A 56,487-nucleotide genomic window follows, 5' to 3' on the forward strand; every position below is an offset into this window, starting at 1 on the left:
GGCCGATCGGGAAAGGGCGATGGACACACCGGTCCACCGTGCCTGGTGATCGGGTGCGCCGCGGGGGCAAGGTAACGCCCGCAAGTGACGGGACCACGAACAACGCCTTCACGGATCGCCACGCGCTCCTGACGACACGGTGGATGCGCACATCCGGACACGGTGCCCGGGAGACCCGAAACGACCCGCACGCAGCGGCTGTCGTCAGACACGCCGCAGTGGTGGTGCTTGTGCCAGGCGACCGCCGTGCCCAGCAGGGGCGGGACCGTGACGCAGGCCCTCGCATGGAGGAAGGCCGGGGAGGTCGGTGCGGAGGTGCGGGCGCCTGCGACGGCGTAGGTGGCGGTGTTCAGGAGGGAGCCGCGGGCCGAGGTGAGGAGGAAGACGGGCCAGTACCGTCACGGGGTCTTCACCGAGATCGCGTCGGTCACGAGCCACGGGTGACTGGCTCGTCGGGCGATCTTCGGCAACCTTCCGCAGGATGGGTTCCGGTTGCCCGGCCGAAGCGAGGGACGGCGGGCGCTCTTCTGCGCGGCAGCCGTGCCGCCCCGAGCTCAGGAGCACCACATGGCAGCGAAGACGGATGTGCTGATATCGGCACTGGAGGACGCCCGTGACGCCCACACCGCGGTCATCGGCCGATTCCGGACGGATGCGGCCGTCACCCCGCCGGGCGCCGACCGGCAGCGAATCGAGAGCCAAGCGATCGAGGCGGAGTACCACCTCGGGCGGATCGAGGCCAGGGTGCGCGAGCTGCGCCCGCCTCGTGGGCTGCTGTCGGCCCCCGGGCAGCTGATGGGAATGGTGACCCGCGGCGCCGTGCGGGCGAGCGTACTTCCGCTGGAGGCGGGGGTGACGGCCGTGACGGAAATCGTGCGCGGTAGGAGGCCGGCCGATGAGCGCCGGCTGCTGAGGGCCGCCGAGGACCAGTACACGGCCGCAGCCCGGGCCCTGGCGATCTGCCAGGCAGGCAAGGACATCGCCGAACGGCTCAACGACCAGGAGACGGCCGAACTGTTCGCCATGCTGAGCCGGCAGAGCGAGGTACTGCTGGAGACCAGCGAGGAGAACCTCGCCCGACGGACCAGGGCTGTGGCGGAAGGTACCCGTACGCCGCGGGAAGAAGCGACCGAAGGCGGCATCCTGCTGCAGGCGATCAAGCGCAATATGCAGGCGGCCACGGCCGGGCTGCGGGCACTACTCCTAAGGATCACCAAACGCGTGAGGGGCGCGGCCGAGGAAGCCTGGTGGGAGATGCCCGCCGTCACTCGTGTGGCCGAGAAGGTGCAGGGCGCGATGACGCGCGAGGAGGCCCTACCCATCCCCGGCCTCAGCCAGCTCGGCGTCACGGAGATCCAGCAGCGCCTGCACGACCTGTCCCAGACGGAGCTGACGGTGATCGAAGGCTACGAACGCGCGCACGCGGGTCGCCCCGGGGTCCTGAACACCATCGAGCATCTCAGCCCAGCCCAGCCCTGAGCCGGCACCGAATCGACTCCCTCAACCTGTCAGGCGCTCCCCCGGCCCGGTGCGCAGGCCGCCGTGGCTGCCCGCACGGAGCGGCTCGAGCGCGATGCGGTAGCCACCTGGCTGGCCGAACATGACCTACCCGGAGCGCCACGCCCCCTGCCGCCATACCCGGGCTTGCGCCACCGGTCCGGCTCTCGGGTGAGCCGCGGCCCACGGCGGTCAGCACTGTTGTGCGGTCTGACCTGCTCTGGCGTGTTCCCGGCGCTTGAGCCGCTCGTGCACGTGTGTCCCGGCCGGGTAGACCAGGCAGCACGGGGTAGAACGGCTGGTGGCTCCTTTGTTACGGGAGCCGGAACATGCCCATGATCAAGGGCTGTTCCCAGGCATGAACGAAGGAATAGCAGCATGGCCAGCGGCACCGTGAAGTGGTTCAACTCCGAAAAGGGTTATGGCTTCATCGCCCAGGACGACGGAGGCCCGGACGTCTTCGCCCACTACTCCGAAATCCAGGGCGGGGGCGGCTACCGAGAGCTGACCGAGGGCGAGCACGTCACCTTTGACATCGGCCAGGGCCAGAAGGGCCCGCAGGCACAGAACATTGTCCGGGGCTGACTGCTCACGATGATGGGAGGCGGGTTGCCTGAACAGGCAACCCGGCTCTTTGTGCAACGCACACGCCGTGGCCGCGGTCACGCAGCAGCCACGGGGCAGGATCGCCGGGTACCAGCAGCGCAGCCGGCCAAGGGCACTACGGCCGGCTGGCCGGCATCTGCTCCGTCCGCTCGTCGAACGGCGTGATGATGACGCCCTGCAGATGGCCGTACGCGCTGACCAGGCCGGAGAAGTTCCGACGCGTGACCTTCCCGCCCACTGGACGAGCGGTTCTCCCAGTGGACCAAGAGCAGTCCCAGGAGCAGTGTGCAGCGCCTTGAGCTGGACGTCTTGCCCACACCGACCTGGATCTCAGCGACGACGCCACCCTCACGCTCCGCGGAAGCGATTCGCTTCTTTCCCTGTCGGTGACGTAGTGTTCTGTTCACCGACGCGGGGTGGAGCAGCTCGGTAGCTCGCTGGGCTCATAACCCAGAGGTCGCAGGTTCAAATCCTGTCCCCGCTACTGAAGGCCGAGGGCCGGAATCCGATCAGGGATTCCGGCCCTCGGTGTTTCCGTCCCCGGTGGGCCGCCGCCAGGGCCGATCGCAGCCACTCGTCTGCAGCGGGCGCGGTGATTCAGCGGCTGCCCGAGGACGGCGGGCGCACGGTGACCGGGACGTTGACGCCGGTCACCGTGTCGTCCATCAGGTGTCCCTCGGCGCGCATGTGCATCGCCCGCAGCACCAGGGTGTGCGGGTCGAGGTCGAGGGTGAACCAGGCGGTGATGTCCGGCCGGGCGAAGGCCAGCTCGACGACGTTCGTGTCGGCGCGCAGGACGCGGATGGCGGCAGCAGGCTGGAACTCGCTGTGGTAGAAGGCCGCCGGCCAGCGGAACGAGAAGCCGCTGCGGTCGTGCTGCCAGCGGCTGGTCGGCCCGTCGCGGCGGTAACTGTCCGGGCCGACCAGCACCGCGCTGCCGCCGCCGGCGATGCTGTACGCCGTCGCGTCCGGGGCGGCGAACCGGTAGCGGGTCACCACCGCGGGCCCGGTTGACGACCCGCGCAGCGTCTCCTCCATCTCCAGGCTGTGCAGCCGCCCCATCGCGGCAAGCATGCGGTTGAAGAGGGCCCGACCGTCCGGCTCGGGCAGCGGCACCGACCGGGTCGCGGTGGCGACGCCACGGTTGCTGCGCACGCTGACCGTCGTCGCCCATCGGCCGGTGTCAGTCAGGGCAACGGTGCCGGTGAAGCAACCGAATCCACACGGGCGCAACGCTGCGCGCACGGGCGACGTCCCATCAGCTCGGCGTGCGGAGAACACGGCGTCCCGCAGCCCGTCGCCGGGCTGGGCCCCGACCACGGTCAGCTGCACCCGGACCCGGCCCAGGTGCGGTGGGCTGAGGGACCAGCCGAGGACGAACGGACCCGAATCGGCGGCGACGGCCGCTGCCGGTTCGCTCGCCAGCGCAGCCAGCGGCGGCCTCCCGGCAGCATCCTCGGCCGCCACGGTGGCGGCCCGGGGCAGGGCGGGGTAGCCGACCAGCGCGGCGGCCACCGCCACCGCGGTGACCGCTGCGATCAGCTCGCCCGACACCGCGATCCGTACTCCCCGCAGCCTGGGTACGCGGCGGCTGCGCAGCCAGTGGTGGATCAGCCCGGCGACGGCCATCACGGCCAGCGCGGCAGCCTTTGCGAGCACCGCGCGCCCGTAGCCGGTGCCGGTGAGCTGAGCCCAGCCAGACAGCTGCTGGGCCGCGTTCCCCACCCCCGTCGCAGCCACCACCACCGCCGCCGCGACCGCGGCCGGGGTCAGCGCGGCCAGCACCGCGATCGCTCGTCGGCCGGCCAGCGCGCCGAGCGCGATCGCGGCCACCCAGACCGCCACCGCCAGCAGGTGGACGAACAGCGCGAGCGTGGCCGGCATCGGATGCGGCGCCGCGCCCGCATGCCCGCCGGCCGCCTCGGTGAACAGCGCACCCGCACCCACGCCTGCCGCCAGCCACCGCAGGGCTGGGGTGCGCCGGGCCTGCCACGCGATGCCGACGAGGACGCCGACGGCGGCCAGCACCAGTCCGGCCAGCCGCCACCTGCTGGACGCGCCCGCGGTCAGCAGGCTGACCACCGCGCCAACCCGTCCGGTAGCGACCTCGGCGGCCGCCACGGCTGCGACGAGCAGCCCCGCCAGCGCCACCGCCGGCCCGGCCCTCGCCACTGCCGCGACCCGGCGGGCGGGCACACCGGCGTGCTGCGCTCGCGGCGCCAGCAGCACGGTACCGGTCCAGGCCAGCAGCCCCAGCAGCCCGACCCACCGGCCGGCCAGCCCGACCCAGCCCTCGCTGGCGGTCGGCCCGGCCGACACCGAGCCAATGCCGGGCTGTGTGGTGCCGACCCCGAACTGGTAGCTGCCGTGCAGCACGTGCCCGTCGTCCAGCGCCACGCTGGTCCACCGCACCGTGTACACGCCTGTGGCGAGCGAGCCCAGTCGACGCTGCATCGCCAGCCCGTCACCGGTCACCGGCCGCGTCGCGCCGATTCCCACCTCGCGGGCGTGGGCGTCCACGACGTCCACCCGGCTCAATCGCAGATTCAACGGCTCGTCGAAGCGCAGCACCACCGCAGCCGGCGCCTGCGGCAGCCCCGTCCCCGGCGCCGGGCTCGCCGATACCAAGGTCGCGTGCGCGAAGGCCGACGCCGCCGAAGCCAGCACCATCAACAACGCAGCCACGACGGCCACCCACACGCGGCGCCCCAACCCACAGGGGACACGGGGCGGCCTGACATTCCGGTCCACTACGCGCATCAATTCCAACTCCGCAATCGTTCCTACGCCCGACACGGCCGCGATGACGCCGCGGTTCATCCCGGCGGCCAACCGCGGGGCGGCCCGGCAACCAGCGCCGTCCAGACACGGCCTGCGACGCTTCCGCGACGGCAGCACAGCGTCTTTGAGTGTTGCCACCCGGTAGCCGTGCTGATCTCCTTCGAGGCTCGGCACCTCGAAGGTCAGCCGGTGGCCGTTCATCCATGCGGGCTTCCCCGCGTTCAACACTCGATGGGAAAGGACCCGACGACCGTGGCTCGTGCCATCACTCCGGCCCCCAGGTCACGTCGTCCTACCCGTCGGCGCGGTCGCCGCCGGCGTCCGGCTGCGCGGGCAGGGCCTGGCCGGCGGACACCGATTCCACTTCGCCGATGTCCTGCGGCGTGAGGTCGAGGTCGGACGTCTCGTCGTCGCCGGTTCCCTCTGCCTCTCTCCGCGCCTTGCGCCGGTCGTTGAGAAGGGAAGAGACAACAGCGGCGAAATAGAGCATCCAGATCGGCGCGGCCAGCGCCAGCATGGTCAGCGGGTCCGTGCTCGGCGTCGCCACAGCAGAAAAGACCGTGATCCCCACGATCATGCCGCGCCACCGGCCGAGCATCCGCCGGCCGGACAGCACTCCGGTGAGGTTCAGCATCACCAGCAGCAGCGGCATCTCGAAGGAGAGACCGAAGACGACCACCATTCGGGTGACGAGGTCGAGCAGATCGTCCAGCGGCAACAGGTTGTCCACCCCGCGCGGGGTGAAGCCGATCAACACCTTCGCGGTCGTGGGCAGCACCCTGTAGGCGAAGAAGGCGCCGCCGAAGAACAGCGGGACGCCCGCGCCGACGAACGCGTAGGCGTATTTCCGCTCGTGCTTGTGCAACCCGGGGGCGACGAACGCCCACAGCTGGTACAGCCATACCGGCGAGGCCAGCACGACACCGGCCATCAGGGACACCTTCAGCGCCAGGGTGAAGGGCGCGAGCAGACCGTTGATCGTGATCCGCGCGCAGGTCGTGCCCGCGGTCTGCTTGGCCAGATCGGCGAAGGACGTCGGGCATCCGACCGAGACCAGCACCGGCCTGGTGACGAGGTTGATGATGCCCTTGTAGGAGAAGGCCGCGACGATCGTGACGACCAGGATGGCAAGGACGGCCCTGGCGAGCCGGTTGCGGAGTTCACGAAGGTGTTCCGCGAGCGGCATCCGCCCCTCGGGATCCTTCTCTTTGTTGCGGGCCGACTGGGGCACGCCAGGTCCTCATCTCGTGCGGCAGACCGGAGACCACGGCTCTGCGTCAGTACTTGATCGTCTCGGTCAGCCGGTGGGGTGCGAGCTCGCCACGGCGCCGAGTGCGACCGGTAGCGCGTCCAGGAACGTCTCGTGCGGGGATGTGCCAGGGGCGCGCAGGACCGGGCTCAGTCGCTGTGGCTGGTCATGCTGTCCGTGGGCGCGGTGCGGGCGGTGGCGGTGTCTCCGGGAGTGCCCGAGATCGTCCGCGGTCCCGGTGCGGGCTCAGGTTCGGGCCGTGGCTCGTTGGAGACGCCGTCGTCCTTCATGGCCATGGTCTCGCTCTTGAGGATCCGCATGGACTTGCCCAGCGCCCGGGCCGTGTCGGGTAGTTTCTTCGAGCCGAAGATCAAAACCACCACCGCGACCAGGATCAGCAGGTGCCAGGGCTCCAGCGCGTTGCGGAACATCGTCACACCACCCCTTCGAACGCGTCGGCCCTCATATCTGCCTCGGCGATCCGTGCCGCTCGTTCCTGCGCGGCAGCGGTGGGAGCGGGAACACGCGCGGCGCATCGTGTCTTGCCGCTCCAGGCATGCACCGGTGGCCGGCACAGCCAGGCCTCACAAGTGAGTTCGTCGCCCGTCGCCGCCGCAACCGCGGGAGGGTCGAACGGCAACAGGTATACGGCGAGGCGTAGTTCGCCGCCTGTGACCTGCATGGCCACCTGCGCCGGATGCCCGGCCCGCGGAGTGTGCGGGGGCGTTTGGGCCGGATGGACGCCCAGCCACTGCTCCTGGGAGCAACCAGATTCGCGCACCTGGAACAACCGATGGGGCCTCGCGTTCGGCCACGGTGCGTTCATCGGCCTTCCCTGGCATGACCGTTCCTGTCGCCGGCCGCCGGGATGTTCACGCATGGCTGTCGGGCGCGGGAGGCGAGGCGAGGCGAGTTGGCCGGCTGCGGAGGCGTGCCGGGTGTCGATGTCCTTGTGGGTCATATGTCCTTCTTCTTGTCGGGTCGGGGTCGATTCGGATTCTGGGGCGCCCGCAAGGGGCCGCAGTTCGTGCGGAACGCTCGGCCCGGTCATGGCGAGCACCTCAGGCAGGCGCGGACTTCGCGGCCGCCGCGTGTCTGGTGGACCTCGGTCGACTGGGCGAGGTACTGGACGATGCCGGTGCCGCGGCCGTGTTCGTCGGAGGCGATGTCGGGGCGACGGCGCTCCACTGCCATGCCGGAGTCAGTGACCACGATGTGCAGAGTGCCGTCGTCTAGGACGAGCCGCAGGGTCATGCACTCGCGGCCGTACTGGGCTGCGTTGGCTGCGAGTTCGTCGACGATGAGAACGGCGGAGTCCCGATCGCCTGCGGGCACGCTCCAGGCCTCCAGCAGATCAGCCGCGAAGTGACGGGCGGCGAAGACGTGCGCCTCCTGCGCGGGCAGGGTGAGCACCGCCTCGTGGCGGCAGGGCCGGTCGAGCAGTGAACTCGGACTGAGGGAGTCGGTCACGAACATGGTCTTCTGGCTCTTCTGTGGGTGTGCGGAGACCGGAAAGGGGAGACCGCCAGCAACTTCGGGGGTCGGTCAGCGGGATCCTGCATCGGCGCGCTCATTTGGTTCCACGGGCGACGCATGCCGAACGGTTCGAGGCATTCACCCTTTTTGCTCGACTTCTTGCGGGTCGCGTCCGTGCCGGCGGCCTGCTGGGCTCACTCGCCTCTGCCGGAGCTCGATGCCGTACTCGGGTGGACCGGGCCTCGGCAGGCCTCTTGTGCCGCCGTGCGCTCACACACGGCAGCGGTCGTCATGTCGCTGGGCGGCCAGGCCGGCCCAGTGACATGACGACCCTGGCCTCGCCTCACGCCCGGATTGTGACCAGCTTCTGGCCGTTGCCTGCGAGGATCTCGAAGTACTCGATGGCCCCGGGGGCCATGGCGACCGCCCCGGGGATCGTGGTGCCGGGAGGGTACTCGCCTGCCCGCCAGGTGGCGCCGTCCGCCCTGGCTCCGCCGGGCCCGACCGCCCGCAACCGGCAGGTGATTCCGGCGGGTGCCCCCTTGGCGGAGACCTGGAGGACACTGCCCCAGGCAGAGGGTGAGACCTTCACCGAGGCGGAGACGCCGGTGGCGGGATCGCTTCCGGAGACGGTGCGCCAGGCCGTGGGCACGGTCGGCCCGGGCGGCGCCGCCGCGCTGCCCACTGTGCCGATGGCCGCCAGCCAGGTGCCACTGGCCGCTGCCGCGACGAACGCGAGTGAGGCGGCTGCGCCGGCCAGTTGCAGACGCCAGGTCCTGCGGCGCCGGGTCGCGGCCTGCTGGAGCAGCTTCTCCAGCACGCCTCCCTCCGGCGCCCGCGACACCGCGGGCACGGCGGGCACGGCGTGCCGTTCGGGCGGGGAGCCCTGCGCGTTTTCGGCTGCCCGTGCCACCAGCCGGTCGGCCAGGTTCCCGTCGACCGCCGGCACCCTCCGGCCTGCGGCTTCCGCCGCGGTCACCGTCGTCAGCAGCGCGGGCAGTCCCGTCAGCTGGGCGTGTTCAGCCTGGCACTCGGTGCATTCCGCGAGGTGGGCGCGCACCCGCTCCGCTTCCGCCAAGGGCAGTGTGCCCAGGACGTATGCTCCCAGCGCCAGCCGGAGGTCGTCGTGCTTCGCCCTCATGGTCGCCACCTCCCGCACACCACGGTCATGGCTCGATCCCCCGTTCCTGGAGCGCCAACCGCAGGGCGTGCAGGGCGTAGTACGTCCGCGACTTCACGGTGCCCAGCGGGATGCCCAGCACCCGTGCCGCCTCCGTCATGGTCCGGCCCCGGTAGTAGGTCTCCAGCAGGACGGCACGGTGGTCCGGGGACAGGGTCCGGAGGGCGTCGGCGACCGCCCAGCTCTGCAGTGCCTGCTCGATCTCGTCCTCGCCCGGTTTCTGCTCGGCGGCACGCTCCAGCGCCTCGCCGCCGGCCTCGGCCGGCCTGGCCTGCCGGGCCCGGTGAGCATCGATGACCAGGCGCCGGGCGACCGTGCACAGCCACGCCCGGGCGGGGCCTCGCGCGGGATCGAACGCGGCGGGATGCTGCCACGCCCGGAGCAGTGTCTCCTGCACCACGTCCTCCGCCCATTGCCAATCTCCCGAGGTCAGTCGCAGTACGTAGTGGAACAGGGCTCCTGCGTGCTCCGCGTACAGAGTGCGCAGCAGTTCCTCATCTGCGGTCGAAAGGGTCCCTTTACCGGAGACACGGTCCGCGGAGCGATCCGGATCGGTCCGCGGGTCACGTTTTCGGGAACTCCAGGGCATGGGCCGATCATCGCGCACATGTACGACTTTGTCCCGTAACGCCCGAAAGGGTGCAGGTGTCGCTCTGCGAGTTTCGTGGGCGTGGCGCCCGGAAGGTCGGCTGATCGGCGGCGATACCAAGAGGTTCACAAAAGTGCATGTCTGCCGAACCGTGGGACCCCCGCCGTCCGTGGAGCCGGACGAGAGTGGAGGTGACCCGATGACCGACCACCACGACAGTCACGGCGGGGTACCGGCCGACGACACCGGTCGACGCGACACCGAAAAACGGTATGACTTGATGTCAACTCATGTGGCAAACAGGCTGGTTCGGGGGTGTCGTGGTGCTGACCGCGGCCAGTGGGGAGGTGATCAGCCACATCGCCGAATTCCGGGACAGCAGCTCCTCCGTCACCTGTCTCAACGGGCACGTCCAAACCGGGCGGGGCTCTCGCCCCCACCCCGCAGGTCGTCCCTGCCCGTGATCGGAAAGATGACCGGACACACGGGCGCGCGGATGCGGCGTCCCGCACGAACGGTGGCGGGCTTTCTGGCTGCTTTGCTGCCGGTCGCGGTCGCGGTGGGGATATATGCGTTCGGCCGCACGCACACTCCTGACTACACCAGCGGCCTGTTCGGGCGGCACGGCGTCGGTGCCAACGATCTCAAGGCGCGTCTGGGCAGCGCTCTGATGACACTCGCGGTCGTCCAACTGCTGCTCGGGCTGTGGATGTACCGACGCCTACCGGGAGCGAGGGCCGCACCGCACCGGGTGCACCCCGCACACCGGCTCATCGGCCTCCTCGCCTTTCTGCTCTCGCTGCCCATCGCCTACCACTGCATCACCACCTACGGAGTTGAGTTCACGAGCAGCCGAGTGGCGGTGCACTCCGTCACGGGCTGCGTCCTGTACGGCGCGTTCGTCGCCAAGGTGCTGGTGGTACACAGCCGCCGGCTGCCCGGTTGGGCCCTGCCGGCCGCCGGCGGCGCCCTGGTCACCGCCATAGCGGTGATGTGGTACACAGCCGCCTTGTGGTTCTTCGCCGGCTCCGCGCCCGGCTTCTGACCGTTGCGGCAGCTCCGACGGCACCGCCGGAGGTGTGACCGAACCGAACCGCTCACAGTCCCGGGGATGCCGTCCGCCGGTCTCAGAGGGTGAGGGTGGGGTCTTCGAGCTCGGCCCAGACGGCGAGGTCGAGGGTGCGTTCGAGGCCGTTGCGCTCGCTGGTGGTGACGTCCACGGGCTTGGTGGTGGTGATCTGCTGCAGCCGGGTCCGGTCGATGAGGTCGAGGGCGGGGCTGCTGCCCGACGACAGCAGGTCGCGAACCTGGATCTGCAGTTCGGTCACGTAGGCGGGGTCCTGAGTGGAGGGATAGGGGCTTTTGACCCGCTCCGCCACGGACCGCGGCAGGAGTTCCGAGGTGGCTGCCCTCAAGAGGCTCTTCTCGCGGCCGTCGAAGGTCTTCATCGACCACGGGGTGTTGAAGACGTACTCGACCAGGCGGTGGTCGCAGAACGGGACGCGGACCTCCAGACCGGTGGCCATGCTGAGGCGGTCCTTGCGGTCCAGGAGCATGCGGACGAAGCGGGTGAGGTGCAGGTAGCACACTTCCCGCATCCGGCGCTCGAGGGGGTCCTTCTCGCTGTCCAGGCGCGGTACCTGGGCCAGGGCCTCCTGGTACCGCTGGGCGAGGTAGCCAGGCAGGTCCAGTCGTTCCCGCAGCTCCGGATCGAGCAGCGAACCGCCGCCCCGGCCGTGCTGGCGTTCCAGTGCCGCCAGCCAGGGGAAGGTGCCGGCGTCCCGAGCGGCAGGGTCGTGGAACCACGCGTAGCCGCCGAAGACCTCGTCGGCGGACTCCCCGGACAGAGCCACCGTGGAATGCTTGCGGATCGCCCGGAACAGCAGCAGAAGTGACTGGTCCAGGTCGCCCAGGCCCAGAGGCAGGTCCCGGGCGCGGACGGCGGCGGCGCGGACGTTCGGATCAGCGAGGTTCTCGGGATCGAGGACGATGTCCTGATGGTCGGTGCCCACGTGCCGAACGACGTCGTGGACGTACGGCGTGTCCGGCGTCGCGCGCAGGTCGTCTGGGATGAAGTTCTCGCTCTGGCCGACGAAGTCGACGGCGAAGCTGCGGACGGTTTCCTTTCCGCGGAGTTGCTCCGCCGCCAGTGCGGTGATGGCACTGGAGTCCAGGCCGCCCGAGAGCAGGACGCACCGCGGCACGTCCGAGACCAGCTGGCGGCGCACGGTGTCCTCCAGCAGCTCGCGCACCCGCGCGATGGTGTCCTGCCGGGTATCGGTGTGCTCGGCGGCGCTGAGCTGCCAGTACGGACGGGTGCGCAGGCCGGCGCGCTCGACGGTCACCACGGTGCCCGGCTCCACTTCCCGCATTCCCGCCCAGATGGCGTGGCCGGGGGTTTTGGCCATGGAGAACAGTTCACGCAGCCCGTCGAGGCCGACGGTGCGGGGTGCGAGGGGGTTGGCCAGGATGGCTTTGGGTTCGGAGCCGAACAGTACGCCGTCGTCGGTGGCGAAGTAGTACAGGGGCTTGATACCCATGCGGTCGCGGATCAGCAGCAGCTGGTCGGTCCGTCCGTCCCAGACGGCGAAGGCGAACATGCCGTTGAGGTGCTCGGGGAGGTCGGCCCCCCACTCCAGGTAGCCACGCAGAACGACCTCGGTGTCGCTGTCGGTGTGGAAGGAATGGCCGCGGCGGCGTAGCTCGTCACGCAACTCGGTGTAGTTGTACGCCTCCCCCGAGTACACCAGGACGACATCGCCGTCCGGGGTGTGCTCACTCATCGGCTGGACGCCGCCGGGCAGGTCGATGATGGCGAGCCGGCGGTGGCCCAGAGCCGCGTGCGTGTCGAGCCAGAGGCCCTGTGCGTCCGGTCCGCGGCAGGCCATCGTGGCGTTCATGGCTTCGACGGTGGGGCGTTCGGGTCGCAGGTCGCGCTGGTAGGACACCCAACCGGAGATTCCGCACATGGGGTGGCACTCCTTGCCGTGGAGAAGCATCCAGCACCGTGGATGGCACCCCCCACTGGACCGTAACAAGGACCGCCGTCCGGCGCAGCTCGCACGGGCGGAGCTGCGGCGCGGTGACGGTCCGTGGTATCGCCTCGTATGCGGGAGCTGGATCCACCGCCGGATATCAGGAATCGAGAAGCGCGAGGCACGGACCGGGTTCTAGCCTGCTCGCCATGGACATCACCATTCATACGAGTTACCTGCCGCACGACGACCCGGACGCGTCGCTCGCCTTCTACCGCGATGTTCTCGGCTTCGAGGTCCGCAGCGACGTCGGGCAGGGCAGGATGCGCTGGATCACGGTCGGCCCGGCCGGTCAGCCCGACACGTCCCTCCTCCTGGCGCCGCCGGCCGCCGACCCGGGAGTCACCGAGGACGAGCGCCGCACCATCACCGAGATGATGGCGAAAGGCACCTACGGCTGGATCCTGCTGGCCACCCCGGACCTCGACGCCACGTTCGAGAAGGTACAGGCCGGTGACACCGAGGTCGTCCAGGAGCCGACCGAGCAGCCGTACGGCATCCGTGACTGCGCCTTCCGCGACCCCGCGGGCAACCTGGTCCGCATCCAGGAGCTTCGCTGAGCCGCGTCCGCAGCCTTGGCCGGCTCCGGTGGGCCGGCCCGTATCACCGAGTGCCTGGGATGCCTGTCCCGGCAGGCATCCCAGGCGCCGGTAGGCGTCGGTGGAAGAGGAAAGAAGGGGGAGTCGTCCCATGTGTCATCCCGAGTGGCGGCGGGCACGCGTCGAGGCGCAGCGCTTGACCGACCTCGCGCGGCTGCGGCGCGTCCGCGACCGGATCGACAGGGAGTACGCGCAGCCGCTGAACGTGGAGGCGCTGGCCCGCGGTGTGAACATGTCCGCCGGGCACCTCAGCCGGCAGTTCCGGGCCGCCTACGGTGAGTCGCCGTACGCGTACCTGATGACGCGTCGCATCGAGCGCGCGACGGCGCTGCTGCGGCGGGGCGACCTCAGTGTCACCGAGGTCTGCTTCGCGGTCGGCTGCGCGTCGCTGGGCACGTTCACCACCCGCTTCACCGAGCTGGTCGGCATGTCCCCCGGGGCTTTCCGGCGCCGCGCGGCGGATGCGGCGGGCGTGGCGGCCGACCATGCCGATCCCGCGAGTACGGCCGGTGATGCGGGACCTGCGATCACGGTGGAGGGGATGCCGGCGTGTGTGGCGAAGCAGGTGACGAGACCGGTCAGGAATCGAGAAGCCCCGGCCGCCGAGCAGCCCTTAGCGTGATGGCCATGGCAACCACCGCGTCCACCGCATCCCACACGTCCGTCGCGTCCGTCACCCTCGAGGTGGCCGACCCCGAGGCCGCCAACCGCTTCTACACCGCGTTCGGAGTGGACACGCACATACGCCTACGGGTGTCCGAGCCGCACTCCGCCGGATTCCGCGGCTTCACACTGGCGCTCACGGTGTCCGGGCCCGCCACCGTCGACGGCTTCCTCGGCGCCGCCGTGGACGCGGGCGCCACGGTGCTGAAGCCCGCCGCGAAGTCGCTGTGGGGCTACGGCGGCGTCGTCCAGGCCCCGGACGGGACGATCTGGAAGGTCGCGACCTCGGCGAAGAAGGACACCGGGCCGGCCACCCGCGAGATCGACGAGATCGTCCTCCTGCTCGGCGTCGAGGACGTGAAGGCCAGCAAGCAGTTCTACGTCGGTCGGGGCCTGACCGTGGCCAGGAGCTTCGGCGGCAAGTACGCCGAGTTCGCCGCCGACGAGGCCTCCCCCGTCAAGCTGGCGCTGTACAAGCGCCGCGGCCTGGCCAAGGATCTCGGAGTCCCCGCCGACGGCGCCGGCTCGCACCGCATCGTCCTCGGCAGCACCGCCGGCCCCTTCACCGACCCTGACGGCTTCGCCTGGGAAGCCGCCACGTCGCTCACCCCCGCGCCGTCCACGGCGTCCGCACCGTCCTGACTCCCGGACCTGAACTCCCGCCCCGACCTGCCTCATGCCTGGACGAGAGGAAGTCAGCCGTGCAGCAGACGAAGTCGTCTGCCGAGAACTCCGGCGCGGACGCCGAGGAGTACAACGGGTTCACTGCCGAAGAGCGGGCCGCGATGAAGGAGCACGCGCAGGGTCAGAAGCAGGCGGTGGCGCGGCGCGGTTCGCGGGCGGAGAAGGAGGCGGCCGCGGAGCGGGATGTGCTTGCGAAGATCGCCGAGATGCCGGAGGCGGACCGGGTCCTCGCCGAGCGGATCCACGCTGTCGTCAAGGCCGCCGCTCCGGACCTCACGCCCCGGCTCTGGTACGGGATGCCCGCCTACGCCAGAAACGGCAAGGTCGTCTGCCACTTCCAGAGCGCGCAGAAGTTCAAGTCGAGGTATGCCACGCTCGGATTCAGCGACCAGGCGGCTCTCGACGACAGCGCCATGTGGCCGACCGCCTACGCCCTGAGGGAGCTGACCGCGGCCGACGAACAGCGCATCATCACGCTCGTCAAGAAGGCGGCGGGCTGAGGCCAACCGGGGCGGACATCCTCTGCCTGCGGGTCTCGGCCCTGCTGACGCCGGCGTCGCCCCCCTCCGTCGCACTTCTGGGACGCGCGCTGGAGATGTGCGGCGAATGCACTCAGCTCGCGGCGGAGCCGCTGGAACTCGTCGTCCTTCCAGCTCTGGCCCGTCGCCGTGGCGACGGCCACGTTGATCGTGCTCCCTCAACCTCGCACTGTTCCCGGCGGTTCCCGCCGTCCCGGCGTGTCCGGCCCGCGCCGGGCGGCGCGTCTTCTCACCGCCCGAAGCGGATCGTGGTGTACGCGTAGATCTCGCCCTCCCGCGGCGCACGGTTCCAGGACCGTGTGGTCAGTCGCGGCAGTATGCCCTCGACCAGGGCATGTCGAGGGAGGGACAGACCGAACTCGTCCTGCACGGCGGCCAGCAGGCACCGTTCGCGGTCCGCCTCGCCGACGCCGCGCAGGACCCGTTCCGGATCGAGGGTGCCCGGCACCGGCCCCGAGCGTTCGACGTCTGTGCCGCGCAGCGTGTACGCGTACAGCGGCTCGCCCCGCTCGGCGACCGAGAGGTGGAACACCGCCAGACCGCCGTCTCGCGCGCTGCGCGCCCACAGCACCACCGCGCGTCCTCCGCGCGAGGCGTCGGCGGCCGGGGAGACGAAGAAGTGCCCGGCCGCCGACGTCCGTGGGGCCGCGTCACAGGCGAACGCCCACCCGGATCCCGTGCGGCCCACCGACACAACGGCCCGGTCCTCCCACGGCGCCGATTCGTCCCACTGCCCATGGCCGTGGTGGAACCACGCGGCGCGGCGGCCGGACGGAGCGGTCAGGCCCGCGCACCCGTCCTCGCCGACCAGGTCGGGCAGCGCCTCCGGCTCCACGCCCTCCGCCCACAGACACCGGTAGGAGTCGTGCGGGGCGTTCCACCGCGGAGTGTCCGCCAGCCAGCGCAGTCCCGGCGGATCCAGGTCCGGCACCGGATCGGGCACAGGGCCCGGCCGGCCCGCCCGAGGCGTGGCCAGCAGTTCCAGGCCGCGCTCCCGCGTCACCACCGGGCCCAGTACAGGGTCCGCCAGCAGACCGAGCGGCGCCAGCAGGTCCGGCCCCGTCGGCGACCACGACGGCAGCGCGGCGCGGATCACCCGCCACGCCGCGTCCGTGTCCCCCCACCTCGCCGACTCCCGCGCCTCGGCCGCCGCCCGTCCGAAGGCACCGTCCGGCGCATAGCGGTAGGAACCGTCGCGCACCTGGGCGAGGATCGCCTCCGCGGCCGCCGTGATGCCGTCGTCGGTCTCCGTGCCGAGCACGAACCGGTGGGGCAGGGCGCCGGAACGGTTGTCCCGCAGGTGCGCGGCAGCCATCACGGGCACCAACTCGCCCGTGTAACGCGGATCGGCCGCAAGCTCACCGAAGCCGTAGTATCCGCCGCCGTGCGCCAGCGCCTCCAGCTGCCGCAGCATGCCCCGAGCGCTGGGCCGTCCGTAGCGCTCCGCCTCGGTGAGCAGCTCCCGGGCGGTCTCCCACCTCCCGCTCAGGGCTTCACTCCGCGCACACTCCACGTCGGCGTCCAGGGCGCGGGTGGTGTCGTTCACGAAGCCGGGACCGCCCGCACGGGCGGAGTGGAAGTCCTGGTACATCCGCTGCATGTAGGCGCGGAACGATGGATACCGATCCGGCAATTCGCCGCTCCATCCCTTGTAGACGTACAGAGCCCACTCGCCGTCCTCATCGGTGTCGCCTGGGTCGAGCAGGGCATAGGAGATGTCCGAATCGGTCTCCAGCTGCAGTGCCCGCTGCCACATCCCGGCCTGCAGCACTTCCTGCTCGGTCGAGTGCTCGGTCAACGCCTCCTGGTAGATCGCGGTCAGGTCGAGCGGATCCCCGAACCAGGCGATCTCGTGAGCCGCGCCCAGCCGGTAGATGGACCCCTTGTCGAACCGCCAGCCGTTGCTGGCCCCGAGGAACTGCCGGTAGGACGGAGGGAACCGGGTGCCCAGGCGGTCCTCGGCGGCGGCTATCTCCGCCTCTGCCGCGGGCGGGGCGGCGAGCGCGAGGTCGGCGAGGGTGAGGCCGCCCTCCGCCAGGTCCTCCGCATCGTCCTCGTCCGGGATCCATTCCTCCTGCCAACGGCGAAGGAACTGCTGCCAGTCAAAGCGGTTCTCGATCACGGGCCGATTGTGGCAGCGGCCACCGACAGCGGGCCCGTGCGCCCGACCGGCCCGGCGGCGGTCCTGAGCTCTTCAGCAGACCGAGGTCCCTGCCGGTCGCCGGAGACAGAACAGCTCGCCCTCGTGACGATCCAGGCCGGACGACCGCACGGGACGGGCAGCGTGCAGGATCATCGGCGGCGCCGGGCGTGGAGCGCGGCGGTGAAGTCGTCCAGGGCCGCGAGGTTGTGGGCGCTGACGACGGCGTCGCAGTAGGGCAGGGCCGCAGCCATGCCGGCCACGAGCGGACGGTAACGCGGGCTTGCCGTGCGCGGGTTGACCCATACGACGCGGTAGGCGACCCGGGACAGTCGCGCCATCTGGGTGGCGAGGTCGGCGGGCGCGCCCGTGTCCCAGCCGTCGGAGATGAGGGTGACCACGGCGCCGTGCGCCATGCCGCGCCGGCCGAACCGCTCGTTGAACTCCGCCAGGCAGTCCGCTATCCGGGTGCCCCCGGACCAGTCCGGAGCCGCGCGTCCGGCCCGTGCCAGGGCGTCGTCCGGCCCGCCCCGCCGCAGGACGGGCGTGAGGCGTGTGAGCCGGGTGGCGAAGGTGAAGACCTCGGCGCGGGTGGCACGGGCGGCACAGTAGAGCAGTTGGAGCATCGCGCGGGCATAGGGCTCCATCGATCCGGAGATGTCGCAGAGCACGATGAGGTCGCGGGGGCGGTCGCGGGGCGCGAAGCGGTGCAGGCGCAGCGGGTATCCGCCGGTGCGCCGGCTGGCGGAGAGGGTGCGGCGCACGTCGATGCGCGCACCGTGGTGCGCTGTGCGGCGTCGGCGGGACGGCCGGGTCGGAGTGCGCAGGACGAGGGTGCGCATCACCTCGGAGAGCCGCGCCAGTTCCTCGGCGGACAGGTCCGCGAAGTCGCGGCCCGCGAGACGGTCGAGCGGACTGGCGGCGAGGGGCACGGGAGCCGTCCGCGGCTGTGCGTCGGCATCCCGGCCTCGTTCGTCCGCGGTGTCCTTCCGGGTGCCGGGGACGCGGCCGGGAACGGTGTTCGGGAGCAGGCGGGGCGGGTCGCCGGGTTGTCCGCGCTGTGCCTCGCGGTCGGCCGGGCCGCAGAAGGCCTCGTGGAAGACGCTGTCGAACAACTGGATCTGCTCGGGGTCCGACACCAGGGTGGCGAGCGCGCAGTGCCGCAGTTCGCGCGTCGTCGACGGTGCCAGCAGGGTGAGCGCCCGAGCGAAGCTCCGGGTAAGGTCGGGGCCCACCGCGATCCCCGCGTCGTGCAGGGCGGCGGTGAACGCGGCGACCAGTTCAGGCAGGTCAGGCAGGTCAGGCAGGTCAGGCATCGGAGCGGGCCTCCGCGTCGACCAGCTCCGCCAGTCCGGTCCGGCGCACGGCCTCCAGGTCCTCGGCGTACTTGAGGACCGCCCCGAGGGTGCGGTCGGCGGCGTCGGCGTCGAGAACGGAGAAGCCCAGCGTGTGCAGCGCGCCCGCCCAGTCGATCGCCTCGGCGATGCCGGGCGGCTTGGTGAGTTCCTGGCGGGCACGCAGGCGCGCCACCCCGCGCGCCACGCGTTCCGCCAGCCACCCGGCCGACTCCGGTACCCGCCTGCGGATGATCGCGGCGACTCGTGCGGTGTCCGGGTAGTCGATCCAGTGGTAGAGGCAGCGGCGTTTGAGCGCGTCGTGCAGATCCCGGGTGCGGTTGGAGGTCAGTACCGCGACCGGCGGCACCACAGCCGTCCGGGTGCCGAGTTCGGGGATGGTGACCGCGGCGTCCGCGAGCAGTTCGAGCAGGAACGCCTCGAACTCGTCGTCGGCGCGGTCCACCTCGTCGATGAGCAGCACCGCCGGCCGCGGTCCCGGGTGGCAGATCGCGGCGAGCAGCGGCCGTGGCAGCAGATAGTCCTCGGTGAACAGGTCGGCGTCCCGCAGGGGCTCTCCGCGGGACTCGGCCAGCCGGATGGCCAGGAGTTGCCGTGGGTAGTTCCACTCGTAGAGGGCCTCGGCGGAGGACAGTCCCTCGTAGCACTGCAGCCGGATCAGCGGGGTGTCGAGCACGGCGGCGAGCGCGCGGGCCGCCTCGGTCTTGCCGACGCCGGGCTCGCCCTCCAGCAGGATCGGCTGCCGCATGCGCACGGCCAGCAGCAGCGCCGTGACCAGGGCGTCGTCGGCCAGGTAGCCGACTGTGTCGAGGTGCGAGCGCAGGGCGGGGACATCGGGTACGAGGGGGTCGGGGTCAGGCATGCGCGTAACGGGAGGGGTCGTCGGCGAAGGCGTGCCGGCACCCCGGCCCGCAGAAGTACACCCTGCGACCGGCCCGGTCCAGCGAGAGGGTGTCCGGCGTGATCGCTACGGTCATGCCGCACACGGGATCCACGTCCTCGGCCAGGGTCTGCGGCGCGGCGGATTCGGCTCCGGGGCGCGCGGCCCGGGCCGCCTGGGGCCGCAGTGCGATGATCTCGGCGTACACCGACAGCGCGATCTCCGCCGCGGTCCGCGCGCCGATGTCGAGTCCGGCCGGGGTGTGAATGCGCGCGCGTTGTTCCTCGGTGAGGTCCAGTGCGGTGAGCACCGCCGCGCCGCGCTTCGGGCTGGCCACGAGCCCGATGTACGGAACCCCGGCGCATGCGGCCTCGATCAGTACGGTCCGCTCGTCGCGGCCGTGCGTGGCGATGACGACGACCTCCAGATCGGGTGGCAGCGGCTCTCCGGGCGAGGCCTGCTGGGCGTCGAGGCCGAGCACACGGCCGAGGTCGAGCAGAGCGCGGGCGATGGGGGCGTGTCCGTAGACGTACGCCAGCGCCGGCGGGAGGTTGGCCTCCAGGAAGATGTCGAGCGTCCCGCCCGACAGACAGGGATTGACCACCGTGACCAGGCCTTCGGCAGGCTCCTGCGGGCCTTCGGTGCCGGTGTCCGCGCCGGGCGTGATTCTCAGCAGCAGCGACTCGCCGGTCCGCAGTACGCGCAGGCCCTGGAGTTGCACCGTCGTCTCGGCGCAGCTGCCGCCCACGAAGCCCTCGACGGTGCCGTCGGGCAGCACGAGTGCGCTGTCCCCGGGCTTGGCGCTCGTGGGCCGTTCCACGTGGACGACGGTGGCCAGGACGAATGGGGTACGGCCGTGCCGGAGTTCGTCCGCGCGGGTCAGCAGTTCGGTGTTCGTCATCACGGGGCCTCAGGTGATGGCCATGTCGGTGCGCAGGGGTCGGCCCTGGGCGGCCCGCCACACCGCGGCGGGCGTCAGCGGCATGTCGACGTGGCGCACGCCAAGCGGCTTCAGCGCGTCGACCACGGCGTTGACCACCGCGGCGGGCGAGCCCACCGTGGCGGACTCGCCGACGCCCTTTGCCCCGACGGGGTGGTGCGGGGAGGGGGTGACGGTCTCGCCGAGCTCCCACGAGGGGCATTCGACCGAGGTGGGCAGGAGGTAGTCCATGAACGACCCGCCGAGGCAGTTGCCGTCCTCGTCAAAGGCGATCACCTGCATGAGCGCCATGCCGAGGCCGTCGGCGAGTCCGCCGTGCACCTGACCTTCGACGATCATGGGGTTGATCCGGTTGCCGCAGTCGTCCACGGCGATGAACCGGCGGACCTTCACCTGGCCGGTGCCCGCGTCCACGTCGACGACGCAAATGTACGCGCCGAACGGGAAGGTCAGGTTCGGCGGGTTGTACACGCAGGTCGCGTCCAGGTGGCCCTCGACACCCTCCGGGAGTTCCAGGTTGGAGTGTGCCGCGAGCGCGATCTCGGCCATGGTCCGTCCTTGGTCGGGATCGCCCGTGACGTACCAGCGGCCCTTCTCCCATTCCAGGTCGTCCGGGTTCACTTCGAGCATCGCGGAGGCGACGATCTTCGCGCGTTCGCGTACTTTGCGGGCGACCAACGCGGCCGCGGCTCCCGACACGGGTGTCGAGCGGGATCCGTAGGTGCCGAGCCCGAACGGGGTCTGGTCGGTGTCGCCGTGCACCACGTCGACGTCCTCGGGCGGGATGCCCAGTTCCTCGGCGACGATCTGCGCGAACGTCGTCTCGTGGCCCTGCCCCTGGGTCTGCACGGAGATGCGCAGGACGGCCTTGCCTGTCGGGTGGACCCGCAGCTCGGCGCCGTCGGCCATGCCCAGTCCCAGGATGTCCATGTGCTTGCGCGGGCCCGCACCGACGGCCTCGGTGAAGAAGCTGACCCCGATGCCCATCAGCTCGCCGCGCCGGCGCTTTTCGGCCTGCTCCCGGCGCAGGTCCTCGTAGTGCGCGATGTCCATGGCCAGCCGCAGGGCGCGCGGGTAGTCGCCGGAGTCGTACTCCCATCCCGTCTGCGTCCTGTACGGGAACTGCCCGGGCCGCAGCAGGTTGCGCATCCGCAGCTCGGCCGGGTCCGTGCCGAGCCTGTCCGCGAGCACGTCGACCATCCGCTCGACCAGGTACACGGCTTCGGTGACGCGGAACGAGCAGGCGTAGGCGACGCCGCCGGGGGCCTTGTTGGTGTAGACGCCCGTCACTGCGCAGTGCGCGGCGGCCAGGTCGTACGAGCCGGTGAAGACGCCGAAGAAGCCGGCCGGGAACTGCGTCGGCTGTGCGGTGGCGTTGAACGCGCCGTGATCGGCGATGACATGGACGCGCAGGCCCAGGATCTTCCCGTCCTTCGTCGCCGCGATCTCGCCGTGCATGTGGTAGTCGCGGGCGAAGGAGGTGCTCATCAGGTTCTCCGAGCGGTCCTCCACCCACTTCACCGGCTTGCCGGTGACGATCGAGCCGACGACCGCGCACACGTAACCGGGGTAGATGCCGACCTTGTTGCCGAAGCCGCCCCCGATGTCCGGGGAGATGATCCGGATCTTGTGCTCAGGGATGCCCGCCACCGTCGCGTAGATGGTGCGGTGGGCGTGCGGGGCCTGGGTGGTGGACCACACCGTCAGCTTCCCGGTGATGGCGTCCATGTCCGCCACGGTGCCGCAGGTCTCCAGCGGCGCCGGGTGCACCCGCGGGTAGAGCATGTCCTCCTCCACCACGACGCCGGCCGCCGCGAAGACCTCGTCGGTTCGCTCCTTGTCACCCGCCGACCAGTCGAAGATGTGGTTGTCCGTCTGCTGGTCCTTGTCGTCGCGGATCACCGGCGCGTCCGGGTCGAGCGCCCGGCGTTCCGACGACCGCGGGAAGCGGTTCGTACTCCACGTCGATCAGCTCGAGGGCGTCCCGGGCTGCGTAACGGTCCTCGGCGACGACGAAGGCGACCTCCTGGCCCTGGAAGCGCACCTTGTCGGTGGCGAGCACCGCCTGCGTGTCGTACGAGAGCGTGGGCATCCAGGCCAGCCCGAGACCGGCCAGGGTCTCCCCCGTGATCACGGCCTTGACCTTCGGGTGCGCTTCGGCGGCGCTGGTGTCGACGGACACGATCCGGGCGTGCGCCAGCGGGCTGCGCAGGATCGCGCCGTGCAGCATCCCGGGCAGCCGTACGTCGTCGACGTAGGTCCCATGGCCGCGGACGAACCGCGCATCTTCCTTGCGGGGCATCCGACCGAACCCGACCGGCCGTTCCTCGGTGGTCGTCATGCCCGCACCTCCTCGCGGCCGGGCGCCGCCTCGGCGGCCGTGTCCGCGGTCCGCGCCCCGCCTCCGTGCTCGGCAGCCCAGCGGATGGAACGCACGATGTTCTCGTAACCGGTGCAGCGGCACATCTGTCCGGAGATGGCTTCCCGGATGTCCTCCTCTGAGGGGTCCGCGTCGTGGTCGAGCAGCCAGCGGGCGGTCATCATCATCCCCGGCGTGCAGAAGCCGCACTGCAGCCCGTGGCAGGCGATGAACCCCTGTTGCACCGGGTCGAGTTCGGTCCCGTGCGCCAGTCCCTCGACGGTCCGCACCTCATGGCCGTCGGCCATCACCGCGAGCACCGTGCAGGACTTGACGGGCGTCCCGTCCAGCCAGACGGTGCACACCCCGCAGTTGGAGGTGTCACAGCCCCAGTGGGTGCCGGTGAGTCCGAGTTCGTCGCGCAGGAAGTGCACGAGCAGCAGCCTGGGCTCCACGTCCCTCGTGTGCTGCTCGCCGTTCACGGTCACGGTGATCCGCATGTCACGCCTCCTGCCCCCGGGCACGTGCGGCGGCGACGCGCAGCGCCCGCGTGGTGAGCTCCCCGGCCAGATGCCGCTTGTAGTCGACCGGGCCGCGCTGGTCGGCCGTCGGCCTGCACTCCTGCGCGGCGATCCGGCCTGCCTGCGCGAAGCTCTCCTCGTCCGGCCGTCCGCCGCGCAGGAAGTCCTCGGCCTGCTCGGACACGAACCGGGGGGCACCCACCGCGGTCAGCCCGATCCCGGCCTCGGTGACGACCCCGTCGGAGATCTCCAGCACCGCTCCCGCAGCGACGACCGCCCAGTCGCCGACCCGGCGCTCGACCTTGCGGTAGGCGCTGGCGTGCGAACGGATGGGCACTCGGATCTCCACCAGAAGCTCCGCTTCGTTCAGCGCGGTCTCGTACGGACCGAGGAAGAACTCCCTGATCCCGATGGTGCGCCTGCCACCGGGGCCCTGAACGACAAGAGTCGCCCGCAGCGCCGAGAACGCCGCCGACAGGTCCTCCGACGGATCCGCCTGGCACAGCGAGCCGCCCACGGTGCCGCGGTTGCGTACGAGCGGATCGGCGATGACCCGTTCCGCGTCCCGCAGGATGGGGAAGTGCTCGCCGACGACCGGCGAGGCGAGCAGCTCCGCGTGGCGGACCATCGCTCCGGCGGCCAGGTCGTGCCCGTCCACCCGGATCAGCGCCAGCTCGCCGAGGCCGTTGATGTCGATCAGGGCTTCGGGCTGAGCCAGCCGCAGCTTCATCATCGGCAGCAGGCTGTGTCCGCCCGCCACCACCCGGGCCTCGGGGCCGTAACGTGTGAGCAGCTCGATCGCGTGCTCAACGCTGGTTGCCGTCTCGTACTGGAAGGCAGCTGGAACCTGCATCGGGCCCTCCTGAAACGCTGTGCCCTTCAGGCTGCGCTCTTCCGCACCGCCCGAGCAATGGGTCGATAAGCATTCACTTATCCGTACGAACGCAGGAAAATCGGGTGGTGACCGTCACACAGCTCAGCACCTTCGTGCTGGTCGCCCGGCTCGGGTCGGTCGGCGCCGCGGCGCGAGCCCTGGGCGTGAGCGAGTCCGCCGTATCGCAGGCGCTCACCGCGCTGCGCACCCACTACAGCGATCCGCTCATCCGGCGCACCGGCGGCGGTGGGATGCGTCTGACGCCCGCGGGCGCGCGGCTGCTGCCGGTCGCGTCGCAGATGGTCGCGCTGAACGCGGACGCCGAGGCGGCGGTACGGGCGGCACGGGGTGCGCCCGACGAGCTGCGGGTCGTCGCCACGAGCACGCTGGCCGAGTTCGTGCTCCCCTCGCTCGTGGAGGCTTTCGCCGGCCGCTCAGGGCACAGGACCGAGACCTCCTTCGGGGTGGCCGCCGGCAACGAGATACGTGTGCTGGTCGAGAACCGGCTGGTCGACGTCGCGCTCGGGCCGTATCTCGGCGCCGGCCACGGGGGCGAGCTGGTCAGCGAGCCGCTGTTCCGCACCCAGCTGGTCGTGGTGATCGGCGCCAGGTCGCCGCGGCCGCCAGGTCCGCCGCCGCGGTGGTCGTGGCTGGTCGATGCCTCCGGGACCGATCCGGACGCGGACTACGGGCGGCTGCTGCGTCGGCTCGGAGTGGCCGAAGGACACGTGTGGGTGTTCCCCAACCAGGCCGCGACCTGGGCGGCTGCCGCCGAGGGCGCGGGGGTGGCACCGGCGTTGGCCCATCTGGTGTCGCCCCGCATCCGGCGTGACGAGCTGCGCGTGCTGGACACCCCGGCCACGCCGTCGGACGCCACCTGGCACGCCACCGTCCTGCGGGCCGAGCATCGCTCCCCGGCCACCGACGCGTTCCTGCACTTCCTGCACACGCCCGCGGCGACCCGCATCATGCGCGCGCCCGGCGTGGGCGTCCCGCCCTCCCGGTTCCGGCCGCCGGTGTACGTCACTCTCTGGGGCGCGTGAGAGAGCCGGGGTCTCCTGCTGGGCTCGGAAAGTCATCGCTGTTGGCGAGGGCGGCCGCACAGCGGCCCGCTCGGACTCGGACAGCACCTGGTCTTCTCCCACGCGGCGGCCGCGCGGCCGGGACAGCGGGCGCCCCGCCCCACCGGCCGGCCATTTCGCCCACCAGTTGTCCACGGCTCCGACCGACACGCATCTTCTCGGATCGAATAATTACCCCGGTAAGTTCCAGGTGAGGCCCATAATAAATTCTGTGTGAGCAGCGCCCCGGTTCCACGAATCGCCTGAAAATTGATTCAAGTGCATTTCATCGAGGTCTCATCCGAATTGCCCTTTCCCGGTCCGGGGATCCCGTAATGTCTTCCATGTCGAAAGCGAACACCGCTTACGACAGAGGGAATCCACCGCAGGCAAGTGAGGAGAAACCCATGAGCTTCCACAAGATCGTCCCGGTCAGGAAGCACCGCAAGCCCGTCCCGGAGCCCAAGAAGCCGGCCCCGAAGAAGCACGCGCGGAAGTGCCCCATCGGCCGCGAGCACCGGCACTGAGTCACCTGCGCAGGGCGCCCGGCCCGCCGGGCGCAACCCGACCGGGAAAACCCACCGGCCGCCGGTGTCATGAATTCAGTTCACACCCGGTAAGCGGCCGGCAAGAAATTCACTCCCGGATGCTTTCCGACCATTCACCGAAGAGGGAGAACCCCATGAGCTTCCGCAAGATCGCCCCCATCAAGAGGACCGAGAAGCCGGCCCCGAAGAAGCACGCCCCCAAGAAGGACACCCGGAAGAAGCACGAGTGGTGCCGACCGGTCGGCCACCAGCGCTGACGACTCGCCACGAGGCGGGGTCACCGGAACACCTCCGGGGCCCCGCCTCGGCCATGTCACCGGCGATCGAACGACGAGAACCCCAAGAACCGAAGAGGAGCTGATGCCGACATGCGCGACGTCAAGGACGCGTTCGCCCGGTTCTGGCCGCTGACCCGCGGCGACCGCAGATGGCTGGCGCTGATCACCGTGTGCGTGATCGTGTCCGCGCTGGCCGAGACCGCGTCGATCCTGCTCTTCGCCCAGCTCACCGACCACGCGCTGAAAGCGGGTTCGCTCGCCGCCTTCTGGGGGCCGGCCGCGGCCTGGCTGGGTGCTGCCGCGCTGGGCGCGCTCGTCGGCTACCTGGGCAACTCGCTCGCCGTCTGGACGGCGGAGAGATTCGTCCTGCGCCTGCGGGCCAAGGTCTTCCGCCACGTCCAGAACCTGCCGCCGCACTTCTTCCAGCGGCACCGCCAGGGCGACCTGCTGGCACGCCTGACCGGCGACGTCGAGGCCATCGAACAGATGGTCGTGTCGGGGCTCGTCGGCACGGTCTCCGCCGGTTTCTCCGCGGTCTTCTACGCGACGGCGGCGCTCTGGCTGCGCTGGGACCTGGCCCTCGCCACGTTCCTCCTGGCGCCGCTGTTCCTCTTCACGGCGCGCCGCTTCTCCGGCCGCATCAAGAAGGCGTCCCAGGACGAGCGGGCCGCCGACGGCGCGATCACCTCGGTCGTCGAGGAGTCACTCGGCAATGTGGTCCTCACCCAGGCGTACAACCGCCAGCGGGCGGAGGAAGAGCGGCTCGAACACGAGGCGCGCGCGTGGATGCGGGCATCCGTCCGGGGCGCGCGGGCGAGCGAGATGTACGCACAGTTCGTCGAGGTCGTCGAGACGCTGTGCGTACTCGCGGTGATCGGACTCGGGGCGTGGGAGATTTCCCAGAGCCGTATGACGTTGGGCCAGTTGCTGGCCTTCGCCGCCTTCCTCGGCTACCTCTACCCGCCGATCCGCAGCCTCGGCCAGCTGGGTCTGACCCTGACCGCCGCCACCGCGGGTGCGGAACGCCTGAACGAGATCCTCGACGCCGAGCCGGCGGTGACCGACCCGGCCCGGCCCGTCGCCCCCTGGCCGGTGTGCGGCCGGGTCACCTCCCACGAGGTGTCCTTCCGCTACCCGGGTGCGGAGCACGCCTCCCTGCGGGACATCACGTTCGCCGCGAGCCCCGGCGAACTGGTCCTGGTCACGGGCCCGAGCGGCGCGGGCAAGTCCACGCTCTCCAAACTCCTCACCCGCTTCTACGACCCCACGGCGGGCGTGATCCGCCTGGACGGCGTCCCGCTGACGGACCTGCCGCTGGAGTTCCTGCGCGAGAACGTGACCCTGCTGCCCCAGCAGACCCTGGTCCTCAGCGGCACGATCCGCGAGAACATCGAGGCCGGACGCCCCGGTGCGAGCCGCGAGGAGATCGAACGCGCGGCCGGCGACGCGGCGGCGCACGACTTCATCGCCGCGCTCCCCGACGGCTACGACACGCACATCGCCCCGGGCACGGCGGCCCTGTCCGGCGGACAGCTCCAGCGCATCGCGATCGCCCGCGCGATGCTGCGCTCCGCCCCGGTCCTGATCCTGGACGAACCCACGGCCGGCCTGGACGGCCTGGCCGCACGCCGGGTCGTCCAGCCACTGCGCCGTCTGATGGCAGGCCGTACGACAATCATGATCACGCACGATCTGAGTCTTGCGGCGGAGGCGGACCGCATCCTGGTGGTGGAGTCCGGGCGCCTGGTGGAAGCGGGCACACACACGGAACTCCTGGCCCGTGATGGGACGTACGCGAGGCTGGCGGTGCCGCCGCCGGCGCCGACCGCGGGCGGCCGGACGGACGACGCGCCGGCCCTGCGCGCTGTGTGACCACGGTGGCCTCAGACCGTCCGCGGGCCGTACCCGCGACCGCACGATCTTCAAGAGTCCGCACAGCCCCGGTGATCACGCGGTGGCCGCACCTGCTCCCGACCCATGGTCACAACCGCTGGTTGTGGCTGGGTCGTCGTGTGGTTGTTTGATCCCCGGGCATGGTGCTCGCTTTGATACGTCCGATCGCGGATCGGTTGTGCGGGTGAGTGACGAGGGGCGTCGGGCATGAGGAACGGGCACCGGTTGGGCCGCAGTTTCGGGTGGCTCTGGGGAGCGTACGGAACCAGCGCGCTCGGCACGTGGCTCGCCTTCGGCGCGTTCCCGCTGATCGCCATCCGGGTGCTGCACGCCGGACCGGCGGAAGTCGCCGCGCTTTCCTCCGTGGGGGCTGCGGTGGGCGCGGCCGTGGCGGTGCCGCTCGGCCCGTGGGTGGAGTTCCGCCGCAAGCGGCCGGTGCTGATCGCGACGGACCTGGCCCGGTTCGCGGCGCTGCTGACGATCCCCACCGCGTACGCGTTCGGCGTGCTCACCTTCCTTCAGCTCCTGCTGGTCTCCGTCGTCGTCGCGGCGGCCGACATCACCTTCCGCGCCGGCTCCGGCGCGTACCTGAAGACGCTGCTGCCGGCCGAGGACCTGCTCGTCGCCAACGCCCGATTCGAGTCCACGTCCTGGACGACCACGATCATCGGACCGCCGCTGGGCGGCGCCGCGATCGGGCTCCTCGGCCCGGTGGCGACGGTGGTGGCCGACGCGGTCAGCTACCTGCTCTCGGCCCTGGGCATCCGCGCGATGGGCGGGCACGAGCCGCGGCCCGAACGCCGGGAGGCCGCGCGCATGAGGGCCGGGGACCTGCTCGACGGCTGGCGGTACATCCTCGCCGACGCCACTCTGCGCCCGCTGTTCTTCAACACCGCCTTGTTCAACGCCCTGGTGATGGCCGCCCAGCCGCTGCTGGCCGTCCTGATGCTCGGCCGACTCGGGTTCGCACCGTGGCAGTACGGCCTCGCCTTCGCCGCACCCTCGATCGGCGGACTGCTCGGTTCACGGCTGGCCCGACCACTCGTCACCCGGTACGGACAACACCAAGTCCTCGTCGTGACCGGGACGCTGCGCGCACTCTGGCCCATCGGCCTGGCCTTCCTGGGGCCGGGCACCGCAGGGCTGCTGCTGGTGATGGGCATCGAACTCGGGCTCATCTTCTGCTGCGGAGTCTTCAACCCCGTCTCCGCCACCTACCGCCTCGAACGCACCGCGACCGACCGGGTCACCCGCACACTGACCGCCTGGACGGTGACGACCAAAGCCACAACCGCGCTCCTGACAGCCGCATGGGGTGTGCTGGGCGGCCTCCTCGGCCCGCGCACGGCCATCGGCCTGGCCGGCGTGCTCCTGTTGGCCACCCCGCTACTGCTCCCCCGCCGCGCGGCGGCGCCTCTCGCCCAGCCGGAACCGGCACCGAGCCGCACCTGACGGGCCGCCACGGCGCCCTCGCTCACGTCCCGATCACACACTCGACCTGATCAAGCCCACGGCCCGAGAAAGCTCGCGCGCCGGCCTCCATGACGCGCACGCGAGGGCTCCCTCAGGCATACGGGTGCACGCCGATCGCCCTGAAGTCGGCTCATGACGCACTACACCTGACACATATATATGAACATTTTGGCCAGATGAGAAATCCATTTGCATTTCGTAATAGGCAGTGTTTTTCGGCGTTTCTGGCGTGCCGTGAGGTGGAGGATCGGTGCGTTCCCGGCCGAAGCGGTCCGGGAAATGACGGGGTGTCAGTCCCGACTCGTACAGAAAGGCCTGAACATGATCAACGGGTTGAAGAGGGCTGCGGCCCTGGGTGCAGCGGCGGTGGCCCTGGCCGCGGGCGCGGTCGTCGGCACGGTCGGCACCGCATCGGCCGCGCCGCAGCACCACCGGCCGCAGACGCCATCGCGCCACTGCGTGGAGGCGCCGGGCCACTGGGCACGCCTGTGGCACCCGGGATACCAGGACCGGCACCACCACACCAGGCACGCGGGCTACTGGACCCGCGTCTGGCAGCCCGCCCACCGGGACTGCCGCCGCTGACCCCGCCACCACCGCCGACGCCCACCGACAGGAGCGACGGCGATCCGACCGGCCTCCGGCACGTCCCTTCAAGGACGCGCCGGAGGCCGGTCCGTTCGGTCACATCCGCTCTCATCAGCCAGGTGCGTGCGGGAGCAGAACTCCAACACGCGAACGACCCACACGATGCCCACTGCCGGGCCTCGGCGTGATACCGGGTACAACCGCCTTCCGGAATCTCGCACAGCCCCTAACCTGATGCGCATGGGTGCGGGGGGAGACCTGGTGGACGGACGCTTCCAGCTGATCGAACAGCTCGGCAGCGGCGGAATGGGGACGGTGTGGCGGGCGAGGGACGCGGTGCTGCAGCGGGAGGTCGCGCTCAAGGCCGTGCGGTCGGACGCGGAGGTGTCGGACGTCTCGCGTGAGCGCGTGCTGCGCGAAGCGCGGGCGCTGGCCCGGCTCAATCACCCGAACGTCGTGACCATCCATCACATCGTCGATACGGATCCCCACCCGTGGCTCGTGATGGAGCTGGTGCCCGGACCCTCCCTCCAGGAACGGCTCTCGGCCGGCCCGCTGACGCCCGTGGAGGCGGCCGGCCTGGCACGTCAGGTGCTGTCCGCGTTGCGGGCCGCCCACGCGGTCGGCATCCACCACCGGGACGTCAAACCCGCCAACGTTCTGCTGCGCGCCGACGGAACGGCCGTGCTCACCGACTTCGGCATCGCGGGGATGCGGGGCTCGACCTCGCTGACGGCGACGGACGAACTCGTCGGATCGCCCGAGTACATCGCTCCTGAGCGCATCCGCGGCCGCGACGACGACCCCGCGTCCGACCTGTGGTCGCTCGGCCTGCTGCTGTACGTGAGCGTCGAGGGCGTCAGCCCACTGCGGCGTGCCACGACACTCGCCACCCTCGCCGCGGTGCTCGAAGAACCCGTGCCGCCGCCGGTGCGCTCCGGCGCCCTCGCCCCCGTGCTCCGGGCTCTGCTGGTACGCGACCCGGCGGCCCGCCCGGACGCCGAGCAACTGGACGCGATGCTCGCGCGGGTGGAGTCCGGCTCGGCGCCTCGCTGGGAGCGGCCGACGGTCACCGCGTCGGTGCCGCCGGCTCCGGCGCCTCCTCCCGGGTATCCGCCCACCCAGGTGGACACCCCGAGATCCGCCCTCGCGCCCGGCCTGCCCCGGAACCGGAAGCCGGCCGTGATCGCGGTGGCCGCAGCGGTGCTGGCCGCCACCGCGGCCTTGACGACCGCCCTGGTGCTGACACTTCGCGGTCCGGGGAACGACGGGGCGAGCAGTGCGGTGGGCACCTCGCCGATCACGGCGTCCACGCGGCCGGAGACCACTGCGGCGAGTTCCCCGCCCGAGCGGACTGCCGAGGCATCGCCGGCCCCGGCAAAGGACGCGACATCGGGCGCGACGACGGATCCGACGGGGCGGCCAACCGCTGAAGCGACGCGGTCGGCCGCCCCGGCCGACCAGCCTCCCCTGCCTGACGGCCGCTGGATCGCCCAGCTCTACTCCGATCCCGTCAGCGCGGGCATCGCCGACCGTGACAAACGGCTCGCCACGATTCGGCGGTCGGTGCCCGAAGCGGAGGTGCTCCGCAGCGACGACTATGCGTCATTGCACCCGGGCTACTGGGTGATCTACGTTCCTGGCCCCTTCACCGACGGACGCTCCGCACTGGCCTTCTGCGCCGCGCGCGGCAGAACCACGGCCAACGCGTGCATCGGCCGCTACCTGAGCACGAGCGCGGCCGACTTCCCCCTCCAGTGCCGCCCACCCGCCGACCGGCCAACCGGCCGCTGTACCCGTTCCTAGTGTGATGCGGGAGGCCGTTGTGGCGGTGCCGTCACGGCCCCTCACAGCCTGCGCTCCATGCTGTCGAGCCCTTTCCTCCTGTGCTCCCGGAGCACAGTTCCCCTCTCGGGCAAGAATCCGGGCTCCGGGGCCACGCGATGCTAGAAAAGAAGGATGGTGGGACTTTCGAGGCTATTGCCGGCCTCATGGTCATGGTCACTGCGCCGACGGCATACGTGTTCCTCGGCCCCCGGCCCTGAGCCCGCCCATCACGAGTGCCCCCGGGAGTCTCCTCGCCATGCCCCTTCCTGGTGGTCGCGTGTCCGGGGGCTTGGGCGCAGCGTCGCCGGGCAGGTGTTCCTGCTGCAGGCGGCGGTCGTGGTCGCCCTGGTCATTGCCGCGGTCGCGGCCTTGGTGCTCCAGGCCCGGCGCGACAGCCTGCACGACGCCCGTGCTCGCACACTGGCGGTGGCCCACACGTTCGCGAGCGCACCGGGGACGGCGCAGGCGCTGACCGGCCGCAATCCCACCGCGACCCTGCAGCCGCGTGCCGAGCGGGTCCGTAAGCAGACCGGCGTCGCCTTCGTCGTCGTCTTCGACCGCGACGGAATCCGTGTCACCCACCCCGATCCCTCCTTGATCGGGAAACGCGTCATCGGCCCGTATCAGCAGCAAACGGTCCAGGGCCTCACCGTCACGAGAACCTTCAACACCTCCCGCGGCCCGGCCGTGGACTCGGGCGTGCCCGTCATCCGGGCAGACGGGAAGATCGTCGGTGCGGTGTCCGTCGCGATCACCGTCCAGCGCGTGAACGCGGTGGTCAAACGGCAGGTGCCGGTGGTACTGGGTGCGGCCGCCGTCGCGCTCGCCCTGGGTACGGGCGGATCGGCGCTGGTGAGCCGACGACTGCGTCTGCAGACTCACGGCCTCGGCCCGGCGGAGGTGACCCGCATGTACGAGCACCACGACGCCGTGCTGCACGCCGTCCGGGAAGGCGTGCTGATCACCGCCGGAGACGGGCGGCTGATGCTGGCCAACGACGAGGCCCGGCGGCTGCTGGATCTGCCCCCGGACGTGGAGGGGCGCCCCATCGCCGCCCTGGGCCTGGATCCGGGCATGGTCGACCTGCTGACGGCGGACCGTCCGGTCACCGACGAGATGCACTTCGCGGGGGAACGGCTGCTGGCCGTGAACGTGAGGCCCACCGCTCCCTACGGCGGACAGGCGGGCTGTGCGGTGACGCTGCGGGACGCCACCGAGTTGCGGGCGCTCGCGGGCAGGGCCGAGCGGGCCCAGCAGCGGCTGCGGCTGCTGTACGAAGCGGGCATGCGGATAGGCACCACCCTGGACGTGACGCGCACCGCGGAGGAGGTCGCCGAGGTCGCGACGTCCCGCTTCGCCGACTACGCCGCCGTCGAACTGCTGGAGCCCGTGCTGCACGGCGCCGAGCCCGGGGACACGGCGGGTTTGCTCCGCGCCGCGTGGCGCGGCGTGAGGCAGGGTCCTCCGTTGCCCGCGGCGGGCGAGCGCGTCGTCTGGGACGCGGCCACCCCGATGGCGGTGGCCCTGGCCGGCGGGCACGCGGTGCTGGAGCGGGATCTGACCGTCTCCCCCAGTTGGCTCGCGCGGGTTCCGGAGCTTGCCCGCCTGGTGCCCGACCTGGGACTCCGTTCGCTGATCAGCGTGCCGCTCAAGGCCCGCGGCGTGGTGCTGGGCCTGGTCACCTTCTGGCGTTCGGAGCACAGCGGCCTCTTCGAGGAAGAGGATCTCCCGGTCACCGAGGAGCTGGCCGCCCGCGCCGCGGTGTGCATCGACAACGCCCGCCGCTACACGCGCGAACACACCGTGGCCGTCGCCTTGCAGCACAGCCTGCTCCCCCGCGTTCTGCCCGAGCAGAACGCGCTGGAGGTCGCCCACCGCTACCTGCCCGCCCGGGCCGGGGTGGGCGGCGACTGGTTCGACGTCATCCCGCTGTCCGGAGCCCGCGTAGCCCTGGTGGTCGGCGACGTCGTCGGCCACGGCCTGCACGCCGCCGCCACCATGGGGCGGCTGCGCACCGCGGTGCACAACTTCTCGGCCCTCGACCTGCCCCCCGACGAGCTGCTCGGCAGTCTCGACGAGCTGGTCACGCGGATCGACCAGGACGGACCAGAGGGTGAGCAGGACGTCACCGGGGCTACGTGTCTCTACGCCATCTACGACCCGGTGGACCAACAGGTCACCCTGGCCAGGGCCGGCCATCCGGGACCCGCCCTGGTCCATCCGGACGGCACGGTCGTCCTCCCCGACATACCGGGCTCCCCGCCCCTCGGCCTGGGCGGCGGCCTGCCCATCGAAACCGTCGAACTGCGGCTGCCGGAAGGGACCAGCCTGGTGCTGTTCACCGACGGCCTGATCGAGACACGTGAACGGGACATCGACACCGGCCTCGCCCTGCTGCGGCAGGCCCTCACCCAACCCCCGCACACCCCGACCCGCGATCCGGAGCACACCTGCCAGGCAGTCTTCGACGCCCTGCGACCGGACCACCCCCGCGACGACATCGCCCTGCTGGTAGCCCGCACCCGCCTGCTGCACCCCACCCAGGTCGCGGCCTGGGACGTACCACAGGACCCCGCGGCCGTCCGCCGTGTCCGCGACGGTGCCGGCCGCCGGCTTGAGGTGTGGGGCCTGGAGGAGATCGCCTTCACCACCGAGCTGATCATCAGTGAACTGATCACCAACGCGATCCGCTACGGAACCGAGCCCATCCGCCTGCGCCTGCTGCGCGACCGCTCCCTGATCTGCGAGGTTGCCGACGGCAGCAGCACCTCTCCCCGCCTGCGCAGGGCCACCGCCACCGACGAGGGCGGACGCGGCCTGTTCCTTGTGGCCCAGTTCGCCCAGCGCTGGGGAACCCGCTACACCCCCCGCGGCAAGATCATCTGGACCGAACAGGCCCTCCCCGGCGTGCCGGACGACGCCGGCCCCCTCCTGGCCGACGCCGCACCGTGAGCTGGGACGGGCACGGTGCCCGTCCCAGGACCTGGTCGCGACCGTCTCCACACGAGGGCACCGACGGCCGTCGGTGCGGGGCTCTCTCCATCGCTGCCGCGACAAGAAGCCCAGCCGGGCGAGGAACGTCCGCCGCCTGCCCAGCAGATCGGCGACGCGGCCGCCGAGCAGGGTGAAACCGGCCGTCTGGGAACGGTCACCCGGGTCCGTGGGTGCTGCATGCACCTGCGGTGCCGCCCGGGAGGGTGTAAGTAGAAAATATGCGCCTGCGGCAGCGGTTTTCACACCGCCCTCGCTCACGGCAGGCCGGTGACGCTCTGCTGGCGCTTCCGCTGGGCTTGATCGTGGCGATCGTGCTGGTCGACGTACTGGCCCCACATGGCTTGCCGCTGGGCCCGTCGCTACTGATCGTGGCGCCCGCGCTCACCGCGTCCTTCGCGTCCACCCTCGTCACGGGGACGATTGCCGCCCTGACTGTGGTGGGCATGCTCGTCATCGGTCTTCAAAGCGGCCACCTGCTGGGCGGCACGATGTCCTTCGGTTCGCAGTTCATCGCCCTGCTGGTGGTGTCGGTGATCGTGACCGTCTTCCGATATCTGCGCGAGCGGCACGCCCGTGAGCTGGCGCTGGTGCGGATGGTGTCGGAGGCCACGCAGCGGGTGGTGCTGCGACCTCTGCCGCGGCGGATCGGTCCGCTGCGGGTGGGATCGGTGTACATGGCGGCGCAGGAGGAGTCCCTGATCGGCGGCGACCTGTACGCGGCCGCCCGCACTCCCACGGGTACCCGGCTGATCATCGGCGATGTGATGGGCAAGGGCCTGACCGCGATCAGCGACGCCGCTCTGCTGCTGGGAGCCTTCCGGGAAGGCGCACACCGTCAAGCCACGCTCCCCGACCTCGCGTCCTACCTGGACCACAGCGTGTACTGGAACCTGACCGACTCCACCGAGGCGGGGGCGGCCGGGGAGTCCTTCATCACCGCCGCCATCCTCGACATCCCCGACGCGCTGCCCCAGGTGCACATGGTCACCTGCGGGCATCCGCCCCCCGTGCTGCTGCACGGCGGAAATGTCTCCACACTGCACGCCACCTGCCCCGCCCCACCGCTGGGACTGGGCACACTGACCGACCACCGCTACCGCGTCGACACCTTCGCGCTCGAACCCGGAGACACGCTGCTGCTGCACACCGACGGGGTGATCGAGGCACGGGACGCCCGGGGCGCCTTCTACCCGCTGGCCGAACGCGCCGGCTCCTGGGGCCACCACAGCCCGTCCGCGCTGGTCCATCACCTGCGCACCGACTTGCTCGCCCACGCCGGTGGACACCTGGCCGACGACGCGGCCATGGTCGCCGTCCAACGCAGCCGTCGGCCAGTGTCCGCCGAGGAAGCCGACCGCTCTCCTGCTCGGCCCGCCAGAGAAGGCGACCAGGCACCCGACTCGGAGACCATCTCCGACCCCGGCATGACACGTTGAGCGGGTCGGTGCGGATCAGCCGGCGATCCATCCGGCACCGCATGCACAAGGAATCGATCCGTGAGCGGAGTCGCACACAGTCAGGAGTGGCTGCTGAACCCCATGGCCAACGGCGCCCCGCAGGGGCGCAGTTGGCTACTCGCTGTACAGATGGGCAACGACGTCGTCAGAGGACGTCGTAGGTCAGGTGCGTCGCGGTCGATGTCGAGGTCACGCTTCGCCGCACCAGTGCGCGCGGCGCTCCGCCGGTGAACAGTGGCGTCCCTGCGCCCAGCAGGACGGGCATGAGGTGCAGCGTCAGAGTGTCGACCAGGCCGGCGTCGAGCGCCGAGCCGATCGTGGCGCCGCCGCCCATGAGGACGACGTCGAGGTCTTTGCCGCTGTCCGACGACGCCGCCTCGGCGCGCTCACGCGCGGCGGTGACGGCATCGGGCAGACCGGTGGTGACGAACGTCCAGTCGAGGTCGGTGAGCCGCACCGACTCCGGCGGCGAACTCGTCACGACGACAAACGCGGGCTTTCCGACCTCGCCGGCCCCGTAGCCGGTCTTGTCGTCCCAGCCGTTCGGCCCGTCGACGACGTCGAAGAGCCGGCGGCCCAGGACGACGGCGCCCGAGCGTGCGGTCCCCTCGCGCAGATACCGGCGGTCCTCGGGGTCGTCGGAAAACGCCCAGGTGTGCAGGGCCTCGCCGCCGGTCCCCAGCCCGCTGTCCGGGCCGGGGTCGGGCCCGGTGACGAAGCCGTCGAGGGAGACCGAGATGTCAGCGATGATTCGGGTCATGCCAGGGCAGACCCGATCCGCCGCCCGAACTCATCGCTCACGTCGCGGCTCTCCAGGGGGAACACGTGGTGTCTGTTCGGGCTGGTCAGCAAGAAGTGGGCTCATTGGGGGGCGGATTCGCATCCGGGACACGCCGCATGCGTGCTGCTGACCGTCGGGCCCGGTGCGGCGCCGCTCGTCCGACGGCTGCTGCGTCACGGACCCGGCGTCCGCCCCGGACGGCCAGGACAGCGACCCGGGGAACCTTCCCGGTCAGAGCACTGGGCGCACTGGGCTGCGTTGCCGGCGAACGACCGGATCGTGTTACGAGCCCTCGGCAGTTCTCTGAGTGATCCGGCGGGCGGCCTCGACGACTGCCGAGCGGTGCAGGGCCAGTCGCTCTGGCGACCAGGACTGGCTGACCTGTCCGGGGTCGACGTCCTCGGCGGCCCAGAACCATGCCTGGGCCATGGCGAGGACCATGGTCAGGAGATCGTCCGGCTGTATCTCCGGGGCGAGATCGCCACGCTGCTGCGCGTGGGCCACTTCCGCGGTTTTGCGTCGGAAAGCGTGCGGTTCGAGACCGGCGACGGACGGGCGTTCCAGTAGCCTCCACAATCGCAGGCGCATCAGGTCCGGCCGGGCGACGAGGTGGTCGAAGATCGCGCCGGCGTATCCGGGCAGGTCCTCGACGTCGAACGGGACCGACTCGGCACCCTCTGTCATCGCCCGTTGCAGCACCTCGTCGAACAACTGCTCCTTGTTGCCGAAGTAGACGTAGATCAGCCGCTTGTTCGCACCCGCCGCCTCGGCGATCCGGTCCACTCGGGCGCCGGCGATGCCGTAGGCGGCGAACTCGGTGAAGGCGGCGTCGAGCAGCCTGGCCTTGGTGGCGCTGGAGTCCCGTGGCATGTCCACCACCCTAGCAAGTAACTATCTAGTTATTGACACCCGCGGGCAGCCCTTCTACCGTATGTAACTATCCAGTTAGATACCTACGGAGGAACCACCGATGGAACACCGTGCACTGGGCAGCCAGGGACTGACCGTCAGCGAGCAGGGTCTCGGCTGCATGGGCATGAGCGTCTTCTACGGCGCCACCGACGAGGCCGAGTCGCTGGCCACGATCGACCGCGCGCTGGAGCTGGGCGTCACCCTGCTGGACACCGCCGAGAGCTACGGCCCCTTCGCCAACGAGCAGCTCCTCGGCAAGGCGCTGGCCGGGCGCCGGGACGCGGCCGTCCTCGCCACCAAGACCGGTGTGGAGATCACCGACGACGGCAACGTGCTCGACCTGAACGGCCGGCCCGGGTACGTGCGCCGGGCACTCGATCGTTCGCTGCGGCACCTGGGCACGGACCACGTGGACCTGTACTACCTGCACCGCATCGACCCCAAGGTGGCCATCGAGGAGACCGTCGGCACGCTGGCAGAGCTGGTTGCCGAGGGCAAGGTCCGCCACATCGGCGTGTGCGAGGCGTCCGCCCAGACGATCCGGCGTGCCCACGCCGTGCACCCGCTCACCGCTGTCCAGACCGAGTACTCGCTCTTCGAGCGCGACATCGAACACAACGGCGTGCTCGACACCCTTCGAGAACTGGGGATCGGACTGGTCGCCTACTCCCCGCTGGGGCGTGGCTTCCTCTCCGGCGCCATCACCAGCCCCGACGACTTCGCCGAGGACGACTGGCGCCGGACGGACCCCCGCTTCCAGGGCGAGAACTTCGACCGCAACCTCGACGTCGTCCGCGAGGTGCGCCGCATCGCCTCCGCCAAGGACGTAACGCCCTCCCAACTGGCCCTCGCCTGGGTCCAGCATCAGGGCGCGGTCGCCATCCCGGGCACCAAGCGCCGCCGCTACGTGGAGGAGAACATCGCCGCGACCGATGTGACCCTCTCCGCCGAGGACCTCGCCGCGATCGAGACGGTGGCCCCGCACGGCGTGGTCGTCGGCGACCGCTACGCACCCGAGTTCATGGGCACGCTCAACGGCTGAGACCCGACCAGCGCCCCACTGAACTGAACGACGCACCGTGGCTTCCTGGAGGGCGGGCGGATCGAGACGGCCGCGTCTCCGATGCGCTGCCCTCTGGGGAACTGCGTGACCTCATGCCCGTGCTTGCCCTGAGCAGCGCCCCGCTCACGCCCCCCATGGGCGCCGGCTCCGACCGTGAGCACCGGCCCGCCACCGTCGTCGACCGTCACCGCGGTATCGCGGACCTGAACCTTCACCCTCTACCTGGAGTCTGTCTGTGAAGATCGTCATCTTCGGCGCGTCCGGCATGATCGGACAGGGCGTACTGCGCGCCTGTCTCCTCGACCCCGCTGTCACGGGTGTGCTGGTGGTGGTTCGCAGCCCGCTGGGCATCAGCCATCCCAAGCTGCGGGAAGTCATCCACGAGGACTTCACCGATCTGTCCGCCATCTCCGGACAACTGGCCGGTTTCGACGCCTGTTTCTACTGTCTCGGCATCTCCTCCGCCGGCCGCAGCGAGGCCGAGTACACCCGCATCACCTACGACTACACCCTCGCCGCCGCACGTGCCGTCTCCGCGTCCAACCCCGGACTGACCTTCACCTACATCTCGGGAGAGGGCACCGACAGCAGCGAAGACGGCCGGACCATGTGGGCCCGCGTCAAGGGCCGCACCGAGAACGCCCTACTGGCCATGCCGATGAACGCGTACATGTTCCGCCCCGGCTACATCCGCCCCCGCCACGGAGCAGTCTCCAGGACCCCGGTGTACCGCGTCCTCTACGCCCTCACCTCCTGGCTCTACCCGCTGCTGCACCGCCTCTCTCCCGGACACACCACCACCACCGAACACATCGGCCGCGCCATGCTCGCCGTCACTCGCCCCGGAGCGGTCGAACAGCGGATCCTGTACAGCCCGGAGATCAACCGATTGGGCGGCGAGAGCGAGGCCACAGCGACGAAGACAGGGTGACCGACCGCCGCTTCACTGGTCCCGCAAACCACGATCCGGCGGATCCTGCCCGCCGAACGCACCGGCCTCCGGCTCCTCGATCTGCATGTCCACGGAGCCGCTGACGCTGCCCCGCGAGACGACTGGGAGGGCGCGAGTTCCGCGATCACCGGCTCGCGCACCCGTAAGCGTTCACGTGGTCCACGGGTGGGTGCGGTCGCGCGGCCACGCCCTTCCCGATGTCTACGAGCAGGATGACGGGTGGCTGTTCGCCGAACGCAGACTGATGGTCGACTGGACCGAGACGCGAGCCTCCGTCGCCCCTGCCCTGGCTGCTCGCCACGTCGCTCAAGCCGGCCGTCACTGATCACCACGTCGACCTTCACGTTCATCAGGACGTGGAACAACTTCGTCACGCAGATGATCTACCTGTACGCCCCGGAGAAATTCATCATCACCCTGACCCTGCGCAAGGCGGCGGAGGACGGAGTGCCCGTCAAGTCCGGCGCGTACGCCGGACACCTGCGCGCCCTGCTGACCCCAGGCTCGCTCGCCGGCGGTATTGACGTGCCGCCCCTCGTCGTCGTCCTGCTGGTCGGCTCCGCGCTGACGCGCAGGCCCTGCCCGGCGTCGACGTCGTGGCCTCTGCGCTCGTCCTGCTCACCCTCGGCCTCACGGGCGTGGCCCTGGGCACCACCGCATTGTCGGCAGTGCGCCGGCTGTCCCTGCGCGAGGCCCTCCTGCGCTCGGTCGCAGGACAGCGGGGGGCCGTGCAGGACCGGTAGCCCGTGCGTCAGCGCACAGTGATCACGGTCTTGCCGCGGGAGTGGCCCTCCTCCACATGGCGCATGGCCTCGGCCGTATCGGCCAGGGAGTAGGTCCGGCCGACCACGGGAGTGACCTGACCGGTCCCGATGAGCGCGGTCACGGCGAGCAGGTCCTCGTGGGCCGGACCGCCCGGGGTCGCCGGGATGATCGGGCGCAGGCTGTGCCGGGTGACCGCGTTGACCGCGGCCAGTTTCAGCATGGAGCCGATCGCCCCGAACACCCGGCCGGGTGAGCCGCCGCCGTTGGCCACAAGGACTCCGGTCGGGGTGAGCGCCCGACGCAGTCGGCCCGGCGGAAGGTTGCCCACGTTGTCCAGGATCACGTCGTAGCGGGCGCGTCCGTCGGTGAAGTCCTCGCGGGCGTAGTCGATGACGTGCGCGGCGCCCAGTGAGCGCACCAGTTCGGTGCTGCCGGCGCTGCACACCCCGGTGACCTCCGCGTCCAGGCCGGCCGCGATCTGTACGGCGAAGGTGCCCACGCCGCCGCCCGCCCCGTTGACCAGCACCCGCTGCCCGGCCCGGACCCGGCCCACCGTCCGGATGCCGCGCAGTGCGGTCACCGCCCCCATCGGCACGGCCGCGGCCTGCTCGAAGGACAGACTCTCGGGTTTGGGCACCAGCAACTCCGCCGTCGCGCACGCGTATTCGGCGAACGCCCCCGCGCAGAAGCCCAGCACCGGAGTGCCGGGCCGGAGCCCTCCTACGCCGGCGCCGACAGCCTCCACCACTCCGGCCGCGTCGATGCCGGCCACCCGGCACTTCGGACGGCTCAGTCCCATGCCTCCCATCAGCCGTGCCGCGTAAGGGTCGCCGCGCATCATGTGCCAGTCGTAGGGGTTGAGCGCGGCGGCGTGCACACGAACCAGCACCTGGCCGGCCCCGGCCCGGGGCCGGTCGACTTCCTGCAGCCGCAGGATGTCCGGCGGCCCGAACCGCTCCTGGAGCACTGCCTTCACGCTCTGCCCCCATCTCCTCGGGATCCGTCACGACCGACACATGACCGCCATGCGGGTGAGGGCACGGTAGGCGTACGCGGTACAGCCGTCAATGGCCACCGACTGGCGGGACGGGGCGCTCGGTCCGCGGAGAGCCGTACCGACATCAACCACCATGTAGCCGTAACTCCGCGGCTGCCACGCCGTGTCCGGGTCGCCGTCCACCGCGGCGTCGCCCGGTCGAGCGCATGGGAGGAGCCGAGGTCCACCGCCCACCAGCCGTCCGTGCGCGGCCGGTTGTCGCGGGAGACCGCCCAGCGGGTCGGTCGCTGCCTCCGCGTGCACGGCAACACGAAGTCGGTCTCCGGGTGTTCGGCGAGGGCGGCGCGCACCCGCTCCTCCGTGACCACTGTGCGGAACAGCACCGCCAGGCCGTGCACCGCAGTCCCGCAGTCCCGCCGCCAGCCGTCGAAGCACGGACGGAATCGAGGGTAGCCAGCGGGACCCTTTCCTCATCCGGCCGGTGACCCGGAGGGCGATACGCGCCCGGAATCACCTATGTCTCAGGATCTTTTTGAGAGGATCAAAGATCTCCTTATAATCTGCATGCGCATGCCCCCCACAGAGAGGTCCCCCGTGAACACGCTCCTCGGACGCCGGGTCCGCATCCTGGCCGCCATCACCGCGACGGCCGGGGCGGTGCTCGTGGCAGGCTGCACGTCGAGCGGCAGCGGCGGCACGGGCAAGTCGGCCGACGGCGGGGTCGACCTCGTCAAGGCGGGCCGGCTCACGACCTGCACGCATCTGCCCTACCCGCCCTTCCAGTCGGAGATCGACGGCAAGGTCCAGGGCTTCGACGTCTCCCTGATCGACCTGGTCGCCAAGGACCTCGGGGTGAAGCAGCAGATCCTCGACACGCCCTTCGAGAACTTCAAGACCGGCGCGTTCCTCAACTCCGGCGAGTGCGATCTGGCCGCCGCGGGCATGACCATCACCGCCGAGCGCAAGAAGAACGTCGACTTCTCCGACCCGTACTTCGACGCCACCCAGGCCGTCCTGGTCGACAAGAAGAGCGGCATCACGTCCCTGGCCGATGTGAAGGCCAAGGGCAGGAAGCTCGGTGCCCAGGCGCAGACCACCGGGGAGGACTATGTACGGGGGCAGGGCTTCGACCCCGTCTCCTTCGAGTCCTCCGACGCCGTCCTCAACGGCCTGCGCACCGGACAGGTCCAGGCGGTCGTCATCGACTACCCGGTGGTCCAGGGCTGGCTCAAGGACAAGGCCAACGCCGACGCCTTCAAGGTGGTCGGCAACCTCGACACCGGTGAGCAGTACGGCTTCACGGTGAAGAAGGGCAACGCCGAACTCCTCGCCGCGGTCAACAAGGCGATCAAGGACGCGAAGGCCGACGGCACCTACAAGAAGCTGTACGAGCAGTGGATCGGCCCGTACACCCCGTCCGCCGCCTCGCCGTCCGCCTCATGAGCGACACCACCGGCACCGCCGGCGCCGAGGTCCGGCCCCGCAGAAGGCGTCTGACCAGGAGCCGGCGGCGCGCGCTCTCGCGCGGCGTCCAGTACGCCGTCTTCGTCGCCGCCGTGATCGCCTTCGCGGCCACGGCCGACTGGGGCCGGCTGCAGAACCAGTTCGCACAGGCGGACATCGCGCGGCGGATGTTCCCGGACGTCATCACCCTGGCGCTGAAGAACACCGTGCTGTTCACCCTGACCGGGTTCGTCGTCGGCCTGGTCCTCGGCATGGTCATCGCGCTGATGCGGCTGTCGTCCGTGGGCCCCTACCGCTGGGTCGCCGGGGTCTACATCGAGATCTTCCGCGGTCTGCCCGCACTGCTGATCTTCATCTTCGTCGGTGTGGCCGTGCCACTGGCCTTCCCCGGCACGGAGATCATCGGGGGAACGTACGGCAAGGTGGCCCTCGCGCTCGGACTGGTCTCGGCCGCGTACATGGCGGAGACGATCCGCGCGGGCATCCAGGCCGTGCCCAAGGGACAGATGGAGGCGGCCCGTTCGCTGGGCTTCTCGCCGGCCCGGGCCATGATCTCCATCATCGTTCCGCAGGCGTTCCGGATCATCCTCCCGCCGCTCACCAACGAACTGGTCCTGCTCTTCAAGGACTCCTCGCTGGTGCTGTTCCTCGGCGTCACGCTGGAGGAGCGCGAACTGTCCAAGTTCGGCCGGGATCTGGCCAGCCAGACCGCCAACTCCACGCCGATCCTGGTCGCGGGCCTGTGCTATCTGCTGGTCACGATCCCGCTCGGATTCGTGGTGCGCCGCATGGAGGCCAAGGCCCAGGGAGCCGTCAAGTGAGCATTTCCCCCGAGATACTCGTCCGCGGTCTGCACAAGTCCTTCGGGGACAACGAGGTGCTGCGCGGCATCGACCTGGAGATCGGCCAGGGCGAGGTGGTCTGTGTCATCGGCCCCTCCGGCTCCGGCAAGTCGACCCTGCTGCGCTGTGTGAACCTCCTGGAGGAGCCCACCGAGGGACAGGTCTTCGTCGGCGGCACCGAGGTAACCGACCCCGATGTGGACATCGACGCCGTACGTCGCCGTATCGGCATGGTGTTCCAGCAGTTCAACCTCTTCCCGCACCTCACGGTGACCGAGAACCTCACACTGCCGCAGCGCCGGGTCCTCGGCCGGGGCAAGGCGCGGGCCGCGGAGATCGCCGCTGAGAACCTGGAGCGCGTGGGCCTGTCCGAGAAGGCGCACGCCTATCCCTCCTCCCTCTCGGGCGGTCAGCAGCAGCGCGTCGCCATCGCCCGCGCGCTCGCCATGGGCCCCGAGGTGATGCTCTTCGACGAGCCGACCTCGGCGCTCGACCCCGAGCTGGTGGGCGACGTCCTCGCCGTGATGCGCATGCTCGCCGACGAGGGCATGACGATGATGGTCGTCACCCATGAGATGAGCTTCGCGCGGGAGGTCGCCGACCGGGTCGTCTTCATGGACGGCGGGGTGATCGTCGAGGACGGCACACCGGACCGGGTCATCGGGAACCCCGCTCACGAACGCACCCGGCACTTTCTGTCCCGGCTCCTGGACCCCGCGAAGGCGCAGGTCGAGGAGGAGAAGGCGGACCGGGCGGGCGAGAGCGGGTAGCACCGAGTCAAGGTGCGGTGCATGCGCGATCGCGCGGTGCCGCACGTGAAGGGTCGGATGCTCGTCGAACCGCGGCAGGTCCGTGACGAGCCGTGGGTGGTCGGCGGCCGGATCTCGTACGACCGGCCCGTCGGCGCCCGTGACATCCGTAGCCGTAGCGCTATGTCTACGGGACGTCCTTGACGAACACGATCGCGTCGCTGTCCGCCAATTGGGCCGGGTCGAGTGGGGAGTAGCCGAACCAGGGGGATACGCGGGGCGCGGGCCGGGTGTCGCCAAGGGCGGTGGCCAGCAGCGGGGCGTCGATGACGCAGCGGTCCTCCGGGAGCGCGTACAGGAGCCCTTCGACGGTGTCCGCGGGCGGGGCGTCCACGCCCTGGTGCCGGATGGTGCCGAGAGCCGTGGCCACGAAGGCGTACTCCTCGCCCAGTTGGGCGCTCACCAGCGCACCGGCGCTCCACCACTCCACCGGCCCCTGCCACATCCGCATCGTGCTCTTCTCCCGCTGGAGGTGGGAGTTGTGGGCGTGGACGAGTGCCGGGCCGCGAGCGGCGACGGCAAGGAGGTTGTGGGCCATCATCACATCCCGCAGCGCGCACAGCCGTGTCATGCGGGCCGGTGAGGTGTCGGCCATCCAGTGGTGGTAGCGCAGCAGGCCGGTGGCGGTGCGCCCGTACAGGCGTGCCCGGTCCCAGTCGTCGTGCGAGGTCGCCGCGAGCAGGTGGGGTGTCTGCGCGTCGAACAGCGCCATCAGATCGTCGGCGAGCAGCCGTAGCTGCCCGGCCTCGGCCGACTGCCCCACGGAGTGGGCCGGTTCCATCATCGCGGCGGGATCGGTCCACCGGTCGTCGGCGCCGAGCAGGCGGTCGAGTGTTTCCGCGGTGCAGGGGAGCAGGTCCGCGTCCACCCCAACCGAGAGATAGTTGTGGAGCGCGGTGAGGGCCTGCCGGGGGCTCGCGGCGCCGGTGATTTCCAGCGGGCCGTCGAAACCGGCGAAGCGGAGCCGTTCGGACGCGGGCCGGCCGTCGTTGTAGGCGCGCATCCAGCGCACCAGCTCGCGGTTGGCCTCAAAGGTGCCCCAGCCGTGGCTGAATCCGCGTTCCATGGCCTCGTCGAGGGTCCCCGTTCCCGAGGTGACGTGGTCGTCAACGACCAGGCCCTTCAGGCAGTCGCTCTCGATCGCGATCGTCCGGTACCCCTCCTGCTCGACGAGCTCCTGGAAGAGCTCGTTGCGCAGGGTGAGCAGAGTGTCCTCGCCGTGGGTGGGCTCGCCCAGGGCGAGCAGCCGCGGCCGGGCCGGGAGCAGTCTCATGACGGCCGCCGCCTCGACGGCATGGGCGGTGTCCTTGATGTCGGTAGCCATGCCTTCAACGGTATCGTTGAAGTCTCGGTTGAAACTTTTCCTCGATATCGTCGGCTCCATGGGGAGAAACTCTCAAAACGGTGAGCGGCTCAGGCCGGTTGATCTGGCACGCGGGCACGGTCTGTCCACGCAGGCGATCAGGAACTACGAGGAAGCCGGCATCCTCCCGACCGCCGGTCGCACACCCCACGGCTACCGCACGTACACCTCGCTGCACGTGGGGGCCCTGCGCGCGTTTGTTGCCCTGGTGCCCGGCCACGGCCACCGGACGGCGACGTCGATCATGCGGGCGGTGAACGAGGGCGCGGCCGACGAGGCGTTCCGTCTCATCGACGAGAGCCACGCACAGCTCCTCGACGACCGGCGGACCCTGCGAGCCGTGGAGCGCGCCCTCCGTGACCTGGAGCCCACCACGGCGTCCGAGCCGACCGCGGTGTCCGGACCCGGCGGCACGTTCATCGGACCGCTGGCGGAAAAGCTCGGCATCCGGCCCGCGACGCTGCGCACATGGGAGCGTGCCGGGCTGGTGCGCCCGCGCCGCGACCCGCGGACCGGGTACCGCGTCTACGACGAGGCCGACGTACGGGACGCCCGGCTGACCCACCAACTCAGGCGCGGCGGCTACCTGTTGGAGCAGATCGCCCCGCTGATCGCCCAGGTGCGGGCGGCCGGCGGGCTGGAGCCACTGGAGGCCGCACTGAGCGACTGGCATGGCCGGCTGTCCGCCCGCGGGCGGGCGATGCTGACCGGGGCCGCCGAGCTGGAGGCGTACCTCCGCAAGCACGGATGAGACTACGGCCGCCAGTCGAAGAGAGACACGCAGGGCAGACGTACCCGGGCGTGCAACGTCGCGGGGACGGCCCTGGTCTGTCGCTGCGTCCCCGAACTGGGTAGCTCAAGTCCGCCCAGGTTCTGGGGCGTTGCACGCCCGGGTGCTTCCGCGGGAACGGCGCCGGCCGGGTCCGCCGCGGTTGTCACCTCTGCGGCTCGATAAGGATCTTCCCTGCGGTTCCGGCTGCCGGGTCTTTGAGGTGGCCGACGAGTTCGCTGAGCCCGATGCGTTTCCCGACGGCCGTGCGCAGGCGTCCGCGGCGCAGGCTCTCGAAGACCGGTGCGAACAGCCTGGACAGGTGCTGCCCGCCGTCCTTCTGAACGATGTCGCGCAGACGGAAGAGTTCCACGCGTACGTCCCTGCGGCCGGTGAGGCACTCCACCGAGAGCGGCGTTCCCGACAGCAGGCCGTAGTGGACGAACACGCCACCGCCGGCCGTCAGCGTGAACAGCTCTTCGCCCACACCGCCACCGACGCAGTCGAAGGCCACATCGACGCCGTGGGGGCCGATCGCCGACCGCAGCTCTTCGCGCCACCCGGGCTCGTTCGTCCGGATCACGGCCCGCCACCGGGACGGCTCGGCCACAGTCCGCCCCGGCGTTCCCCGCACGACCCCGACCGGTGTGACACCGCGATCGGTCAGGAGTTCCGCCAGGTGTCGCCCGATGGCCGATGTCGCCGCTGTGACCACCACATTCCGCACGCCCGGCCGGCAGAACCGCTCGACCATCATGACGGCCGTCAGGGGATTGATGTAGGCGAAGCAGGCGACCTCATCAGGAAGATCGTCCGGCACAGGAACGCACCAGGAATAGTCGAGTCGCTTGTACTGCTGCCAGGCCCCGGCAGAACCCAGCGGCAGGACACGCCGGCCCACCGACGCAGCAGGCACCCCCGGACCAACAGCGTCGATCACACCCACGCCCTCGAACCCCGGAACCATGGGAAACGAAGTCCGCGACCCGTAGGCACCCGAGACGGTGATCTCGTCCGAGGGGTTGACGGTCGACGCGACCATGCGCACCACGACCTCACCCGTGCCAGGAGCCGCAGGCCCGTCCACGTCACGCAGGGCCAGGGCCTCGGCGAGCGGTCCGGGCGAACCGGCAACGACAGCCAGCACCAACAGCCTCCCTACCGTGTGCACCCATCAAGACACCTCATCCTACGAACGAACCTCGACGACACGAACTCAACTGTTGATCAACTTCAGTGGCGCAGATCAATCCTCGATGGCACAGGAATCGTCATCACACACGAGGAGCCCGTGCGGCCCTGTTCACGTCACACTCTGCCCCCGCGGACGGCCCGCCTATTGCTGGTGTCCGTCCGCCAGCGCCGCCGCAGTGGCGCGGGCGAAGCCTTCCGGATTGTCCAGCATGATGTTGTGCCCGCAGTCCGGGATCGGGACCACGGCCACCCCGGCTTCGGTGAGCGCACCAGCGCCCGGGAGCGGGCCGTCGGCCTCGGGAAGCAGGTAGGTGCGGGGAATCTTCAGGTCCAGCAGAAGCTCGCGCATGGTGGGGACGGTCCCGCGGGTGAGGTGGACCGCGCTGCGATGCAGCGCCTCCCGGCCGGCCAGCCGCATCGTGGACCACCAGTGGGAACCGGCCCGGTCACGGATGTCTTCCCAGCCGCCCGCCAGGAACTCCTGCTCGGAATACGCGGCGATCCCGCTGCTGCCTGCGGAGGTGGGGCTGGGCGGGATCGGGTCGAGGTTGGCGTCGACCAGGACCAGGCGGGAGACCAGCTGGGGATGCCGGGTGGCCAGGACGATGGCCACCGAGCCACCCATGCTGTGCGCGATCACCTCGGCGCCGGCAACACCGGCGGAGGTCAGGGCCGCGGCGAGGGCATCGGCGTGCGATTCCAGGGTGTAGTCGAAGCCCGCCGGCCGGTCGCTGATGCCGTGCCCGAGCAAGTCGACCAGCAGTGAACGGCTGCCGGCCAGCAGAGCATGGACCGCGACCTCCGTGAAGTAGGCCGGCGACGTGGCACCCAGGCCATGGACGTAGACGCGTGACGGTTCCTGCCCCGGCAGCTCGACCCAGCGGATCCGGTCCCCCTCAGGCGTCACGGCAGCGTTGCGCACAGTCTGCTCCCTCCACTCCGGACCGACGGAGAGATGAGAGTAGCCACCGGAACTCGACGCACCACCACCGCCCCGTCGTCAGCGCCGGGCCAGCGCCAGCACGCTCAGACCGAACATCAAGACGCCCAGGGGGAGATGGACCGACGGTACGTGCGCGATGCCGAGCACGACCTGGACCGAGGCGAGTACGAGGAAACCTGACGCGTGCCAGATCGGCCGGGGCGAGCCACCGCCCGGCTTCCACGCCAGCACCGCCGCGAGCACATACAGCATCGACGCCCCGTACATCACACGGGCTCCGACACTGTGGAGCGTCTCTCCGTAGGACGAGGTCAGCAGCAGTCCGGCGGAGACCGCCTGAAGGAAGATGGTCAAGGTCTGCAGCGCGATCGCGATCTGCAGGAACGAGGGGCTGCGCCTTGCGTTCTCCGTCACCTGAGTGGCCATGTCGCAGTTCTCTTTTCCGCCCTCGGGCAGTAGATCGATAAGGTCTCACCAGGCCGACGACACGGGCCTGCGAAAGGTAAGGCGAGGGGGCGGCCGGAAGCATGGGGACTGTCGGGACCAGCACAGATGAGATAGCCGGCGAACGACGCCAACTGATCAATGTCGCTTACCGGTTGCTCGGTTCGGTCACCGAGGCGGAGGACGCCGTACAGGATGCCTACGCACGCTGGTACGGACTGCCACGAAGCCGGCAGGAGGAGATCCTGTCCCCCGGCGCCTGGCTGACGACGGTGACCAGCCGCATCTGCCTGGACGTGCTCGGCTCGGCGCGGGCCCGCCGTGAACGCTACGTCGGCGCGTGGCTGCCCGAGCCGCTGCCCGACCGCACCGAGTGGGACGACTCAGGCGGCGCCGACCTCACCGGCCCTGCAGACCCCGCCGACCAGATCGTCCTGGACGAGTCGGTGGCCATGGCCTTCCTCGTCGTCCTGGAGACGATGACGCCCGCCGAGCGGGTGGCGTTCGTCCTGCACGACGTCTTCCGGTACCCGTTCGCCGAGATCGCCGACGTTCTCGACCGGACCCCTGCGGCCTGCAAGCAGCTGGCGGCCTCCGCCAGACGGCGGGTGAGCATCGCACGCACCCCGGTGACGGCGACCGGCCAGACCGACGTGGTGAGGCACGTCAAAGAGGCCTGGGAGACCAAGGACATCGCAGCCCTCGTCGGTCTCCTCAACCCGGCCGCCGTGATGACCGCCGACGGCGGCGGCTTGGTCGGCACCGTCCTGCGCCCGGTCGAGGGCGGCGCACGCATCGCCGAGTACATGGTCGCCATTGCCGAGAAGGCTCCGGGGCTCGAACTCCTGGAGCGGTCGGTCAACGGTGCGCCGGGCCTGGTGGCCCAACGCGCCGGCGTCGTCTTGACCGTGGCCTCGTTCGACGTCTCCGACGGGCGCGTCACCCGGATCTGGGCGGTGCGCAACCCGGAGAAGCTACGGCCGTGGGCGCGGGAAGGTTAGGGGACGTCTTGTCGATCACTGGCGGAGCCAAGGTGCCCGGGCCGCGCCCGGCCTTTTCGTGATCGATCTCGACGGAGCGGTGATCGGCGGGATCACGCTCGATCGGCGCGACGCAGAGCGTTGATTGTGGCTCTGCCGACCTGTGCTTCCATACCGAAATGAACATCGAGAGCTCCGGGGCTGGTGTGGAACGGTCAGATCTCCAGATCCGGCCGAGGACTGACAGCGCTGTCGAGACGTGTGTGCGGCTTCTCGAGGAAGTCCATCAATGTGACGGTTACCCGGTGAACTGGCCCGACCAGCCTGATGAGTGGCTGTCGCAAGCTTCCCTGCTGGAGGCCTGGGTCGCTGAACTTGGCGGCCGTCTCGTTGGCCACGTCAGCTTGTCCCGCAACAGTGAAGGAGATCTGGCCCCCGGCTTGTGGAGCGAGCGGAACGGGACGAACAAGGCCCTGACTGCAGTAGTCAGCCGGCTGTTCGTCGCCCCGCAGGCCAGAGGGTATGGCATCGGTGCACTGCTGGTCGGCCAAGCTGTGGAGGAGGCACGACGTCGTGGCCTGCATCCGGTGCTCGACGTCGTGGCATCCGATACCGCCGCAGCAGCCCTGTACGAGCGGCTGGGCTGGGAGCTTTTGGCCACGGTCGAGCAACGATGGGGCCCGTCTCAACTGGTGGCGGTTCACTGTTATGCGGCGGCATCGTGATGTGGCCGATCACAGCGACTCGTTGACGCACTCGACCGCGTGCCGAGCCTTGTAGTCCTCCGGGTCGGACTCCGACGGACGGCCACCGCGGGAGGCCGGGGTTCGGGAGCTGACCGCGGTAGGTGCCGAGCCGCCGTTCGGTGGTGGAGAGTGTCGTATCGGGCACGGAATGGTTGCGGCGCGGAGTTCTCGCGGCGGGGACGTCGGGTTTCGGGCAGCATGACGAGGCATGGGCAGAGACCGTTACGTCGACTTCTTGCGCGCGTGGGCGATCGTCCTGGTGGTGCTCGGCCACTGGCTGATCACCGGCTTGGTCAGGGAGAGCGACGGACGGATCACCGCGCCTGAGCTGTTGGCGACAGTTCCTTGGACCCAGTGGCTGACTCTGGGCTTTCAGATCATGCCGCTGTTCTTCCTGGCCGGCGGCCACGCCGCGGGGGGCTCCTGGTCGCGGGCCCGCGCGGCGGGTGGTTCCGCGACTGGCTGGGTGGGGCAGCGTGCCTTGCGGCTGTTGCTTCCGACGGGCGCCTACAGCGGTCTTGTGCTGCTCGCCGTCGGCATTTGTGCGGCGGTCGGTGTGGACCCGGGCACGCTTGCACTCGTGGGCTGGGCGATGGCCATGCAGTTGGCCCAGGTCGGCGTGTGTCTTCTCGTCGCGCGGGCTGTGCGGAGGCTTCTGGACCGCGAGTGGGTGTGGCGTCTGGTGCAGCCGGTCGGTGGAGCGAGCATGACGCTGTATCTCTGGCACATGCTGCCGGTGCTGGTCGTGGCCGCCGCGTTCTACCTGACCGCCCTCGCACCCGAGCCCGCCTTCGGGTCCGCTGGATGGTGGGCGCTGCGGGTGCCGTGGCTGCTGGTGCTCGGGCTCGTTCTCGCCGGCTTCGTGGCGGCACTGCGACCGCTGGAACGGAAGCTGGCCGCACTGTACGAGCGGACCCGTCCGGACGCCGACCGGCGCCGCTCCTGGATGCCGTGGCTCGGCCTCGCCGCGAGCGTCGCCGCCCTGTCCCGCTTCGCCGTGCGGGGTTTCGCGTACGATGGGCGGTTCCCGTTCCTGCCCTCGCTGGGCCTGGCCCTGGGCATCGGTCTGTTGCTGCTGCCGGGCCGGACATCACCGGATCATCCCGCGCAGCGCGAGGACGCCCTGGAGGAGGCTGCCTGAGCCGGGGCACGGGAGCCCCCTGTATCTGGGGTCTCAGCCGGTGGTTGCCCCGAGCTTTGTCGACGACGGCGTGTGGGAGGCGGCCACGGACGCCGTGACGTCCTTGCGGGGCAGGGCCGCGGGGCACCCTGCCGGCCGCGCACCGCCGCCGGATCGGTACGCCAAGGATGTCCCGTGCCCCGGGGCCCGTTCCGACAGGCCGTAGCTGGTACTGCGCCGGCTCCCGGAACGCGCAGGCCACGCACTGCCTGCCTGGCCTGCGATGAGGGGACTTGATTTGAGGCGCTGACGTGGGCAGCGGGCCCCATCCAGGCTGTCGATGTGTCACCCGCCGTCTGGGTACGAGCTTGTCAGCTGGGTGGCCGTGTGACCTGCGCCGATACCGCGGGCTGGACGGATCACGCGAGCATTCCCCGACCGGGTGAGGAAGCGTCATGGGCCCCGGCCTTGGGGCTCTCACCCGCTTGACCACGGGACGGTGGCCCGGTCCACATCGGATGACGGCCGGATGGGGCGCGAGGCGCTGGCAGGGCGGGGTCGCCGTGATCCGGTACGTGGCCCGCCTGTCCCGAGATCTGATGTCGTCCGCGGCGGCATATCCAGGCGACCCGCTGCCGCACGGGTGAGCAGGCGTCAGAGATCACCTTGAAGGCCTAATGCCTCATCAAGCTGCCTGATATGCAAAGAAAATTGACGGCTCATCAGCAATCGGTGAGCCGGGTCTGGGGGTGCTCTGGGTACCCCGTTCGGCTCCCCCGCACCAGCCCTTCCGATGCGCCCGAAATGACAGCTTTGGGGGTGGTCATTACGTTCAATCACACGTCGGCTTTCACAGCCGGCCCCTCAGAGAGAGGAGCAAGACATCATGATCATGACCCGTTCCACCGCCGTCACCGCGGCCATCTCCGCCGCTTCCGCACTCGCCGCGACCGGCATCACCTACGCCGCCGCCACCCCCGCATCGGTCCCCCAGACGGTCCCGGCCGTCGCCCAGCAGGCACCCGCTCCGGACTACGCCCCGATGGGCGGCGAGGGCGGACAGGGCAAGGGCAACGAGGGCGGCGGCCGCGGCGGCGAAGGCGGCGAAGGCGGCGAGCGCGGTGAGCGTGGCGAGCACGGCAAGCGCCGCCACCACGAGTTCGGCAGGATCTTCATCAACGAGCGGACGTACTCAGCCGCTCCGGACGGCTGCATCACCGTGGTCAGCGGCCTGGGCTCCAAGAGCCTCAACATCCGCAACGAGAGCAAGCGGACCGTCGAGGTCTTCCGCGGCGCGACCTGCGACAACGGCGCCCCCCTCGCCACCGTCGGCCCCCGCAGCGAGGCCAACGGCGTCAAGGTGCACCACACCAAGGGCGTCCACGTCAAGGACGGAATCGTGGCCAGCATCCGAGTGGTCGGTCACCACAAGGGCGACTTCGACTTCGACGACTTCGGCTTCGACGAGTTCTAAACCCAACCGCAACAAGCGAACCATCTAGAATCCCGGCCCGCCGCAATCGGGCCGGGATTCTGGTCTCCGTCCCCCGGGCACCGGCACGTGGCGCCGACATCCGACCGCTGCTTCACGGTCCAGGCGCCTTTCACGCCATAGTAAACCGGCCGGAAGGCACTGCGAGGCTGCCCGCGCCCGCCACCTCCCGCCTCATCGGTTCACCCTCAAGCAGACTCCCGCTGAAACACCCCCAGTTGGCGGTGTTCTCCAAAAGCGTCCACTGCTCTCCCCCGCGGCGCCGGGTGAGCCCGAACGGGTGACGAAAGGCAAACGCCGCTCACCCGGTACCCCTCCCCCGGCCCTCCGCATATCACTGCCGACCGGGGAGCCGGCCTGGGCCGGTCATGATCGAGCAGACCACGCGGCAGTATCCGCCCGGGGGGCTGGGCTTCAGACAGCGGCCCGGCCAGGGCCTGCGCCCGCTGCGCGATCCGGACGCCCCAAGCGACGACGACGGCGAAGAGAAGTAGGGGCCTGGGGGCAATGAATGCAGCGTTGGACTCTCCCACCGTGGGCGAATCCACCATGATGGCGTGCAAGACGAACTGCCCGTACTTGAGGCCTACCCCATCGGGCCGGCAGAGGCACCACAAGAAGAACTGATGGCGCGGCTGATCATCTCCATCCAGGAAAGCATGGCATGACCACGGTGATAGACCCTGATGCCCGCGGTACTCAGCACTGCGAGACGACAGCTCTGGGGGTGTTGCTCCGCCACCAGGGACTCGATCTGACCGAGCCCATGCTCTTCGGCCTCGGCTCCGGCCTGTCCTTCATCTACTGGGACAGCAAGAGCATGGGCTTCCCCTTCCTCGGGGGACGGGTCAAGCCCTTCGACCTCACCAGAAACCTCACCACCAGACTCGGGCTGGAGCTCCTGGTCCAGGAGACCACCTCCCCTCGCAGGGCGTGGGAGAACGTGGTGGCCCCCATCGACGCCGGCCACCCCGTCGGACTGCAGCTCGACAGCTACCACCTGGACTACTTCACCTCGAAGGTGCACTTCGGCGGTCATGTTGTCGCCATGTACGGCTACGACGACCGCGACGCCTACCTGGTGGACACAGACCAGCAAGGCGGAACGGTATCCACCAGCCTGACCAGCCTCGCCCAGGCCAGGGCCGCACGGGGCCCGATGACCGCCAAGCACCGGTCATTCACCCTCACCGCTCCGAGGAACCTGCCCTCCCCACGGGGCCAGATCATTCCCGCCATCACCGCCTGCGCCGACGCCTTCCTCAACCCGCCCATCGCCAACCTCGGCCACCGAGGCATCGAAAAGGCCGGCAAGCTGGTACGCACATGGCTGCAGCGGACCGACAACCCGCAGCGGGACCTACCGCAGGCTGCCCTCCTGATGGAGAAGGCCGGCACAGGCGGCGCCCTGTTCCGTAACTTCTACCGCGACTTCCTGGCCGAATGCACCGAACAGTTCGACAGCGGCCACCTGCGCACCGGCCACCGGCTGTACACCGAGGCAGCCATGCTATGGACGGAAGTCGCAGCACTGATCACAAAGGCCGGTGCATCAGGCAACGCCCAGTGCCTCGCACAGGCGGGCACCATCCTCCGCGATCTTTCACGCATAGAGCACGAGGCCATGCAGGCGCTGAGCTGCCTCGGGGCAGAAGCCCAAACATGATCCACCCCTGACAAGCTTCAAAAACCTTCGTTGTCTGAAGATCGCGCTGCGCGGCCGCTCGAACCCCGCAGAGCCTTCAAAAAACCTGGGTCATTCGCCTTTCGGCGGCCCCTGAGACGCCTGCCCAACTTCGTCGACGGCGGCATCAACGGCTCCAGCCGGGCCTCCTGGCCGTCTGTCAGATCCCCGCGAGCCACTTGCGATCACTGCACGACCTTGATCAACATTTGGAATAGGCCCTCCGTTCTGTAATGACGAGTTGACCAGAGGCGACCGAGACAGACTCCGTCCGCCACTGCATAAGCGACCCGTCCTCGCCTCCTCCGTCAGGCGGATGCCGTGTCCATGGCCATCGCGCCGACCCCCGCCAGGGCTGCCGGGCCAACCTCGTCCTGGCTGACCTGAAGGTCCGCCAAGCCCTCGATACCGGTGGCGCCCACCACCGGTTCGAAGCCCTGCCCGCCTACGCAGCGCGCGAGCACGACACACATCTGGTCGAGGGAGTCGCTGCCACTGTGGCTGTGCACAGCGGCAGCGCGGTTCTCATTCAGCGGCTCCTCCGCCTACAAGCCCCACTCCCTAGCGGGGAGGCGATGCGGGAGCTTTTGACCTCCTGGCAGATGTGGCGTCCCATCAGTCCCGCCGCCCCGACCCGGCCCAGGCCGCCAATCGCGAGCATCGCCCCGCACACCGTGGTGGCTGAACGAAGCCTCCCGTTCTTCGACCCGGACCCGCTCCCGCGAAGAGGGATGCAGCAAGCCTGCGAAGCCCGCCCCGCGACCCGAACCCTGGTGCTGCCGCCTGCCACCTTGCGGCCCAAGCACTGGCAGACCCTGACGACCCGTGCCCCGGATCGGCATGCTCACGCCCGCCCGATCGCTGCACAGTCATGAGAACGACGTGCCGGACCCGTTCACCGGCGGGCGCCGACCTGGCCACGGTCACCGGCACCGCCGACACCGAAGCTCGCCGGGTGAGGGGTCGTCACCGGCCCGGCCTTCGGGCCCTTCGGACCTCACCCCCTTGACCACAGCACGATGGCCCAGCCCCCACCGGACGGCGGACCGCACGAGGCCCTGGCAGGGCAGGGCCTCCTTGA

At 70.4% G+C, this 56,487-nt stretch carries 53 protein-coding genes, 1 tRNA gene and 1 pseudogene; 30 read left to right on the top strand and 25 right to left on the bottom strand.

The window, feature by feature from the left end; all coding sequences use genetic code 11:
* Nucleotides 1–567: 567 nt before the first annotated feature.
* On the top strand, nt 568–1,479 hold the full coding sequence (locus tag ACWC91_RS38310; protein WP_376503198.1) for a hypothetical protein: 912 nt from the start codon (nt 568–570) through the stop codon (nt 1,477–1,479).
* Between the two features lie 396 nt (nt 1,480–1,875).
* Nucleotides 1,876–2,082 (top strand): cold-shock protein, encoded by a 207-nt coding sequence (locus ACWC91_RS38315; protein ID WP_141367736.1) that lies wholly within the window; start codon nt 1,876–1,878, stop codon nt 2,080–2,082.
* A 136-nt stretch (nt 2,083–2,218) separates the two neighbouring features.
* On the opposite strand, the gene ACWC91_RS38320 is transcribed toward ACWC91_RS38315, so the two are convergent.
* Entirely contained in the window at nt 2,219–2,341 is a 123-nt protein-coding gene (locus tag ACWC91_RS38320) for a hypothetical protein (protein ID WP_450645030.1), read from the bottom strand.
* 172 nt (nt 2,342–2,513) lie between these two features.
* Between ACWC91_RS38320 and ACWC91_RS38325 the strand changes: the two genes are divergently transcribed.
* Nucleotides 2,514–2,587, top strand: a tRNA-Met gene (locus tag ACWC91_RS38325).
* A gap of 113 nt (nt 2,588–2,700) precedes the next feature.
* On the opposite strand, the gene ACWC91_RS38330 is transcribed toward ACWC91_RS38325, so the two are convergent.
* The 7 genes from ACWC91_RS38330 to ACWC91_RS38360 all read right to left on the bottom strand — a co-directional run bounded on the left by ACWC91_RS38330 (nt 2,701) and on the right by ACWC91_RS38360 (nt 9,378).
* Nucleotides 2,701–4,788, bottom strand: a complete 2,088-nt coding sequence (locus tag ACWC91_RS38330) for a copper resistance CopC family protein (protein WP_450642554.1) — start codon at nt 4,786–4,788, stop codon at nt 2,701–2,703.
* A 388-nt stretch (nt 4,789–5,176) separates the two neighbouring features.
* Entirely contained in the window at nt 5,177–6,115 is a 939-nt protein-coding gene (gene tatC / locus ACWC91_RS38335; protein WP_450642556.1) for a twin-arginine translocase subunit TatC, read from the bottom strand.
* A gap of 167 nt (nt 6,116–6,282) precedes the next feature.
* Complete coding sequence (gene tatA, locus ACWC91_RS38340) at nt 6,283–6,564, bottom strand: Sec-independent protein translocase subunit TatA (RefSeq protein WP_225079926.1); 282 nt, start codon at nt 6,562–6,564, stop codon at nt 6,283–6,285.
* Between the two features lie 2 nt (nt 6,565–6,566).
* Nucleotides 6,567–6,959 (bottom strand): hypothetical protein, encoded by a 393-nt coding sequence (locus ACWC91_RS38345; protein ID WP_450726247.1) that lies wholly within the window; start codon nt 6,957–6,959, stop codon nt 6,567–6,569.
* Nucleotides 6,960–7,180: 221 nt separating this feature from the next.
* On the bottom strand, nt 7,181–7,609 hold the full coding sequence (locus tag ACWC91_RS38350; RefSeq protein ID WP_225079924.1) for an ATP-binding protein: 429 nt from the start codon (nt 7,607–7,609) through the stop codon (nt 7,181–7,183).
* Between the two features lie 343 nt (nt 7,610–7,952).
* Entirely contained in the window at nt 7,953–8,750 is a 798-nt protein-coding gene (locus tag ACWC91_RS38355) for a zf-HC2 domain-containing protein (RefSeq protein ID WP_225079923.1), read from the bottom strand.
* 25 nt (nt 8,751–8,775) lie between these two features.
* The gene (locus ACWC91_RS38360) at nt 8,776–9,378 is read right to left on the bottom strand and encodes a sigma-70 family RNA polymerase sigma factor (protein WP_225079922.1); all 603 of its coding nucleotides are present in this window, start codon (nt 9,376–9,378) and stop codon (nt 8,776–8,778) included.
* 472 nt (nt 9,379–9,850) lie between these two features.
* Between ACWC91_RS38360 and ACWC91_RS38365 the strand changes: the two genes are divergently transcribed.
* A complete protein-coding gene (locus tag ACWC91_RS38365; RefSeq protein ID WP_225079921.1) occupies nt 9,851–10,423 on the top strand; it encodes a DUF6529 family protein in 573 nt (190 codons plus the stop codon).
* 82 nt (nt 10,424–10,505) lie between these two features.
* Here the strand turns inward: ACWC91_RS38365 and asnB are convergent, their stop codons facing one another.
* The gene (gene asnB / locus ACWC91_RS38370) at nt 10,506–12,347 is read right to left on the bottom strand and encodes an asparagine synthase (glutamine-hydrolyzing) (protein WP_376503186.1); all 1,842 of its coding nucleotides are present in this window, start codon (nt 12,345–12,347) and stop codon (nt 10,506–10,508) included.
* A 215-nt stretch (nt 12,348–12,562) separates the two neighbouring features.
* Here asnB and ACWC91_RS38375 point away from each other — a divergent pair, with 215 nt between their 5' ends.
* The 4 genes from ACWC91_RS38375 (at nt 12,563) to ACWC91_RS38390 (ending at nt 14,859) form a co-directional block, all read left to right on the top strand.
* Nucleotides 12,563–12,973, top strand: coding sequence for a VOC family protein (locus ACWC91_RS38375; protein ID WP_141367730.1), 411 nt, complete (start codon nt 12,563–12,565; stop codon nt 12,971–12,973).
* 130 nt (nt 12,974–13,103) lie between these two features.
* On the top strand, nt 13,104–13,634 hold the full coding sequence (locus ACWC91_RS38380; RefSeq protein ID WP_450642559.1) for a helix-turn-helix transcriptional regulator: 531 nt from the start codon (nt 13,104–13,106) through the stop codon (nt 13,632–13,634).
* On the top strand, nt 13,634–14,317 hold the full coding sequence (locus ACWC91_RS38385; protein ID WP_450642560.1) for a glyoxalase: 684 nt from the start codon (nt 13,634–13,636) through the stop codon (nt 14,315–14,317). The genes ACWC91_RS38380 and ACWC91_RS38385 overlap by 1 nt, the downstream gene beginning before the upstream one ends.
* A gap of 143 nt (nt 14,318–14,460) precedes the next feature.
* Nucleotides 14,461–14,859 carry an iron chaperone gene (locus ACWC91_RS38390; protein WP_450642574.1) on the top strand — a complete coding sequence of 133 codons (399 nt, stop codon included), beginning with the start codon at nt 14,461–14,463 and terminating at the stop codon, nt 14,857–14,859.
* Nucleotides 14,860–15,127: 268 nt separating this feature from the next.
* On the opposite strand, the gene ACWC91_RS38395 is transcribed toward ACWC91_RS38390, so the two are convergent.
* The 8 genes from ACWC91_RS38395 to ACWC91_RS38430 all read right to left on the bottom strand — a co-directional run bounded on the left by ACWC91_RS38395 (nt 15,128) and on the right by ACWC91_RS38430 (nt 23,946).
* Nucleotides 15,128–17,020 (bottom strand): SMI1/KNR4 family protein, encoded by a 1,893-nt coding sequence (locus tag ACWC91_RS38395; RefSeq protein ID WP_450642562.1) that lies wholly within the window; start codon nt 17,018–17,020, stop codon nt 15,128–15,130.
* A gap of 170 nt (nt 17,021–17,190) precedes the next feature.
* Nucleotides 17,191–18,354 carry a vWA domain-containing protein gene (locus tag ACWC91_RS38400; protein ID WP_450642564.1) on the bottom strand — a complete coding sequence of 388 codons (1,164 nt, stop codon included), beginning with the start codon at nt 18,352–18,354 and terminating at the stop codon, nt 17,191–17,193.
* A complete protein-coding gene (locus tag ACWC91_RS38405) occupies nt 18,347–19,255 on the bottom strand; it encodes an AAA family ATPase (protein WP_450642566.1) in 909 nt (302 codons plus the stop codon). The genes ACWC91_RS38400 and ACWC91_RS38405 overlap by 8 nt, the downstream gene beginning before the upstream one ends.
* Nucleotides 19,248–20,174 (bottom strand): XdhC family protein, encoded by a 927-nt coding sequence (locus ACWC91_RS38410; RefSeq protein WP_225079914.1) that lies wholly within the window; start codon nt 20,172–20,174, stop codon nt 19,248–19,250. Before ACWC91_RS38410 ends, ACWC91_RS38405 begins: the two co-directional genes overlap by 8 nt.
* Before the next feature lie 9 nt (nt 20,175–20,183).
* Entirely contained in the window at nt 20,184–22,115 is a 1,932-nt protein-coding gene (locus ACWC91_RS38415; protein ID WP_450642568.1) for an aerobic carbon-monoxide dehydrogenase large subunit, read from the bottom strand.
* Nucleotides 22,054–22,554: a hypothetical protein gene (locus ACWC91_RS38420; RefSeq protein ID WP_450642570.1), complete on the bottom strand. Its 501-nt coding sequence runs from the start codon at nt 22,552–22,554 to the stop codon at nt 22,054–22,056. Before ACWC91_RS38420 ends, ACWC91_RS38415 begins: the two co-directional genes overlap by 62 nt.
* Nucleotides 22,551–23,072: a (2Fe-2S)-binding protein gene (locus ACWC91_RS38425; RefSeq protein WP_225079912.1), complete on the bottom strand. Its 522-nt coding sequence runs from the start codon at nt 23,070–23,072 to the stop codon at nt 22,551–22,553. Before ACWC91_RS38425 ends, ACWC91_RS38420 begins: the two co-directional genes overlap by 4 nt.
* A 1-nt stretch (nt 23,073) precedes the next feature.
* The gene (locus ACWC91_RS38430) at nt 23,074–23,946 is read right to left on the bottom strand and encodes an FAD binding domain-containing protein (RefSeq protein WP_225079911.1); all 873 of its coding nucleotides are present in this window, start codon (nt 23,944–23,946) and stop codon (nt 23,074–23,076) included.
* Nucleotides 23,947–24,053: 107 nt separating this feature from the next.
* On the opposite strand from ACWC91_RS38430, the gene ACWC91_RS38435 reads away from it, so the two are divergent.
* The 8 genes from ACWC91_RS38435 to ACWC91_RS38470 all read left to right on the top strand — a co-directional run bounded on the left by ACWC91_RS38435 (nt 24,054) and on the right by ACWC91_RS38470 (nt 36,065).
* Nucleotides 24,054–25,010, top strand: a complete 957-nt coding sequence (locus ACWC91_RS38435; RefSeq protein WP_225079910.1) for a LysR family transcriptional regulator — start codon at nt 24,054–24,056, stop codon at nt 25,008–25,010.
* A gap of 700 nt (nt 25,011–25,710) precedes the next feature.
* A complete protein-coding gene (locus tag ACWC91_RS38440; protein WP_376503170.1) occupies nt 25,711–25,833 on the top strand; it encodes a hypothetical protein in 123 nt (40 codons plus the stop codon).
* Nucleotides 25,834–25,944: 111 nt separating this feature from the next.
* Nucleotides 25,945–27,726, top strand: coding sequence for an ABC transporter ATP-binding protein (locus tag ACWC91_RS38445; RefSeq protein ID WP_225079909.1), 1,782 nt, complete (start codon nt 25,945–25,947; stop codon nt 27,724–27,726).
* Between the two features lie 228 nt (nt 27,727–27,954).
* Nucleotides 27,955–29,199 (top strand): MFS transporter, encoded by a 1,245-nt coding sequence (locus ACWC91_RS38450; RefSeq protein WP_225079908.1) that lies wholly within the window; start codon nt 27,955–27,957, stop codon nt 29,197–29,199.
* A 354-nt stretch (nt 29,200–29,553) separates the two neighbouring features.
* A complete protein-coding gene (locus tag ACWC91_RS38455; RefSeq protein ID WP_225079907.1) occupies nt 29,554–29,805 on the top strand; it encodes a hypothetical protein in 252 nt (83 codons plus the stop codon).
* Between the two features lie 243 nt (nt 29,806–30,048).
* Nucleotides 30,049–31,614: a serine/threonine-protein kinase gene (locus ACWC91_RS38460; protein WP_225079906.1), complete on the top strand. Its 1,566-nt coding sequence runs from the start codon at nt 30,049–30,051 to the stop codon at nt 31,612–31,614.
* A 333-nt stretch (nt 31,615–31,947) separates the two neighbouring features.
* Entirely contained in the window at nt 31,948–34,587 is a 2,640-nt protein-coding gene (locus ACWC91_RS38465) for a SpoIIE family protein phosphatase/ATP-binding protein (protein WP_225079905.1), read from the top strand.
* Nucleotides 34,588–34,847: 260 nt separating this feature from the next.
* Nucleotides 34,848–36,065, top strand: coding sequence for a PP2C family protein-serine/threonine phosphatase (locus ACWC91_RS38470; protein ID WP_225079904.1), 1,218 nt, complete (start codon nt 34,848–34,850; stop codon nt 36,063–36,065).
* A gap of 166 nt (nt 36,066–36,231) precedes the next feature.
* On the opposite strand, the gene ACWC91_RS38475 is transcribed toward ACWC91_RS38470, so the two are convergent.
* Together ACWC91_RS38475 and ACWC91_RS38480 are read right to left on the bottom strand one after the other, a co-directional pair.
* Nucleotides 36,232–36,846, bottom strand: a complete 615-nt coding sequence (locus ACWC91_RS38475) for a dihydrofolate reductase family protein (RefSeq protein WP_225079903.1) — start codon at nt 36,844–36,846, stop codon at nt 36,232–36,234.
* A gap of 303 nt (nt 36,847–37,149) precedes the next feature.
* Nucleotides 37,150–37,737 carry a TetR/AcrR family transcriptional regulator gene (locus ACWC91_RS38480; RefSeq protein WP_225079902.1) on the bottom strand — a complete coding sequence of 196 codons (588 nt, stop codon included), beginning with the start codon at nt 37,735–37,737 and terminating at the stop codon, nt 37,150–37,152.
* 100 nt (nt 37,738–37,837) lie between these two features.
* Between ACWC91_RS38480 and ACWC91_RS38485 the strand changes: the two genes are divergently transcribed.
* From ACWC91_RS38485 to ACWC91_RS38500, 4 genes and pseudogenes are all read left to right on the top strand, one after another.
* The gene (locus tag ACWC91_RS38485) at nt 37,838–38,821 is read left to right on the top strand and encodes an aldo/keto reductase (protein WP_225079901.1); all 984 of its coding nucleotides are present in this window, start codon (nt 37,838–37,840) and stop codon (nt 38,819–38,821) included.
* Between the two features lie 256 nt (nt 38,822–39,077).
* Nucleotides 39,078–39,773, top strand: a complete 696-nt coding sequence (locus tag ACWC91_RS38490; protein ID WP_450726249.1) for an epimerase — start codon at nt 39,078–39,080, stop codon at nt 39,771–39,773.
* Between the two features lie 330 nt (nt 39,774–40,103).
* A pseudogene (locus tag ACWC91_RS38495) lies at nt 40,104–40,223 on the top strand (carbohydrate ABC transporter permease); the annotation flags it as partial.
* A gap of 167 nt (nt 40,224–40,390) precedes the next feature.
* Nucleotides 40,391–40,537: a hypothetical protein gene (locus tag ACWC91_RS38500; RefSeq protein WP_225079938.1), complete on the top strand. Its 147-nt coding sequence runs from the start codon at nt 40,391–40,393 to the stop codon at nt 40,535–40,537.
* 8 nt (nt 40,538–40,545) lie between these two features.
* Here the strand turns inward: ACWC91_RS38500 and ACWC91_RS38505 are convergent, their stop codons facing one another.
* On the bottom strand, nt 40,546–41,535 hold the full coding sequence (locus tag ACWC91_RS38505; RefSeq protein WP_450643816.1) for an NAD(P)-dependent alcohol dehydrogenase: 990 nt from the start codon (nt 41,533–41,535) through the stop codon (nt 40,546–40,548).
* Nucleotides 41,536–42,150: 615 nt separating this feature from the next.
* On the opposite strand from ACWC91_RS38505, the gene ACWC91_RS38510 reads away from it, so the two are divergent.
* The 3 genes from ACWC91_RS38510 to ACWC91_RS38520 are packed head-to-tail and all read left to right on the top strand — an operon-like array spanning nt 42,151 to nt 44,632.
* A complete protein-coding gene (locus tag ACWC91_RS38510; protein WP_450643823.1) occupies nt 42,151–42,999 on the top strand; it encodes a transporter substrate-binding domain-containing protein in 849 nt (282 codons plus the stop codon).
* On the top strand, nt 42,996–43,841 hold the full coding sequence (locus ACWC91_RS38515; protein ID WP_225079898.1) for an amino acid ABC transporter permease: 846 nt from the start codon (nt 42,996–42,998) through the stop codon (nt 43,839–43,841). Before ACWC91_RS38510 ends, ACWC91_RS38515 begins: the two co-directional genes overlap by 4 nt.
* A complete protein-coding gene (locus ACWC91_RS38520; protein ID WP_225079897.1) occupies nt 43,838–44,632 on the top strand; it encodes an amino acid ABC transporter ATP-binding protein in 795 nt (264 codons plus the stop codon). The genes ACWC91_RS38515 and ACWC91_RS38520 overlap by 4 nt, the downstream gene beginning before the upstream one ends.
* Nucleotides 44,633–44,798: 166 nt before the next feature.
* Here ACWC91_RS38520 and ACWC91_RS38525 read toward each other — a convergent pair whose 3' ends face one another.
* The gene (locus ACWC91_RS38525; RefSeq protein WP_225079896.1) at nt 44,799–45,995 is read right to left on the bottom strand and encodes an erythromycin esterase family protein; all 1,197 of its coding nucleotides are present in this window, start codon (nt 45,993–45,995) and stop codon (nt 44,799–44,801) included.
* A 58-nt stretch (nt 45,996–46,053) separates the two neighbouring features.
* On the opposite strand from ACWC91_RS38525, the gene ACWC91_RS38530 reads away from it, so the two are divergent.
* A complete protein-coding gene (locus ACWC91_RS38530; protein ID WP_225079895.1) occupies nt 46,054–46,785 on the top strand; it encodes a TioE family transcriptional regulator in 732 nt (243 codons plus the stop codon).
* A 184-nt stretch (nt 46,786–46,969) separates the two neighbouring features.
* Here the strand turns inward: ACWC91_RS38530 and ACWC91_RS38535 are convergent, their stop codons facing one another.
* The 3 genes from ACWC91_RS38535 to ACWC91_RS38545 all read right to left on the bottom strand — a co-directional run bounded on the left by ACWC91_RS38535 (nt 46,970) and on the right by ACWC91_RS38545 (nt 49,366).
* Nucleotides 46,970–47,950, bottom strand: coding sequence for a zinc-dependent alcohol dehydrogenase family protein (locus ACWC91_RS38535; RefSeq protein ID WP_225079935.1), 981 nt, complete (start codon nt 47,948–47,950; stop codon nt 46,970–46,972).
* Nucleotides 47,951–48,139: 189 nt separating this feature from the next.
* Entirely contained in the window at nt 48,140–48,919 is a 780-nt protein-coding gene (locus ACWC91_RS38540; protein ID WP_450643818.1) for an alpha/beta fold hydrolase, read from the bottom strand.
* Between the two features lie 78 nt (nt 48,920–48,997).
* Nucleotides 48,998–49,366, bottom strand: a complete 369-nt coding sequence (locus tag ACWC91_RS38545) for a hypothetical protein (RefSeq protein WP_225079893.1) — start codon at nt 49,364–49,366, stop codon at nt 48,998–49,000.
* Nucleotides 49,367–49,467: 101 nt separating this feature from the next.
* On the opposite strand from ACWC91_RS38545, the gene sigJ reads away from it, so the two are divergent.
* The 6 genes from sigJ to ACWC91_RS38575 all read left to right on the top strand — a co-directional run bounded on the left by sigJ (nt 49,468) and on the right by ACWC91_RS38575 (nt 55,388).
* Nucleotides 49,468–50,385, top strand: a complete 918-nt coding sequence (sigJ, locus tag ACWC91_RS38550; protein ID WP_450643819.1) for an RNA polymerase sigma factor SigJ — start codon at nt 49,468–49,470, stop codon at nt 50,383–50,385.
* A 158-nt stretch (nt 50,386–50,543) separates the two neighbouring features.
* Entirely contained in the window at nt 50,544–51,089 is a 546-nt protein-coding gene (locus ACWC91_RS38555; protein ID WP_450643820.1) for a GNAT family N-acetyltransferase, read from the top strand.
* A gap of 229 nt (nt 51,090–51,318) precedes the next feature.
* Nucleotides 51,319–52,251: an acyltransferase family protein gene (locus ACWC91_RS38560; RefSeq protein ID WP_450643821.1), complete on the top strand. Its 933-nt coding sequence runs from the start codon at nt 51,319–51,321 to the stop codon at nt 52,249–52,251.
* Between the two features lie 865 nt (nt 52,252–53,116).
* Nucleotides 53,117–53,704, top strand: a complete 588-nt coding sequence (locus tag ACWC91_RS38565) for a hypothetical protein (RefSeq protein ID WP_225079889.1) — start codon at nt 53,117–53,119, stop codon at nt 53,702–53,704.
* Between the two features lie 386 nt (nt 53,705–54,090).
* The gene (locus ACWC91_RS38570) at nt 54,091–54,216 is read left to right on the top strand and encodes a hypothetical protein (protein ID WP_263638651.1); all 126 of its coding nucleotides are present in this window, start codon (nt 54,091–54,093) and stop codon (nt 54,214–54,216) included.
* Between the two features lie 170 nt (nt 54,217–54,386).
* Nucleotides 54,387–55,388: a BtrH N-terminal domain-containing protein gene (locus tag ACWC91_RS38575; RefSeq protein WP_376503142.1), complete on the top strand. Its 1,002-nt coding sequence runs from the start codon at nt 54,387–54,389 to the stop codon at nt 55,386–55,388.
* 326 nt (nt 55,389–55,714) lie between these two features.
* On the opposite strand, the gene ACWC91_RS38580 is transcribed toward ACWC91_RS38575, so the two are convergent.
* Nucleotides 55,715–55,915 (bottom strand): hypothetical protein, encoded by a 201-nt coding sequence (locus ACWC91_RS38580; RefSeq protein WP_450643822.1) that lies wholly within the window; start codon nt 55,913–55,915, stop codon nt 55,715–55,717.
* Nucleotides 55,916–56,487 lie beyond the last annotated feature (572 nt).

The sequence above is a fragment of the Streptomyces sp. NPDC001204 genome (assembly GCF_053598035.1).

Bases quoted from the DNA above. Each gene is read 5' to 3' on its own strand.
- ACWC91_RS38470 (WP_225079904.1), top strand. From the start codon at position 34,848: ATGCGCCTGCGGCAGCGGTTTTCACACCGCCCTCGCTCACGGCAGGCC.
- ACWC91_RS38565 (WP_225079889.1), top strand. From the start codon at position 53,117: ATGATCATGACCCGTTCCACCGCCGTCACCGCGGCCATCTCCGCCGCT.
- ACWC91_RS38405 (WP_450642566.1), bottom strand. From the start codon at position 19,255: ATGCCTGACCCCGACCCCCTCGTACCCGATGTCCCCGCCCTGCGCTCG.
- ACWC91_RS38525 (WP_225079896.1), bottom strand. From the start codon at position 45,995: ATGGCTACCGACATCAAGGACACCGCCCATGCCGTCGAGGCGGCGGCC.
- ACWC91_RS38360 (WP_225079922.1), bottom strand. From the start codon at position 9,378: ATGCCCTGGAGTTCCCGAAAACGTGACCCGCGGACCGATCCGGATCGC.
- ACWC91_RS38555 (WP_450643820.1), top strand. From the start codon at position 50,544: ATGAACATCGAGAGCTCCGGGGCTGGTGTGGAACGGTCAGATCTCCAG.
- ACWC91_RS38560 (WP_450643821.1), top strand. From the start codon at position 51,319: ATGGGCAGAGACCGTTACGTCGACTTCTTGCGCGCGTGGGCGATCGTC.
- sigJ (WP_450643819.1), top strand. From the start codon at position 49,468: ATGGGGACTGTCGGGACCAGCACAGATGAGATAGCCGGCGAACGACGC.
- ACWC91_RS38440 (WP_376503170.1), top strand. From the start codon at position 25,711: ATGAGCTTCCGCAAGATCGCCCCCATCAAGAGGACCGAGAAGCCGGCC.
- ACWC91_RS38445 (WP_225079909.1), top strand. From the start codon at position 25,945: ATGCGCGACGTCAAGGACGCGTTCGCCCGGTTCTGGCCGCTGACCCGC.
- ACWC91_RS38430 (WP_225079911.1), bottom strand. From the start codon at position 23,946: ATGCAGGTTCCAGCTGCCTTCCAGTACGAGACGGCAACCAGCGTTGAG.
- ACWC91_RS38355 (WP_225079923.1), bottom strand. From the start codon at position 8,750: ATGAGGGCGAAGCACGACGACCTCCGGCTGGCGCTGGGAGCATACGTC.
- ACWC91_RS38575 (WP_376503142.1), top strand. From the start codon at position 54,387: ATGACCACGGTGATAGACCCTGATGCCCGCGGTACTCAGCACTGCGAG.
- ACWC91_RS38475 (WP_225079903.1), bottom strand. From the start codon at position 36,846: ATGACCCGAATCATCGCTGACATCTCGGTCTCCCTCGACGGCTTCGTC.
- ACWC91_RS38420 (WP_450642570.1), bottom strand. From the start codon at position 22,554: ATGACGACCACCGAGGAACGGCCGGTCGGGTTCGGTCGGATGCCCCGC.
- ACWC91_RS38480 (WP_225079902.1), bottom strand. From the start codon at position 37,737: ATGCCACGGGACTCCAGCGCCACCAAGGCCAGGCTGCTCGACGCCGCC.
- ACWC91_RS38545 (WP_225079893.1), bottom strand. From the start codon at position 49,366: ATGGCCACTCAGGTGACGGAGAACGCAAGGCGCAGCCCCTCGTTCCTG.
- ACWC91_RS38315 (WP_141367736.1), top strand. From the start codon at position 1,876: ATGGCCAGCGGCACCGTGAAGTGGTTCAACTCCGAAAAGGGTTATGGC.
- ACWC91_RS38450 (WP_225079908.1), top strand. From the start codon at position 27,955: ATGAGGAACGGGCACCGGTTGGGCCGCAGTTTCGGGTGGCTCTGGGGA.
- ACWC91_RS38385 (WP_450642560.1), top strand. From the start codon at position 13,634: ATGGCCATGGCAACCACCGCGTCCACCGCATCCCACACGTCCGTCGCG.
- ACWC91_RS38345 (WP_450726247.1), bottom strand. From the start codon at position 6,959: ATGAACGCACCGTGGCCGAACGCGAGGCCCCATCGGTTGTTCCAGGTG.
- ACWC91_RS38400 (WP_450642564.1), bottom strand. From the start codon at position 18,354: ATGCCTGACCTGCCTGACCTGCCTGACCTGCCTGAACTGGTCGCCGCG.
- ACWC91_RS38485 (WP_225079901.1), top strand. From the start codon at position 37,838: ATGGAACACCGTGCACTGGGCAGCCAGGGACTGACCGTCAGCGAGCAG.
- ACWC91_RS38390 (WP_450642574.1), top strand. From the start codon at position 14,461: ATGAAGGAGCACGCGCAGGGTCAGAAGCAGGCGGTGGCGCGGCGCGGT.
- ACWC91_RS38570 (WP_263638651.1), top strand. From the start codon at position 54,091: ATGATCGAGCAGACCACGCGGCAGTATCCGCCCGGGGGGCTGGGCTTC.
- ACWC91_RS38410 (WP_225079914.1), bottom strand. From the start codon at position 20,174: ATGACGAACACCGAACTGCTGACCCGCGCGGACGAACTCCGGCACGGC.
- asnB (WP_376503186.1), bottom strand. From the start codon at position 12,347: ATGTGCGGAATCTCCGGTTGGGTGTCCTACCAGCGCGACCTGCGACCC.
- ACWC91_RS38425 (WP_225079912.1), bottom strand. From the start codon at position 23,072: ATGCGGATCACCGTGACCGTGAACGGCGAGCAGCACACGAGGGACGTG.
- ACWC91_RS38350 (WP_225079924.1), bottom strand. From the start codon at position 7,609: ATGTTCGTGACCGACTCCCTCAGTCCGAGTTCACTGCTCGACCGGCCC.
- ACWC91_RS38460 (WP_225079906.1), top strand. From the start codon at position 30,049: ATGGGTGCGGGGGGAGACCTGGTGGACGGACGCTTCCAGCTGATCGAA.
- tatA (WP_225079926.1), bottom strand. From the start codon at position 6,564: ATGTTCCGCAACGCGCTGGAGCCCTGGCACCTGCTGATCCTGGTCGCG.
- ACWC91_RS38530 (WP_225079895.1), top strand. From the start codon at position 46,054: ATGGGGAGAAACTCTCAAAACGGTGAGCGGCTCAGGCCGGTTGATCTG.
- ACWC91_RS38375 (WP_141367730.1), top strand. From the start codon at position 12,563: ATGGACATCACCATTCATACGAGTTACCTGCCGCACGACGACCCGGAC.
- ACWC91_RS38515 (WP_225079898.1), top strand. From the start codon at position 42,996: ATGAGCGACACCACCGGCACCGCCGGCGCCGAGGTCCGGCCCCGCAGA.
- ACWC91_RS38365 (WP_225079921.1), top strand. From the start codon at position 9,851: ATGACCGGACACACGGGCGCGCGGATGCGGCGTCCCGCACGAACGGTG.
- ACWC91_RS38310 (WP_376503198.1), top strand. From the start codon at position 568: ATGGCAGCGAAGACGGATGTGCTGATATCGGCACTGGAGGACGCCCGT.
- ACWC91_RS38380 (WP_450642559.1), top strand. From the start codon at position 13,104: ATGTGTCATCCCGAGTGGCGGCGGGCACGCGTCGAGGCGCAGCGCTTG.